The following is a 56,647-nucleotide window of genomic DNA, read 5'->3' as shown; positions in this document are numbered from 1 at the left end:
CCAGGCCCACCGCCACGGCGACGGCGCCGTCGACGCCGAAGTGCACGGGGTGGGAGACCTGGTCGTAGAGCTTCACGACCTGGGCCTGGATGCCGTTGGCCAGGGCCAGGGCCAGGGAGAGGAACCAGAGGGCCATCGTCAGCCGGCCGGCGAGGGCCGGAAGGATGGCGACCGCGGCGAACGCGACGCACCCGGCGACGATCCGCCACACGGCGCGGCGCATCGCGGCCGGCGCGAGCGCGAACTCGGCGCAGTGCCTGTGCCCGGCCAGGCGGCGGCGGCCCAGGACGTACTGGATCAGGCCGAAGGTCATGCCGATGGCGGCCGCGGAGAAGCCCCAGTGCCGGCCCTGGTGCTCGCCGAGCCGGCCGCCCGCGACGGACACGAGGTAGCCCATGGTCCCGTAGGCCGCCGGCACGGAGGCGGCGGTGCCCGGGTTCATCCCCAGGCCGCCGTCGGAAACGGCGTCCGCGAAGTAGAGGACGAGGATGGCCTGCATGCCGAGGAACGAGAAGCGCTCCCAGACCTCCAGCCCGGACAGGGTGGCGAGACCTCGGGGGTGGCCGAGGAAGGCGTGGTCGTCCTCGGGCGGCGGCTGATCGGCCTCCGGGCCCGGGGACTCGTCTGTGTCGGACGCAATTCTGAACAAAAGGCATTCTCCGGTTGTATCGGCTCTCGAAGAACATACCGGTGCGCTTCGGGCGCTGCGCGGGCGGCGGCCGGACAGGCGCTCACCGTGATCGAAAACAGACCGGATACGCTGGCTTGAGTGATGGCAGCGACACATCGACAATCCATGTGATCGTCAGCGTGATCGTCAGCAGACAGGAGTACCCCTCGTGACCGTCGTCGGGCCGTTCGGACTGAGCGTGCGGGACCAGGCTCTTGAGACCGATGTCCAGGCGGGACTTGCCGCCGTCGAGGCGGGTCTGCTGGAGGCCACCAAGAGCGAAGTCCCCTTCATCACCGAGGCCGCGCAGCACCTCGTGCGGGCCGGCGGCAAGCGGTTCCGGCCGCTGCTGGTGATGCTCGCGTCCCGTTTCGGCGATCCGTACGCGCCCGGGATCGTGCCGTCCGCCGTGGTGGTCGAGCTCACCCACCTGGCGACCCTCTACCACGACGACGTCATGGACGAGGCGGACGTGCGCCGCGGCGTGGACAGCGCGAACGCCCGCTGGGGCAACTCGGTGGCCGTCCTGACGGGTGACTTCCTGTTCGCCCGCGCCTCGCACATCCTGGCCGACCTCGGACCCGAGGCCGTACGCATCCAGGCCGAGGCCTTCGAGCGGCTGGTCACGGGCCAGATCCTGGAGACGGCCGGCCCGCGCGACGGCCGCGACCCCGTCGCCCACTACCTCGACGTCATCGCGGGCAAGACCGGCTCGCTGATCGCCGTCTCCGGACGCTTCGGCGCGCTCATGTCCGGCGCCGACGAGTCGGTCGTCGACATCCTCACCCAGTACGGCGAGCGCCTCGGCACCGCCTTCCAGCTCGCCGACGACGTCCTCGACATCGCCTCCGACGCGCACGAGTCCGGCAAGACGCCCGGCACCGACCTGCGCGAGGGCATCCCCACCCTGCCCGTGCTGCGGCTGCGCGAGATCGCGGCGCGCGACGGGCGCGCCGAGGACCTGGAGCTCGTACGGCTCCTGGACGGCGACCTGACGGACGACGCCCGACACGCCGAGGCCCTGACCCGGCTGCGGGCGCACCCGGCCCTGGAGCAGGCCCGCCGCGACACCATCCGGTACGCGGAGGACGCGCGCGCCATGCTCGCGCCGCTGCCAGAGTGCTTCGCGAAGTCGGCCCTGGAAGAGCTGTGCGACGCCGTGGTGCACCGCGCCGGCTGATGGCGCCGCGCCGCGGAGCCGAGGACCGTCGCCCCGCGGCGGCGGGCCCCGCAGCGGGATCCTCGGCGGGCTCCTCCGCGGTCCCGGTCGTGGAACGGGCCCCTCCGCTCCGCCGACCCCTACGGGTCGGAGCAGGGGGCCCCGCGCCGTGTCATCCCACGGGCGTACGCGCAATTGCGTCCGGGGGCTGACGCCCCGGAGCCGTCGATTTGGTCAGATGGAGTCATCAACCCCACCAGATCGGGTGAGCGCGGCGACACGGGGGTCGCCGCCGTCGACACAGAGGGCAGGGCACTGACATGGCAGCGAACACGAAGACTTCTCGCAAGGTCGCCCGGTACGGCGTACCGGTAGCGGTGGCAGGTATGGCCGCGGCGACCATCGCGATGGTCCCGGCCTTCGCCAACGCCGCGGGACCCGACCTGCCCAAGGTGACGGCGCAGGAGCTCATCGAGAAGATCGCGGCATCGGACGTACAGCAGCTGTCGGGCACGGCCAAGATCAGCACCGACCTGGGCCTGCCGAAGCTCGCGACCGGGCTGCTCGGCGGCGGCGGCGTCGCGGGCGGATCTGCCAACCCGGAGGACAAGGTCGCGCAGCTGGCGAACGGCACGCACACCGTCCGCGTGGCCGCCGACGGCCCGGACCGCCAGAAGCTGACCTTCCTGGACGGCAAGGACGAGTACAGCCTCATCCACAACGGAAACGACGTGTGGGGCTACGACTCCCAGTCGAACGAGGTCTTCCACGAGAAGAACGAGGGCAGGGCCGGGGAGCACAAGACGGGCGACCGCCTCGGCGGCGCCTCGCCCCAGCAGCTGGCCCAGGAGGTCCTGAAGGCCGCCGGGACCACCACGGACGTCAGCGTCGGCGACACCGCTCAGGTGGCCGGGCGGGACGCCTACCAGCTCGTGCTCAAGCCCAAGCAGACCGGCTCCACGGTCGGCTCGATCAAGATCGCGGTCGATGCCGAGAACGGCGTGCCGCTGCGCGTGCAGCTGCTCTCCGCCCAGGGCGGCAAGCCGATCGCGGACGCGGGCTTCACCCAGGTCGCCTTCACCAAGCCGGCGGCCGACACCTTCGCCTTCACCCCGCCCAAGGGCGCCAAGGTGACCGAGGGCACGGACGGGCCCGCGGCCGGCCAGGACGCCCACGACAAGGGCCTCAAGGCCCTGGAGTCCTTCCCGGGCCTCGGCGAGCTGGCCGGCGGGAACGGCAAGGGCGACGTGAAGGTCCTCGGCGAGGGCTGGGCGACCGTCGCGCGGATCGACACCGGCGCGGGCGCGAACCTCAAGGACCTGGAGAACGACAAGAACACCCCGAAGGAGGCCAAGCAGTTCCTGAACTCCCTCGGGGACAAGGTCACCGGGAAGTTCGGCGAGGGCCGGATCCTGTCCACCCGCCTGGTCAACGCCCTGATCACGGACGACGGCACGGTCTACGTCGGCGCGGTCACCAAGGACCAGCTGGTCAAGACGGCCGACACGGCCAAGTAGGGCCGGCGCGCAGCCGCACGCACGCCGAGGGTGGCCCGGGACCTGTGTCCCGGGCCACCCTTCTGCCGTAGCCCTCCTGCGTACGCCCGCCCCCGCTGTACGGTGGTGGGATGTCGAGACACGTCACCATCCGCCTGGACGAGGACTTCCACGAACGCCTGAAGGCGCGCGCGGCGGCGCTGGGAACGACGGTCACCGCGCTGATCACCGAGGTCACGGAACGCGAACTCGACGACGACCGGAAGAACTTCCTCTCCGGGATCGAGGAGTTCGCCGACCACTGGGGCTACTTCCAGGAGCGGTTCGGCAATTGAAGATCACCATGGAGTGGGCCTGGACCGCCCTGGCCCACCATCTCCCGTCCGATCCCGCGGTGTGGGACCCCTCAGGGGTGGCCGCCGCGGTCGCCCGGCACCAGAACGACCTCGTCCTGGTACCCGAACAGCCCGCCCCGGACACCGCGTGGCGGGCCGCTGCGTTTCTGCACACCCTCGCGGTGTGCCCGGCGCTGGAATCGCCGATGAACGAGTTCTACGCGGCCGCCGCGACCCGCTCGTACCTGCGCGTGGCCGGGGCCGAGCAGCTGCCCTCCCCGGAGGTCCTCGGCGATCTCGTCGAGGCGGCGAAGCTCGGCCGGGTGGACGTGGCCGGGGTGGCCGCGGAACTGCGCGCCCGGATACAGGAGCCGCTGTCGGCCTCGCTGCGGTCCCGCACGGAGGGTGCGTAGCAACCCCGTACGCCCCGTACGCCCCGTACGCGGCTGCCGCCGCCGCTCCCGCGCCGGGAGGCGGGGTGAGCGGCGGCGGCCCGGGCGATCGGCTGCCGGTGGTACCTGCGGCCGGGTGCTAGAAGGTGATCTTCCAGCTGTTGATGTAGCCGACGTCCTGGGCGGCCACGTCCTTCACCTGGAGCTTCCAGACGCCGTTGGCGACCTCGCTGGAGGCGTTGACCGTGTACGAGGCGATGACGTTGTCCGCGGAGTCCGAGGCGGAGTTCTTCAGCCGGTAGGCCGTCCCGTCCGGGGCGAGCAGGTCGATCACCAGGTCACCGCGGTAGGTGTGGACGATGTTGACGTCGACCTTCGTGGTGGCGGGCGCGTTGCCCGCGACGCCTGAGACCGTGATCGGCGAGGTGACCGCGGCGGCCGGGGAGTCCGGGATGTTCACGTCCGCGGTGTTCTCGAACGACGGGCCCGGCGGGACCGGGGTGGAGGCCCCGAGGTTCCAGATCGCGTAGGCGATGGCGTCGGCGTTGCGGTCGAGGGCGGTGTCGCTGATGTTCGTCAGCGAGTCGCAGGACGAGTGGTAGCAGCGGTCGAAGGCCTGACCGGAGGTGCCGCCCCACTTCTGGACCTGGGCCGCGGTCTTCGTCCGGCTGGCGCCGGTGAACAGGCCGCCGACCGGGATGCCCACGTTCTTGAAGGAGGCGTGGTCCGAGCGGCCGTCGCCCTCGGTCTCGATCTCCGTCGCGACGCCGAGGCCCGCGTAGTAGTTCTTGAAGGTCTGCTCGATGGTCGGGTCGTCGTCGTAGACGAAGTAGCCCGGGTTCGGCGAGCCGATCATGTCGAAGTTCAGGTACCCGGCGAACTTCGCGCGCTCGGCGGTCGGCAGGTTGTTGACGTAGTGCTTCGACCCGACCAGGCCGAGCTCCTCCGCGCCCCACCAGCCGAATCGCAGGTGCTTCGTGGGCTGGAGGCCGGCGCGGGAGACGGCGAGGGCGGTCTCCAGCACGGCCGCGCTGCCGGAGCCGTTGTCGTTGATGCCCGCGCCGGACGTCACCGAGTCGAGGTGGGCGCCGGACATCAGGACCGAGTTCGGGTCGCCGCCCGGCCAGTCGGCTATCAGGTTGTAGCCGGTGGCGCCGCTGGAGGTGAAGGTCTGCAGCGTGGTGGTGAAGCCCGCCGCGTCCAGCTTGGCCTTCACGTAGTCGATCGAGGCCTTGTAGCCGGCCCGGCCGTGGGCGCGGTTGCCGCCGTTGTTCGCGGCGATGGTCGAGAGCTGCGACAGGTGGGCCTTGACGTTGGCCAGCGGGATGTCGGGCGGCGTCGGCGCCGCGGTGGCCGCCGAGGGGGCGGCCAGTGCGACGGGGGCGGTGGAGGCGAACAGGCCCGCGACCGCGAATGCGGTCACGGCTGCGAGGCGCCGGGAGACGGACAGGCTCATGTGGGGGCTCCGGGATTCCGCGGGGATTTGACGGAACGAGCGTGATAGAGCTGGTGAGCGATAGTGCGTCAGTGCGAGCCTGATGTTCAGTGAGAGCGTGACTGTCCGTCAAGACCACAATTCGGTCAGGCGGGTTCGGAAAACGGACGATCCCCGGTACGGGAGTTCCGTACCGGGGATCGTGAGGGCGTTGTGCGTGCGGTTACGCCGGTTCGCGGGCCGGCGCCGCCACGGCGACGGGGGCGACTTCGAGCCGTATCCGCGACCGGCGCGCCGTGCGCAGCGCGTCCCAGGTCAGCAGGGTCAGCGCCGCCCACACCAGGGCGAATCCGGCCCAGCGCTCGGGCGGCATGGCCTCGTGGAAGTAGACGACGCCGAGCCCGAACTGGAACACCGGGGCCAGGTACTGGAGAAGGCCGAGGGTCGACAGCGGGACCCGGATCGCGGCCGCCCCGAAACACACCAGCGGGATCGCGGTGACCAGCCCGGTGGCGGCGAGCAGCACCGTGTGCCCGGCCCCGTACGAGGCGAAGGTGGACCCGCCCTGCGCGCCCAGCCACAGCAGGTAGCCGAGGGCGGGCAGGAACAGCACGGCCGTCTCGGCGGCGAGGGACTCCAGCCCGCCCATGTTGAGCTTCTTCTTGATCAGGCCGTACGTCGCGAAGGAGAAGGCCAGGGTCAGGGAGATCCACGGCGGGCGCCCGTAGCCGACGGCGAGCACCAGCACGGCGACGACGGTGATCCCGACCGCCGCCCACTGCGCGCGGCGCAGCCGCTCCCCGAGCACCAGCACGCCGATCGCGATGCTGACCAGGGGATTGATGAAGTAGCCGAGGCTCGCCTCGACGACGTGGCCGCTGTTGACGGACCAGATGTACAGGCCCCAGTTCACGGTGATGACCGAGGCGGCCAGCGTCGTCAGGACGAGTTTGCGCGGCTGGCGGAGCAGCTCCCGTATCCAGCCCCAGCGCCGCAGCGCGAGCAGGGCGACCCCGACCACGGCGAGGGACCACACCATGCGGTGGGCGAGGATCTCGACCGCGCCGGCGGGTTTGAGCAGCGGCCAGAAGAGGGGGACCAGCCCCCACAGGCCGTATGCGGCGAAACCGCTGAGCAAACCCGTGCGCTGCTCGGTCCGTGGCTTCACGGGTCCTCCTGTGCGATTTCCGGCCAACCTCACGACGGTAGCGCCGCGCGCGCCGGATGTCATGCCCGTTCCGGCCGGAGACTCATGACAGTGCGGGAGGACCGCCGTGCAGGCCGGGGCCCGGGGAGGGGTCCGGGCGCGGCCGGGATCAGGCCAGGGCGGTGCGGACGGCCTCGGCCAGCGGCGTGGTCGGCCGCCCGATCAGGCGGGCCAGGTCCACGCCGGTGCCCGCCAGGCGGCCGCGCGCGATCGCCGCGTCCACGTCGACGAGGATCGCCGCGAACGCCTCGGGGACCCCGGCGCCGGTCAGGACCGCCAGGTGCTCGGCGGCCGGGACCGCGGTGTACGTGATCTCCCGGCCCGTCTGCGCCGACAGCTCCGCGGCGTACTCCGCGAGGCTCCAGGCGGTGTCCCCGGAGAGCTCGTAGGCCCGGTTCAGGTGGCCCTCGCCGGTCAGCACCACGGCCGCGGCGGCGGCGTAGTCGGCCCGCGCCGCCGAGGCGACCCGGCCCTCGCCCGCGCTGGCGAGGACGGTGCCCTGCTCCAGGGCGGCGGCGAGCTGGCCGGTGTAGTTCTCGTGGTACCAGCCGTTGCGCAGGAAGGTGTACGGCACTGCGGAGTCGAGGACTGCCTGCTCGGTGGCCCTGTGCTCGGCGGCCAGCTCGAAGTCGGCCTCGGGGCCCCCGAGGACGCCGGTGTAGGCGAGCTGTGCCACGCCCGCGGCCCGGGCGGCGTCGAGTACGGCCGTGTGCTGGGCGACGCGGCGCCCGATCTCGTTGCCGGAGATGAGCAGCACCCGGTCGCCGGCCCGGAAGGCGGCCGCCAGGGCGGCGGGGTCGTCGTAGTCGGCGACGCGGACGTCCACGCCGCGCCCGGCCAGGTCGGCGGCCTTCCCGGGGTCGCGGACCACGACGGCGACCTGGTCTGCGGGGACGCGGGCCAGCAGTTCCTCGACGACGAGACGGCCGAGGGATCCGGTGGCTCCGGTGACGACGATGCTCATGATTGCTCTCTTCGTAGGGCGGGGCGGTAGTAACCACCCTACGGTAAGCGCTAACTTTTAGAAAGTGCCTCGCTCGATTCCGCCGGTCCCGCACCGGGAGCCCCTATGCACCGGGAGCCCATACGCATCGGAAGCCCGTGCGCACCGGGGCCCGGCCCTCCGCTGCGGGAGGGCCGGGCCCCGGTGCGGGCGCCGTACGGGTCAGCCGACGACGGTCCAGGTGTCGTTGCCGGCCAGCAGGGCGCCGAGGTCGCCCTTGCCGCTCTGGTCGACGGCCGCGTCGAGCTGCTCGGCCATGAGGGTGTCGTAGACCGGCCGCGCGACGCTGCGGAAGACCCCGATGGGGGTGTGGTGCAGCGTGTCGGGGTCGGCCAGCCGCGACAGCGCGAACGCGTGGGTGGGGCTGGTGCCGCTCGCGTCGTGGACCAGGATCCGCCCCTCGTTCTCCGGGGTCACGGCGACGACCTCCAGGTCCCCGGTGGCCGGATCGCGGACCACGCCCTTGGCCCCGTCGGCGCCGAACCGGATCGGCTTCCCGTGCTCCAGCCGGATCACGGCCTCCTCGGCCCGGTCCTTGTCCTTGAGGACCTCGAAGGCGCCGTCGTTGAAGATGTTGCAGTTCTGGTAGATCTCCACCAGCGCCGTGCCCTGGTGGTCGGCCGCCTGGCGCAACACCTCGGTCAGGTGCTTGCGGTCCGAGTCGACGGTGCGGGCGACGAAGGTGGCCTCCGCGCCGATCGCGAGGGACACCGGGTTGAAGGGCGCGTCCAGCGAGCCCATCGGGGTCGACTTGGTGATCTTGCCGACCTCGGAGGTGGGGGAGTACTGCCCCTTCGTCAGACCGTAGATCCTGTTGTTGAACAGCAGGATCTTGAGGTTGACGTTGCGCCGCAGCGCGTGGATCAGGTGGTTGCCTCCGATGGAGAGGGCGTCGCCGTCTCCCGTCACCACCCACACCGACAGGTCGCGGCGCGAGGTGGCCAGCCCGGTCGCGATGGCCGGGGCGCGGCCGTGGATGGAGTGCATCCCGTAGGTGTTCATGTAGTACGGGAAGCGGGAGGAGCAGCCGATGCCGGAGACGAAGACGATGTTTTCCTTCGCCAGCCCCAGCTCGGGCATGAAGCCCTGCACGGCGGCGAGGACCGCGTAGTCGCCGCAGCCCGGGCACCAGCGGACCTCTTGGTCCGACTTGAAGTCCTTCATGGACTGCTTGGCCTCGGCCTTGGGCACGAGGGAGAGCAGGGTCGGCGGTGGCGTCGGTGTCGGGTGGGGTGCGTCGGTCACCTCAGTCATTGATGGCCTCCTCGAGGACCGTCGCGAGCTGCTCCGCCTTGAACGGCATTCCGTTGACCTGGTTGTACGACTGGGCGTCGACCAGGTATTTCGCCCGGATCAGGGTGGCGAGCTGCCCGAGGTTCATCTCCGGCACCACGACCTTGTCGTAACGCCCCAGGACCTCGCCCAGATTCCCCGGGAAGGGGTTCAGGTGGCGCAGGTGGGCCTGCGCGACGGGCCGGCCGGCCACGCGCAGCCGGCGGACGGCGGCGGTGATCGGGCCGTAGGTGGAGCCCCAGCCGAGGACGAGCGTGCGGGCCCCGTCCGGGTCGTCGACGTCCAGGTCGGGGACGGCGATGCCGTCGATCTTGGCCTGGCGGGTACGGACCATCAGGTCGTGGTTGGCCGGGTCGTACGAGATGTTGCCGGTGCCGTCCTGCTTCTCGATCCCGCCGATGCGGTGTTCGAGGCCGGGAGTGCCGGGCACGGCCCAGGGGCGGGCCAGGGTCTCCGGGTCGCGCTTGTACGGCCAGAACACCTCGGTGCCGTCGGCCAGCTCGTGGTTGGGCCCGGTGGCGAACGGCACCTTCAGGTCCGGGAGGTCGTCGACGTCCGGGATCTTCCAGGGCTCCGAGCCGTTGGCGAGGTAGCCGTCGGAGAGCAGGAACACCGGAGTCCGGTAGGCGAGCGCGATCCGGGCCGCGTCCAGGGCGGCGTCGAAGCAGTCCGCCGGGGTGCGCGGGGCCACGATCGGGACCGGGGCCTCGCCGTTGCGCCCGTACATGGCCTGGAGCAGGTCTGCCTGCTCGGTCTTGGTCGGCAGGCCCGTGGACGGGCCGCCGCGCTGGATGTCCACGATCAGCAGCGGCAGTTCCAGGGAGACCGCGAGCCCGATCGCCTCCGACTTCAGGGCCACCCCCGGCCCGGAGGTGGTCGTCACGGCGAGCGCGCCGCCGAAGGCCGCCCCGAGGGCCGCGCCGATGCCGGCGATCTCGTCCTCGGCCTGGAAGGTCCGTACGCCGAAGTTCTTGTGCCGGCTCAGCTCGTGCAGGATGTCGGAGGCCGGGGTGATCGGGTACGAGCCCAGGTAGAGCGGCAGATCGGCCTGGCGGCCGGCCGCGATCAGCCCGTAGGACAGGGCCAGGTTCCCCGAGATGTTGCGGTAGGTGCCCGTCGGGAAGGCGCGGGTGGCGGGCGCGACCTCGTAGGAGACCGCGAAGTCCTCGGTGGTCTCGCCGAAGTTCCAGCCCGCCCGGAAGGCGGCGACGTTGGCCTCCGCGATGTCCGGCTTCTTCGCGAACTTCTGCCGCAGGAAGCTCTCGGTCCCCTCGGTGGGCCGGTGGTACATCCACGACAGCAGGCCCAGCGCGAACATGTTCTTGCTGCGCTCGGCCTCCTTGCGGGGGAGTCCGAACTCCTTCAGCGCCTCCAGCGTGAGTGTCGTCAGCGGCACGGGGTGGAGGTTGTAGGCGTCGAGGGAGCCGTCGTCGAGGGGAGAGGTCTCGTAGCCCACCTTGGCCATGGGGCGCTTGGTGAACTCGTCGGTGTTGACGATGATCTCCGCGCCGTGCGGCACGTCCCCGATGTTCGCCTTCAGGGCCGCGGGGTTCATCGCGACCAGCACGTTCGGCGCGTCGCCGGGCGTCAGGATGTCGTGGTCGGCGAAGTGGAGCTGGAAGGAGGAGACCCCCGGAAGCGTTCCGGCGGGGGCGCGGATCTCGGCGGGGAAGTTCGGGAGCGTCGACAGGTCGTTGCCGAACGACGCCGTCTCCGAGGTGAACCGGTCACCGGTGAGCTGCATGCCGTCACCCGAGTCGCCCGCGAACCTGATGATCACACGATCGAGGCGGCGGACTTCCTTGCCGCCCGGACCCGCCGGAGTGCGCTGTCCGCCGACAACCGCATCCCCGGCCCCGTCGGCCTGCTCGGCCGGGCTGCTGACCTGGCTGGTCACTGAACTGGACCTCCTTCGAGGCGTGGGCACCCCCGGGATCCACCCTACGTCCGTAGGAGTGCACTCCCCTGGAGCGGCCACATTCTGGACCGTCGGACCGTACCTTGAGACGACCCGGCCGGTATGCCATATCTGACAGAGTGTCAGTCGATCAAGACTTCAGATAGGTGAGAACGGCCAGTACACGCCGGTGATCCCCGTCACTCGGGGACAGGCCCAGCTTCATGAAGATGTTGCTGACGTGCTTCTCCACCGCGCCGTCGCTCACGACCAGCTGCTTCGCCACGGCGGAATTGGTGCGTCCCTCGGCCATCAGCCCCAGTACCTCGCGCTCCCGCGGGGTCAGCCCCGCCAGCACGTCCTGCTTGCGGCTGCGGCCCAGCAGCTGCGCGACCACCTCGGGGTCCAGGGCGGTACCGCCCCGGGCCACCCGCACCACCGCGTCGAGGAACTCCCGCACGTCGGCCACCCGGTCCTTGAGCAGGTACCCCACCCCTGTGGAGGAGCCCGCCAGCAGTTCGGTGGCGTACTGCTCCTCCACGTACTGCGACAGCACGAGCACGCCTATGCCCGGGTGGTCGCGCCGCAGCCGGACGGCCGCCCGTACGCCCTCGTCGGTGTGCGTCGGCGGCATCCGTACGTCGGCCACCACCACGTCCGGCAGCGCGTTCTCCGCGGCCAGCTCGTCCACCGTCTTGATCAGGGCCTCGGCGTCCCCGACGCCGGCGACGACGTCGTGCCCCCGGTCGGTCAGCAGGCGGGTCAGGCCCTCCCTCAACAGCACCGAATCCTCGGCGATGACCACCCGCACCCTGTCTTCCACGATTCAGCAGCTCCCGCGTCCACTCGTACCCGCACTACCCGGCTCAGCCAAGCATCCCAGCCTCAAGCCCGGATCAAGGCAGAGCCGGGACAACGGGTGTGCGTACGGGGGGAGTTTTCACATACGGAGGAACCGCACGCGGCCCCCGGCCCGCCCCCGTCGGCCCCCGGCGGGGCGCGGGGGTCACGACCGCCGGGGGCGGGCGGGGGTCACGACGGCCGGGGGACGCGGGGGTCACGACCGCCGGGGAACGCGGGGGTCACGACCGCCAGGGGAGTTCCGCGGTCACCGTCGTGCCGCCGTCCGCGGGCGAGTCGACCACCAGTACGCCGTCCACCGCGTCCAGCCGTTCCGACAGGCCCGCCAGCCCCGTCCCGGACACCGGGTCCGCGCCGCCCCGGCCGTCGTCGGAGACCTGGATCAGCAGCCGCTCCCCGGACTCCCACACGTCCACCGAGGCCGACCGGGCCGAGGCGTGCTTGCTGATGTTCTGCAGCAGCTCCGAGACCGTGAAGTACGCGATCCCCTCGATCGCCGCCGCGGGCCGCGCCGGCAGGTCCACGGCCACCCGCACCGGCACCGCGCACCGCGAGGCCACCGCGGACAGCGCCGCGTCCAGCCCACGGTCGGTCAGCACGGCCGGATGGATCCCGCGGGCCAGGTCGCGCAGCTCCCGCAGGGCGGTCTTCACCTCCCCGTGGGCCTCGTCCACCATCCGCGCCGCGGCCTGCGGGTCCTCCAACAGCTTCTCCTTCGCCAGCCCCAGGTCCATGGCGAGCGCCACCAGCCGGGCCTGCGCCCCGTCGTGCAGGTCGCGCTCGATGCGCCGCAGGTCGGCCGCGGCGGTGTCCACGACCACGCCCCGGTCGGACTCCAGCTCGACGACCCGGGTGTCCAGCCGGGACGGCCCGAGCAGCCCGCCGACCAGCACCCGGTCGACGGTGGTCAGGGCCCGGAACACCCACGGGGTGGCGAGCGTGAACACCAGCCCGACCAGCGCGGTCAGGGCGATCGCGGCGGGGGAGTCGAGGTAGTAGGCGTAGTCGCCGTTCTGGAACAGCTGGAGACCGGGCTGGTCGGTGAAGGCCGGGATCACCCAGAACCACAGCGGGTACAGCAGATAGGTCCAGCCGACCGCCCAGAACACCAGTGCCACCACGAACCCGAACACCGCCCACGGGAAGTGCACCAGGCAGTACAGCACGTGCCGCCACGCGCTCCCGCTCTTGAGCAGCGCGCCCATCGCGGAGAGCGCCCCGCTCTTCTTGGCCCGGACCGGCGCGGGATCGGCGACCGCCACCCCGAGCAGGGTGCGCACCCGCGCCCGCTCCAGGTGGCCGAACCCGCGGCACATGGCCAGTACGCCCGCCAGGACCGGGATGCCGAGGAAGGTGACGAGCAGCCCGGCGCCGAGGCTCACCCCGGTGACCGCCAGCGAGAAGTACAGGACGCTCAGCGGCATCCCGCTCAGGAGGTACCCGAACTCGCGCCAGGTCCGCGCCGCGAGCGGAGCCCGCAGTACCGCGCCGAACCCACCGCCCGTGCCGCCGCCGCCCTCGCCGTTGCCCATGATCCCGACCCGCCCTTTCCGCCGACCCGCCCGTGTCTCTCCCACGCCTCCACCCTGCCGCCCGGGACCCCGCCGAACCATGCGGTGGGTGGGCCTCTCCACCCGGGGGATAACCCCACCCCAGGCGCCCCCGCCGCCGGGCACCGGGCCGCACCCGCCGGGCGCCGGGCGGCCCGTGCCCGGCCCAGCGGTCCCGGGGCCCCGGCCCGGTCAGTGCGCCCGGCCCAGCGGTCCCAGCGCCCCGGCGCGGTCGCGCCACGGCAGTTCCGCCGTGACCACCGTCCCCGCGCCCTCGGGGGAGTCCACGACGAACACCCCGTCCACCGCCTCCAGCCGCTCCGCGAGCCCCGCCATGCCCGTACCGCCGGCCGGCCGGGCCCCGCCGCGCCCGTCGTCCGAGACCCGGATCAGCAGCCGCGCCCCGGACTTCCACACCTCCACGCCCGCGCCCCGCGCGCCCGCGTGCTTGCTCACGTTCTGCAGCAGCTCAGACACCACGAAGTACGCGATTCCCTCGATCGCCTCCGCCGGCCGCGCCGGCAGGTCCACCGCCACCTTCACCGGCACCAGGCACCGCGAGGCCACCGACGACAGCGCCGCGTCCAGCCCGCGGTCGGTCAGCACGGCCGGGTGGATCCCCCGCGCCAGGTCCCGCAGTTCGCGCAGCGCCAGCTTCACCTCCCCGTGGGCCTCGTCGACCATCGCCGCCGCGCCCTCCGGGTCCTCCAGCAGCTTCTCCTTCGCCAGGCCGAGCCCCATCGCCAGCGCCACCAGCCGGGCCTGCGCCCCGTCGTGCAGGTCCCGCTCGATGCGCCGCAGGTCGGCCGCCGCCGTGTCCACGACGACCCCCCGGTCGGACTCCAGCTCCGCGATCCGCCGCTCCAGCTCGTCGGAGGGCGAGAGCAGCCCCCGTACCATCGCCCGGTCCACGTTCGCCAGCGCCCGCACCAGGTACGGCAGCACCGGCCACAGCACGAACAGCCCGGTCAGCACGACGGTGAAGGTCAGCACCCCCCACGGCAGCCGGATCAGCTCGTACAGCACCGTCCGCCAGGCCACCGGGTCCTTGAGGGTCGTCCACAGCCAGGGGAAGAAGCCGCCGGTCCGCTTCGGCCCGGGGATCGGGCTCGGTTCGTCCACGCGCACCCCGAGCAGCACCCGGGCCCGGCCCCGCTCCAGCCGTCCCAGCTGGCGGGACAGGAAAAGTCCGCCGGCGAGCAACGGGAGCCCGACCGCGGTCACGGACAGACCGCCCGAGACGCTGACCATGACCACCGTGTAGACGAAACCGACCAGCGCAACCGGCAGGTTGCCCATCAGGTGGGCGATCTCCTTCCACGTCACGGCGTCGAAGGCGGGCCGTACGGGCGGCGGCCGGTCGTCGCCGGCGGTTTCGTTCGTCAGATCGCTCGCGGTCATGCGGCACAGCCTGCCAAGCGGCCCCCGCTGATGCCATGGGGTGGCCGGGGTGCTGTGAACGGGGGATAACCCCACCCCGCGGAAGGCAGGCCCTAGACTCCCGTCCGTAAACCGATCGTCGACAGCGGCCGAGGAGCGAAGACGGACGTGCCCGAACCAACGGTATCGACCGTGACCGTGCTCGCCGCGGACTACTTCCGGAGTTATTCGGTCGTCGGCCTGCTCGCCGTCCTCGGTGTGCTCTTCGTGACGGTGGCCTTCACCGCGAACCGCCTGCTGCGGCCCTCCGTGCCCACCCCCGAGAAGCTGCTGACGTACGAGTGCGGCGTCGACCCGGTCGGCGAGGGCTGGGCCCACACCCAGGTCCGCTACTACGTCTACGCCTTCCTCTACGTCATCTTCGCCGTCGACTCGATCTTCCTGTTCCCCTGGGCGACCGTGTTCGCCGCCGCCGGCTACGGCGCCACGACGCTCGTGGAGATGTTCGTCTTCCTGGGCTTCCTGGCCGTCGGCCTGCTCTACGCGTACAAGAAGGGCGTCCTCGAATGGACGTGACACCGGCCCGGCCGGAACTGCTCCCCGAGCCGAAGCGGCTCGGCGTGCTCTCCCGCCTCGCCCCCGAGCCCATGAAGGTGGTCCTCAACTGGGGCCGCCGCTACAGCCTGTGGGTCTTCAACTTCGGCCTCGCCTGCTGCGCGATCGAGTTCATCGCCGCGTCGATGGCCCGGCACGACTTCATCCGCCTGGGCGTCATCCCCTTCGCGCCCGGTCCCCGCCAGGCAGACCTCATGATCGTCTCGGGCACCGTCACCGACAAGATGGCCCCGGCCGTCAAGCGGCTGTACGAGCAGATGCCGGAGCCGAAGTACGTCATCTCCTTCGGCGCCTGCTCCAACTGCGGCGGCCCGTACTGGGACTCGTACTCGGTGACCAAGGGCGTCGACCAGATCATTCCCGTCGACGTCTACGTACCGGGCTGCCCGCCGCGCCCCGAGGCGCTCCTCCAGGGCATCCTCAAGCTCCAGGAGAAGATCGCCCGCGAGTCCCTGGCGGAGCGCTACGCGCAGGCCCCGTCCGTCGGGCAGCTCACCAGCGGCCTGGTCACGCCCCCGCCCGCCCCGGGAGCCGGCGCGTGAACCTCTACGACTCCCTGCCCGACGCGGCGTCCACGGTCTTCGGCGAGGAGGCGGTGGGCTCGTACGCGTACGACCTCCTGACGGTCGACGTCCCCGTCGGCTCCTGGATCGCCTCCCTCGAAATCGCCCGGGACAAGCTGGGCTGCACGTACTTCGACTGGCTGAGCGCGGTCGACGAGCCGGGCACCGGCTTCCGGATCTGCGCGCACGTCGTGTCGCTGGAGAACCACCGCGTACGCCGCCTGCTGCTGCGCACCACCGTCCCGCACACGGCGCCGTCGCTGGCCTCCGCCGTCGCCGTCTACGCGGGAGCGGAATGGCACGAGCGCGAGACCTTCGAGATGTTCGGGGTGGTCTTCACCGACCACCCGCACCTGGTCCCGCTCCTCCTCCCGGAGAACTTCGAAGGGCACCCGCTGCGCAAGGACTTCGTCCTGGCGGCGCGCGTCGCCAAGGCCTGGCCGGGCGCCAAGGAGCCGGGCGAGGGCGCGGACCCCGACGGCCCGAAGCGCCGCCAGATGCTTCCGCCGGGGGTCCCGGACCCCAACGACTGGGGCCCGATGAAGGGCCAGCTCCCGCCGGCCCCGGCCCGCCCGGCCCGCGGCGCGCGCGCCGCCGGTGCGGCCGGCGCCGCCGCCCGCGAGGGCGCCCCGGCCCGCCGCACCCGCGCGACCGGCGACGGCCCGCCGCCCCGCTCCACGGGCACGGCGGAACCCCCCAGCGCGGCGGGAACCCCTGGCGGTGCGGCTGCCCCTGGCGCGGCGCCGACTTCCGGCGAGGGCGCGGCCGGGCCCGCTTCCGGCGCCGCCCGGCCGGCCCGGCGTACGCGCTCGGTCGCGGACGGCTCAGCGAGCCAGGCCGCCCCGGCCGGGCCCGCGCCCGCCCCCGAAGCCGCCCGCCCGGCCCGGCGTACCCGCTCGGCGGGGGACGGCTCCGCGAGCCAGGCCGCCTCCGGCCCGGAGACGCCGAGGCGACCGGCGCCCCGGAGCTCGGACGCGCCCTGGCACGACCCGAAGCCCGCCTTCACGGAGCCGCCGGCCGACCCGACCCGCGCGACGGGCCCGGCTCCTGCCGCGGCCCCTGACGCCGAGCCGAAGCCGGCGCCGAAATCCGAACCGGCCCCCGAGCCGAAGCCGGCGCCGAAATCCGAACCGGCCCCCGAGCCGGACCCCACCCCCGACAACGGAGGCGACGCGTGAACGACGTCCTCGACGTCGCCCTGCGGCTGATCGTCGTCTTCGCCGTCTTCCTCGTGCTCCCGCTCGTCGTCGGGCAGGCCGAGCACAAGGTGATGGCCCACATGCAGGGCCGGCTCGGCCCCATGTACGCCGGCGGCTTCCACGGCTGGGCCCAGCTCGTCGCCGACGGCGTGAAGTTCGCGCAGAAGGAAGACATCGTCCCGGCCAACGCCGACCGCCGGATCTTCCAACTGGCACCCGCCGTAGCCCTGCTCCCGTACCTCCTCGTCCTCCTCGCCATCCCGATCGGGCCGGGCGAGGGCGCGGTCGGCCAGGTCATCGACGCGGGGGTGTTCTTCGCGCTCGCCGTCATGGGCGTCGGAGTCCTCGGCTCCCTCATGGCCGGCTGGGCCTCCGCCAACAAGTTCTCCCTGCTCGGCGGCCTCCGCACCGCGGCCCAGCTGCTCGCGTACGAGCTGCCCATGCTGCTCGCCGCCGCCTCCGTCGCCATGGCCGCCGGGACGGTCTCCCTTCCCGGCATCGTCGAGGCCTTCGAGTGGTGGTGGCTGCCCTGGCAGATCGTCGGCGCGCTCGTGTTCTTCGTCGCCGGCCTGGCCGAACTGCAGCGGCCCCCCTTCGACATGCCCGTCGCCGACTCCGAGATCATCTTCGGCGCGTACACCGAGTACACCGGCCTGCGCTTCGCGCTGTTCCTCCTCGCCGAGTACGCCGGCATCGTCGTCCTCTGCGGCCTCACCACCGTCCTCTTCCTCGGCGGCTGGCACGGACCCATCGGCGCCGAGGGCCTCGGCTGGGTCTGGACCCTGCTCAAGGTCGCGGTCCTGGCGTTCGTCGTGATCTGGCTCCGGGTCAGCTACCCGCGCCTGCGCGAGGACCAGCTCCAGAAACTCGCCTGGACCGTACTCATCCCCCTCGCGCTCGCCCAGATCGCGCTCACCGGCATCGTGAAGGTGGCGATCAACTGATGCCCATCCCCGGATCCGGCCTCGCCAAGGGCCTGGCCGTGACGCTGCGCACGATGACGAAGCGCTCGCACACCGCCCAGTACCCCGAGGTCCAGCCCGAACTCCCGCCCCGTTCCCGCGGGGTCATCGGCCTGTTCGAGGAGAACTGCACGGTCTGCATGCTGTGCGCCCGCGAGTGCCCCGACTGGTGCATCTACATCGACTCCCACAAGGAGACGGTGCCGGCCTCCACCCCCGGTGGCCGCGAGCGCAGCCGCAACGTCCTCGACCGCTTCGCCATCGACTTCTCCCTCTGCATGTACTGCGGCATCTGCATCGAGGTGTGCCCCTTCGACGCCCTGTTCTGGTCGCCGGAGTTCGAGTACGCGGAGACCGACATCCGCGAGCTGACCCACGAACGGGACAAGCTGCGCGAGTGGATGTGGACCGTCCCGGCCCCGCCCGCGCTGGACCCGGCGGCCGAGGAGCCGAAGGAACTCGCGGCTGCCCGCAAGGCGGTGGAAAAAGCCGAAGCCGCCGCCACACCCGCCACCCCCACCCCCGGCACCTACCCCTCCACCCCGCCCCCGACCAACCCCGCCCCCGGCACCCGGGCTCCGGCCACCCCACCCCCGGGACCGGCCCCCTCGGCCCCGGGCCCGGCCACTCCGGCCCCCGGCAGCAGCCCTGCCGCGCCCGGCCCCGACTCGGCCCCCGGTACGAGCCCCGCCGCGCCCGGCACGGGACCCGCGCCCGGCACGGGACCCGCCCCCGGCACGGGACCCGCCCCCGGCACAGGACCCGCCCCCGGCACGGGACCCGCCCCCGGTACCAGCCCCTCCGCGCCCGGCCCGGGCCCGGCACCCGAACCTGACGCCCCCGGCACCGCGAGCGACTCCGCGCCCGGCACCGCCCCCGGTACGGGCACCGCCCCCGCCACGGGACCCGCGCCCGGCACGGGCACCGGCACCAGCCCGGCCCCCGGCACGGGAACCGGTACCGGATCCGACGCCCCAGATGACCCCGACGCCCCGGCGGGAGGCACCGCCTGATGTTCACCGCCCACTTCGCCGCCGCCGCGGCCACCGTGCCCGCCGCCGCGCAGGCACCCGGTTTCCTGTCGCCGACCGGCGTCGAGATCGCCTTCGTCCTCGTCGGCCTCGCCACGCTCGGCGCGGCCCTCGTCACGGTCACCACCAAACAGCTGGTGCACGCCGCCCTCTGGCTCGTCGTCGCGCTCGGCGGCATCGCCGTCGAGTACCTGCTGCTGACCGCCGAATTCATCGCCTGGGTCCAGGTCCTGATCTACCTCGGCTCCGTGGTCGTCCTGCTCCTCTTCGGGCTGATGCTCACCAAAGCCCCCATCGGCCGCTCCCCGGACGCGGACTCCGGCAACCGGCCGTTCGCCCTCGGCGTCGCGGTCATCGCCGCCGTCGCACTCGTCTGGGTCGTCGTCGACGCCTTCCGTACCACGTGGATCGACCTCGACGGGCCGGTCCAGGGCTCCACGAAGGTCGCCGGCGAGATCCTCTTCCAGCACTGGGTGCTGCCCTTCGAGGCGCTGTCCGTCCTGCTCCTCGCGGCCCTCATCGGCGCCATCGTGCTGTCCCGCAGGAACGACACCGCCGACACCGCCGACACCGCCGCCCCCGCCGGTCCCGCCGCCACCCCGGCCGGACCGGGCGACAAGAAGGGCCGGCGCTGATGCACCTCGCCTACCCCGCCGTCCTCGCGGCGCTCCTCTTCTGCACGGGCCTGTACGGAGTCCTGGCCCGCCGCAACGCCATCCTGGTCCTGATGTCCGTCGAGCTGATGCTCAACGCCGTCAACCTCAATTTGGTGGCCTTCGACGTGTGGCTGCGCGACGCCCTGCACGCCGGCCAGGCCCTGACCCTCTTCACCATCGCCATCGCCGCCGCCGAGATCGGCATCGGCCTCGCGATCGTGCTGATGGTCTACCGCAACCGCGGCAGCTCGGACGTCGACCGGCTGCGCGACACCGCCGAAGGACACGAGCCCGACCGGCCCGCCGCCACCGGCACCGACAACGCCGCCGGCACAGGCAACGCCACAGGCAACGCCACAGGCAACGGCACCGCACGGCCGGAGGTCGCCGCGTGAGCACCACGACCCTCGCCGTACTCGTCCCCCTCCTGCCTTTCCTGGGCGCGGTGGCCGGACTGCTCGTCGGCCGCACCGCCCCCGGCTTCGTACGGCCCCTCGCCATCCTCCCCACGCTGGCCGCCGGCGTCCTGGCCGTACTCGTCGCCCTCCGCCAGGGCGGCGAACGACCGATCGGCGCCGCGACCGAGCTGACCCCGACCGGCTCGGTGCCGATCGAGCTGTCGCTCTACCTGGACGGCTTCGCCGTGCTGGTCGCCGTGCTGGTCACGCTCGTCGCCACCTGCGTACAGCTCTACTCGACGGCGTACCTCCGCGAGGACCCGCGCTACCCGTCGTACGCGGCCCTGGTCTCCCTGTTCACCTCCGCCATGCTGCTCGTCGTCTACTCCGGCGACCTGATGGTGCTGCTCGTCGGCTGGGAGGTCATGGGCATCTGCTCGTACTTCCTCGTCGGCCACTACTGGGAGACCGAGGCGGCCCGCTCCGCCTCCCTGAAGGCCTTCCTCGTCACCAAGCTCGGCGACGTCCCGTTCCTGATCGGCCTGTTCGCGCTCGCCACCGACGCCGGCTCGTTCCAGATCACCAAGATCCTCGACACCGTCGCCACGGGCGGCCTCGACCACCCGACGCTGATCGCACTGCTGCTCCTGGCCGGCGTCGCGGGCAAGTCCGCGCAGTTCCCGCTGCACACCTGGCTCCCCGACGCCATGGCGGGCCCGACCCCGGTCTCCGCACTGATCCACGCCGCGACGATGGTGGCCGCCGGCGTGTACTTCGTCGCCCGCCTCCTGCCGGTCTTCGCGGCCTCCCGGGCCGCGATGGTGGTCATGGCCGTCATGGCGGCCGTCACGATGATCGGCTCCGGCCTAGCCGCCCTCGCGCAGGACGACATCAAGCGAGTCCTCGCCTATTCCACGATCGGCCAGCTCGGCTACATGACCGGCGCCCTGGCCGTCGGCGACCGCGGAGCGGCCGTCTTCCACCTCCTGTCCCACGGCGCCTTCAAGGCGCTGCTGTTCCTCGGCGCGGGCGTGATCATCCACGCCGCCGGTACGAACTCCCTCGCCGCCATGTCACGGACGAGCGGACTCGCCCGGCGCATCCCCGACGCCTTCTGGACGATGACGATCGCGCTGCTCGCCCTCGCGGCCATCCCGCCCTTCGCCGGCTTCTTCTCCAAGGAAGCCGTTCTCGTCGCCGCCGAGCACGCCGCCACCGGACACTCGGAGTTCGCCCCCATCGCCGCCGGCTGGCTGGTCTTGGTCGCCGGCGTGCTGACCGCCCTGCTCACCGCCGCCTACGCCACCCGGCTGTGGCTCATGGCCTTCCGTGGCCGGGGCGCCACCGCCCCCGACCACGGCAAGGAGCCCCTCGCCATGACCGGCGTGCTGTGGCTGCTGGCGGTCCCCTCCGTCGGCTTCGGCCTCGCGGCGGGCCCCCTCGCCGACTGGTTCGACGGCGGGCAGCTCACCCCCACCCTGGCCACCTCGATCCTCGGCACGGGCGCCGCCGCCATCGGCGCGATGCTCACGTACGCCCTCTGGCAGCGCGTCACCGCCCAGGCCGCCACCGCCCCCGCCGCGATCGGCCCGGCGGCAGCGGCCGCGGCCGGCCCCACGGCCGGAACCGCAGCCGCCCCCGGGACCGAACAGCCCGCCGCCGTCGCCGCCACGGTGTCCGCCGCCACCGCCGCCGCCGAATCCGCGGCCGAGACCCCCGAGGTCGCGGAGGTCGCCCACACGCACCCCGCCGTCCCCGCGGGCCCCGCCGCCGACCCCGGACGGGCGCTTCTCGGCCCGCTCCACCGCCACGCCGCCGACGGCTTCCACCTCGACGCCGTCTACGACCGGCTGTTCGTCCGCCCCGTCCGGGCGGCCGCGGGCCTCGTCCGCTTCCTCGACCGCGAGGTCGTGGACACGTACGTCCGCGGCGCGGGCACCGGCGCCCGGCTGCTCGGCGGCCTCGTGCGCCGCGCCCAGACCGGCAACGTGCAGAGCTACCTGAGCGCCCTGCTCGCCGGAGCCGTGGTCCTGGCGATCGCCACCGCCGTCCTCGCCAACGTCAACGCCGGATCGTGAGCCGTGAGTCAGCCGTGATTGATATCAGCCCGTCCGTGATGCAGTTCCTTCTGGCGTTCGTCGTGGCCGCCCCGCTCCTCGGCGCCGCCGCGGCGCTCCTGCCCGCCCCGCCCGGGCTCAAGGGCCGCAGCCCCGAACAAGCCGTGCTGCGCCACGGCGTGACCGTCACCGGCGTGATCCTCGCCGCGGCCGTCGCCCTCGCCCTGGGCTTCGACCACGACGCCCCGTCACGCTTCCAGGCGACGACGGACATCAGCTGGATCCAGGCGCTGAACGTCCGGATCCACCTCGGCATCGACGGCATCTCGCTCCCCCTCCTCCTGATGACCGCGCTGCTGTTCTTCCTCTGCGCGCTCTACAGCTACTTCAAGCTCCCCGAGGGCCCGTCCCCGAAGGCCTTCGTCGCCCTGCTGCTCGTCCTGGAGTCCGGCACCCTCGCGACCTTCGCCGTCCTCGACCTGCTGCTCTTCTTCCTCGCCTTCGAGATGGTCCTCATCCCGATGTACTTCCTCATCGCCCGCTGGGGCGGTGCTCAGAGGCAGGCCGCCGCCTGGAAGTTCATCCTCTACACCCTCCTCGGCTCCGTCGTCATGCTGCTCGGCCTGCTGCTCATCGGACTGAACAGCGGCACCTTCGACATGGTGGCACTCGCCTCTGACAACGGCCGCGAACTGACCCGCACCACCCAGCTCCTGGCCGTTCTCGCCGTCGGCATCGGCCTCGCCGTGAAGACCCCGATGTGGCCGCTGCACAGCTGGCTCCCGGACGCCCACACCGCCGCCCCCACCGTCGGCTCCGTCCTGCTGGCCGGCGTCCTGCTGAAGATGGGCACGTACGGGTTCGTCCGCATCCTGCTCCCCGTCACCCCCGACGGCATGGCCGCCTTCGCCCCCTACCTGGGCGCCTTCGCCGCCGTCGGCATCGTCTACGGCTCCCTCGCCTGCCTCGCGCTGGCCCGCAAGGGAGGCAAGGGCGACCTCAAGCGCCTCATCGCGTACTCCTCCGTCGGGCACATGGGCTTCGTGCTCCTCGGCATCGCGTCGATGACCCCCACCGGCGTCAACGGCGCACTCTTCGCCAACATCGCCCACGGCCTGATCACCGGCCTCCTCTTCTTCCTGGTCGGCGCCCTCAAGGACCGCTACGGCACCGCCGACCTCGACACCCTCGCCGGAGCCACCGGCGCCGCCCTCTACGGCCGCGCCCCCCGCCTCGGCGCGCTCCTCGCCTTCGCCGCCGTCGCCTCCCTCGGCCTGCCCGGCCTGGCCGGCTTCTGGGGCGAGATGCTGGCCCTGTTCGGCGCCTTCGACCCGGCCGGCGGGCTGCCGCGCCCCGCGTTCCTCACCTACACGGCCGTCGGCGCGTTCGGCACCCTGCTCACCGCCGCGTACCTCCTGATCGTCGTGCGGCGCGTCTGCATGGGCGACCCGAAGGCCGGCCCCGAACTCGCCGTCGCGGACGTCCAGCGCTACGAGTTCGCCGCCTGGACCCCGCTCGCCGCCCTCACCGTCCTCGCCGGCCTGTGGCCCGCGGTCCTCCTCGGCCTCACCGACCCGGCCGTCCAGAAGCTCCTCGCAGGAGGCACCTCATGACGGCCCTCGCGGTCCTCGCCGCCGAGACCCCGAACCTGGTCCAGTCCGTCGACTGGCTCGCCATCGCGCCCGTCGTCATCACCGCCGCCGTCGGCCTGGCCGTGCTGGTCGCCGACCTGTTCGTACCGGAGCACCGCAAGGGCCTCCTCGGCTGGGTCTCCGTGGCCGGCCTCGCCGCCGCGACCGCCACCCTGCTGCCGCTGCGCACCGGAGACCGCACCACCTTCTGCCTCACCGGCGACCCGGCCGCCTGCAGCTACACCGCCGACCACTTCGCGCTCGTCGTCCAGTTCCTGGTCCTGGCCGGCGCCCTGGTCACCGCGCTGCTGTCCGTCACCGCCGTCCGCGACGCGCGCATGCCGGCCGGCGAGTACTGGTTCCTGCTGCTCTCCTCCGCAGCAGGCGCGGCCCTGCTGCCCGCCTCCCGCGACCTCGCGACCCTGATCGTCGCCCTCGAAGTCGCCTCGCTGCCCGCCTTCGCCCTCGTCGGCATGCGCCGCGGCGACCGGCTCTCCTCCGAGGCCGCCCTCAAGTTCTTCCTGTCCTCCGTCACGGCCACCGCCGTGTCCCTGATGGGCGTCAGCTTCGTCTACGCCGCCACCGGCTCCCTGCACCTCGGACAGGTCGCCGACCGCCTCGAAGACGTCCCCGGGCAGCTCGACACCCTCGCCATGGCCGGCGTCGCGCTCACCCTCGTCGGCTTCGCCTTCAAGACCGCGGCCGTCCCCTTCCACTTCTGGGTCCCCGACACGTACGTCGGCGCCCCCCTGCCCATCGCGGGTTACCTCTCGGTGATCGGCAAGGCCGTGGGCTTCACCGGCCTCATCCTCGTCACGGTGATCGCCTTCCCGGCGTACTCCGACATCTGGGGCCCGGCCCTCGCCGTCCTCGCCGCCCTCACCATGACCCTCGGCAACGCCGCCGCCCTGCGCCAGTCCGCCGACCGGCCGAACAGCGCCGTACGCCTCCTCGCCTGGTCCTCGGTCGGCCAGGCCGGCTACCTGCTGGTCCCGATCGCAGCCGCCGCGTACTCCGAGCGCGACCAGATCGGCTCCACCGTCACCTACGCCCTCATGTACGCGGCCGTGAACCTCGGCGCCTTCGCCGTCGCCGCGCTGGTCGCCCGCACCAAGCCGCTCCACCGGATCAGCGACTACCGCGGCCTGTACGCCGAGCGCCCCCTCGCCGCCCTTTCCCTGGCCTTCTTCCTGCTCTGCCTGGCCGGCCTGCCGCCGGGCCTCATCGGGCTCTTCGCCAAGGTCACCGTCTTCCGGTCCGCGGTCGACGCGGGCCTGGGCTGGCTGGCCGTCGTCATGGCGGTCAACGTCGTCCTCGCCCTGTACTACTACCTGCGCTGGACCGCGCTCCTGTTCCGCGCGCCGGAAGCCTCCGGAACGTCGGCCGGAGCCCCGGCTACCGCACCCGCGCGGGCCCCGTGGCCGGTGACCGCCGCGATCGTGCTCACCGCCGTGACCGCCGTGGTGCTCTCGGGCGCCCCGCAGCTGGTCCTGCGCTTCGCGTCTGGATCGCTCTTCCCCCAGTAGCCCGCCGCCGGCTCGTACGCCTGTCTGTACGCCAGCCCGCTGCCGCCCGCGCGCAGGCCGTACGGCGCCCGCCGACAGGCCGTAACCCGTAGGGAGTAAGCCCCGACGTCGCCCCTACCGCCCCCGCCGCCCCGGCCGCGGGGGCGGCGACCCCGGCGCGCCCTGGGAACCCCACGCCCCCACCTCGCGTTGACCAGGAAGGGAGGGTCCACTGGACCGTAGACCCTCAGATCCGCAGATCCTGGACGGGGTCCCCCTGCCGCACCACTTGGAGGGCGTACCGTGCACCGCCGGCACAACGGGCTCAAGACCGCCGTACTCCTCGGCGGGATGTCCGCACTCATCATCGTCATCGGAAGCTTCTTCGGACGGACCGGCCTGATCGTCGCCGTCCTGGTCGCCCTCGGGACGAACGCGTACGCCTACTGGAACAGCGACAAGCTGGCTCTACGCGCGATGCGCGCACGCCCCGTCAGCGAGTTCGAGGCCCCCGATCTCTACCGCATGGTGCGCGAGCTCTCCACGTCCGCGCGCCAGCCCATGCCGCGGCTCTACATCTCGCCGACCGAGGCACCCAACGCCTTCGCAACCGGCCGCAACCCGCGCAACGCCGCGGTCTGCTGCACCGAGGGCATCCTGCGCATCCTCGACGAGGGCGAGCTGCGCGGGGTCATCGGCCACGAACTGAGCCACGTCTACAACCGCGACATCCTGATCTCCTCGGTCGCCGGCGCGCTCGCCTCCGTGATCATGTTCCTGGTCAACTTCGCCTGGCTGATCCCGGTCGGCCGGTCGAACGACGACGAGGGCCCCGGCCTCTTCGGCATGCTGCTGATCATGATCCTGGGCCCGCTGGCAGCCTCCGTGATCCAGCTGGCGATCAGCCGCTCCCGCGAGTACGAGGCCGATGCCTCGGGCGCCCAGCTCACCGGCGACCCGCTCGCCCTGGCCAGCGCCCTGCGCAAGCTCGACGCGGGCACCAAGCAGCTCCCGCTGCCCGCCGAGCCCCGGCTGGAGACGGCGAGCCACATGATGATCGCCAACCCGTTCCGCCCGGGAGAAGGGCTTTCCAAGATGTTCTCCACCCACCCCCCGATGGCCGAGCGCATCGCCCGGCTCGAACAGATGGCAGGCCGCAGGCAGTGAAGACAATCCTGAACGTCATTTGGCTCGTGCTCAGCGGCATCTGGCTGTTCCTGGGCTATGTCCTGGCAGGTGTCCTGCTCTGCATCACGATCATCGGAATCCCCTTCGGGATCGCCGCCTTCCGCATCGCGATCTACGCCCTCTGGCCCTTCGGCTACACCACGGTCGAGCGGCGCGACGCGGGCGCCCCGTCCTGCGTGGGCAACGTCCTGTGGCTGGTCCTGGCGGGCTGGTGGCTCGCCCTGGGCCACATCGTCACCGGCATCGCCCTGTGCATCACGATCATCGGTATCCCGTTCGGCATCGCCAACTTCAAGATGGTCCCGCTCTCCCTGCTCCCGCTGGGCCGCGAGATCGTCCCGACGGACGCCCCGTTCGCCGCCCGCTGACCCCGACCGCTCTGTGGGGCGACCTCGACGCCCCCCGCGCCCGCGCCCAGCCGGCGCAGGACCCCGCCCGGTCGGGCGTGGCCGAGACCGCGGCGGTCTCGGCCGAGTTATCCACAGGGCGAGCGCGCTGTCGGTGGAGTCGGTCACCATGAACGCATGAACGAGACCGAGCAGTTGCTGGAGCAAGTCGCCGCCCACGTCCGCCACTCCGCGCGGGGCGACGGAAAGCCGCTGTCCGCGCCGCTGGACACCGACGAGGTCATCCGGAGCGAGCGCATACTCGGTTTCGCCCTGCCCCCGCTGCTCGCCGGGCTCCACACCACGGTCGGGGACGGCGGATTCGGCCCGGAGTACGGGCTGCTGCCGCTGCGCGAGATCGTGCGGACGTATGAGGCGCAGAGGGTGTCCGGGTGGCGCTGGCCGGAGGCCGTGCTGCCGGTGGCCGACTTCGGCTGCGGCATGTGGGTGTGCGTCGACTGCCGCTCGGAAGGTGCCCAAGTCCTGCTGTTCGACCCGAATCCGGGAGATCCCGACCTCGCCTGGTTCGTCGACAGCCCCAGCTTCGCCGACTGGCTGCGCGGCTGGATCGACGGCACCGCCTGGTACTGCGAGGACTCGGCCGCGGGGGAGGAGTACGACCTGGATCCCACCCCCTGGGCCGAGTTCAGATCCCGGATCTGACCCGCGGGCGGACGTCGACCGCCGGTCCGCGCATCCCGTCCCGGCACCCCGCCTCCGCCCGGCCGACCCGCCGGCCGTATCCGCGGCCGGACAGCCCGACCGCTGCCACGGCCCGATCCTTGACAACTGAACCGAGATTCCTGAGGCGGGCGTTCGCGATCGCACAGTCCGCCGACGCCCCGGAGGACGAGAACCCGGCCGCCGCACCCCGACCGCACCCGCCCCACCGGGCCTCCAGGAGGCCGGGCGGCGGGCTAGACGACGCCCTCCCGGCCCGGTACCGGCGTTCGCTGCCGCTCCCACCCCTCCAGGGCGGTCAGGCAGGCGTGGTCGAGGTGGCGCAGCCCGCCCAGGTCGAGCCGGACCGGCTGCCCGTGCGGCAGCGCGTCCAGCGCGTCCAACAGCTTGGGCAGTCGCAGGAAGCTGGCGTTCCCCATGACCCGCACGCACAGCACCTCGCCCTCCCAGACCTCCTCGATGTGCACGTGGGAGGTCTCCCACGCCGCCTTGGCGACGGCGAGTCCCAGCCCGAACAGCACCCCCTCGAAGAGGTTCGTCGCCACGATCGACACCGCCGTCGCCACCAGCACCACCGCCTCGCCCCGGTGGGTGCGCCACAGCGCGGCCACCGCCCGCGCGGGCAGCAGCTTCCAGCCCGCGTGCAGCAGCACCCCCGCCAACGCCGCGAGCGGGACCAGCTCCAGCACCTGGGGGATGGCCGCGGCGAACAGCAGCAGCCAGGCGCCGTGCATCACCCGGGAGGCCCGGGTACGCGCCCCGGCCTCCACATTGGCGGCGCTGCGCACGATCACCGCTGTCATCGGCAGCGCCCCCAACAGCCCGCACACGCTGTTGCCCACCCCCTGGGCGATCAGCTCCCGGTCGTACTCCGTCCTCGGCCCGTCGTGCATGCGGTCCACGGCGGCGGCGCTGAACAGTGTCTCGGCGGAGGCGATCAGGGCCAGCGCGACCACGGTCCCGGCCGCGCCGAAGGAGGCCAGCACCCCGAAGTCCCCCCAGCCGGGCGGGGACACCGCCTCCAGCACCCCGGTCACCCGTACCTTCTCGACGGGCATCCGCCACAGCGCCGCCACGGCCGTCGCGGCGACCACGGCGACGAGTGCCCCCGGCACGAGGCGCAGCCGGTCCGGCATCCGGCGCCAGCCCACCAGTACGGCGACGGTCCCGGCCCCGAGCGCCACAGCGGCCCAGTCGGCCTCCGCCAAGAGCTCCGGCAGCCCGCCGAACTTCGCCAGGGTCGTGCCCGGAGCCCCGGTACCGCCCAGGGCGTACAGCTGCCCGGCGATCAGCACGAGCCCGATCCCGGCGAGCATGCCGTACACGACGGCGACGGAGATCGCCCGGAACCACCGCCCGAGGCGCAGCACCCCCATGCCCAGCTGCACCGCGCCGGCGGCCAGGACGAGCACCCCGAGGGCGGGCAGGCCGTACGCGCGCACCGCTTCGTAGACGAGCACGGTGAGCCCGGCCGCGGGGCCGCTCACCTGGAGCGAACTCCCGCGGAACCACCCTGTGACCAGCCCGCCGACCACTCCGGTGACGATCCCCAGCTCCGCCGGAACCCCGGAGGCGACGGCGATCCCCACACAGAGGGGCAGCGCGACCAACGCGACGACGACGGACGCCCCGAAGTCTTCCCGAAACGTGCCGGCCCCTGGCATGCGAGAACCCCCTGCCGCGCGGTGGTGGATGTCCATCCAGCGTGGCGGGCGCACTCCCCGGCGCCCAAGTGCCCACGGAGGGCCGCAGTGGCGCATGCGCCGCACACGCCCCGCACACACGCCCCTCGACCGCCGCGGCCCGGCGGTCGGTGAAGACCGCCGGACCGGCGTGGGAGCAGGTCGCGGACCAGGGTCAGCGGTAGTTCACGTACTGGATCGCGAAGTCCAGGTCCTTGCCCTTGAGCAGCGTCTGGACCTCCTGCAGGTCGTCACGGCTCTTGGAGCTGACGCGCAGCTCCTCGCCCTGCACCTGGGCCTTGACGCCCTTGGGACCCTCGTCCCGGATGATCTTCGCGACCTTCTTGGCGTTCTCCTGGGAGATGCCCTCCTCGATCGTGGCGAAGATCTTGTACTCCTTGCCGGAGAGCTGCGGCTCGCCGGCGTCCAGCGCCTTGAGCGAGATGCCGCGCTTGACCAGCTTGGTCTCGAAGACGTCGAGGATGGCCTTGACGCGCTCCTCGGAGTTCGCCTCCATCACGATCTTCTCGCCGGACCAAGCGATCGTGGCGCCCGTGCCCTTGAAGTCGTAACGCTGCGAGAGTTCCTTGGCGGCCTGGTTGAGGGCGTTGTCGACCTCCTGCCGCTCGACCTTCGAGACGATGTCGAAACTGGAGTCGGCCATGTCCTGTGGCTCCTTGAAGTCGGTGGTGATGGCCCCGTGGGGCCCGGCCGGACAGCTCCGGTCCGCTCGGCAAAGCCTAGCCACCGCACCCACCCGCAGCGCTGATCAATCCGGTGGCGAAGCACCCCCGGTCATCGGGTATCGTTTACGTCGTTGCCACAGAGCACCGCCCCAAAGCGGACTCGCAGGCGACATCTCATGGCGATGTGCCCGAGTGGCCAATGGGAGCGGACTGTAAATCCGTCGGCTTAGCCTACCCAGGTTCGAATCCTGGCGTCGCCACGCGATGTGAGACCCCCGTTACTGCGGAAACGCAGGGCGGGGGTCTTCTCGTCGTACCCGGCTGCGGCCCCTCAGGCAGGGCGGCGGTCCAGCCGCACAGCTCGGCCGGGGCAGTGCCCGCGCGGATCCTCAGGTCCAGCGGCAGGTAGCCGGAGGGCGCGCGGGAGGCCAGCTGGAAGGCGTACGCCGTCAGGTCGTGTGCGATGTGGGCCGCGGTCGTCCAGCAGGACCAGCCGAGGGAAACGGCCGGCACGCGCCAGTCCCGGTCGTGGTGCGGGGCAAGGGCCGCCACCGATTCGGCCGCCGCCCGTTCGACGTCGGCGCCGTCCATCGAGCGCATCGCAGGGGTCCCCCGTTCGTTCTCCGGGCGTGAAGTGGACATCTGACACGCGGGGAAAGGTCGGCGGAGGCGTGCTCATCGCCCTGCTCGGCGCGGGGCTTCCGGCTCTGGTGGGGGCGGCCCTCCACACCGAGGTGGGGGAGCCCTACCAGGAGACCCGGCTGTACTTCGGCACCGAGCGCCCCGACGGCCGGGACCCGGTCGGCGAGCGGGAGTTCATGGGCTTCCTGGACCGGGAGGTCACCCCCGCCTTCCCGGAGGGGCTGACCCTCCAGGACGGCCGCGGCCAATGGCGGCAGCAGGACGGCGACATCGTCCGCGAAATCTCGTACGAGGTGGTGCTGCTGTACCCCGAGAAGGAGGCCGGCGAGCGCAGCACCCGCATCGAGCGGATCCGGCAGGCCTACGAGGACCGCTACCAGCAGGACTCGGTCGGACGCTCCGACGACAAGGTGACCGCCGAGTTCTGAGCCGGTCGGGGTGCTCCCCGGAACCCCGGAACACCCCGCACCACACCCGTGCTCGCTGGTCCCCCGGTCCGTCAGTTGCCCGCCACGTCCTTGACCGCCACCGTGACCGGGGTCGAACCGGACGTCAGCTCCAGGGTCAGGCCCGCCGTCGCCGGGGTCTCGACCAGTTCGGCCAGCACCGCGGCCACGTCGTCGCGCGGAACCGACCCGCGGCCCGTACGGGCCTCCAGGCGGACCAGGCCGTTCCCCGCGTCGTCGATCAGGGAGCCGGGGCGCAGGACCGTCCACTCCAGGCCGAGCCGCGTGCGGACGTAGTCGTCCGCCTCCCCCTTCGCCCGCAGGTAGACGTCGAAGACCTCGTCGCCCTCGTGCCAGGCATCCGCGCCCATCGAAGAGACCATCAGGAAACGCCGTACGCGAGCCCGTTCCGCCGCGTCGGCGAACAGGACGGCCGCTCCGCGGTCCACGGTGTCCTTGCGCTCCACACCACTGCCGGCGCCCGCGCCCGCCGCGAAGACGGCCACGTCCGCTCCCTCGAGGATGCCCGCGACGTGCTCCACCGAGGCCGACTCCAGATCGCACAGCACCGGTTCGGCGCCCGCCTCCCTGAGGGCGTCGCCCTGTGCCGGGTCGCGGACGATGCCCGCGACCTCGTACCCGCGCGCGGCGAGCAGGCGCTCCAGCCGCAGCGCGATCTGACCGTGTCCACCCGCGATGACGATGCGCATGCCCCGACCGTACGACGAGCCGGGCGCGCACGCCCGCGAACGCCCGGCGAACCTTCAGGGTCCGGGCTCCGTGCGGCCCTGCCGGGGCAGGTCCAGGGCGACCGCGACGGCGGAGTCGCAGTACTCCCGTACGGCACTCGTCCGGGCTACGACCCGGCCGCGGTGGATCACGATCCGGCTGTACGCGAGGGAGAGCACGCCCGCGAGCCGGTCCCCGCGCACGGCGAGCAGCTCCGCCGGGAAGCCGGCCTCGACGCGCACCTCCGGCAGGCCCATGGCCTCACGGGCGGCGGCGCTGATCGAGTCGTACGCCTCGCCCGCGCGCAGTCCGCCCTGGGAGGCCAGCAGGTACGCGGCTTCGAGCGGGTCGCCGCGGCCGACCGGGTTCCCGGCGTCCCGCAGGGCCCCGCTGCCGGCCGCGACCCGTACCCCCGAGGCGCGCAGCAGGCGTACGGGCGCGGTGCGCAGGCCGCGGCGCTCCAGGGCCGCGCAGTCGCCCTGGGGGAGGCAGGTGACCCGGACGCCGGCCGCGGCGAGCTGGTCGGCGGCGCGGGTCGCCGCGTCCAGCGGGAGCCGGGAGAGCCCGCCGCACGGGCCGACCGTCACCCCGGGGCGAAGCCCCCCGGCCATCGCCGCGAGCCGGGAGAGGCGGGCGGGGTCGTCACCGTCCGTGTGGAGGTCCACGGGGCAGCCGTGCTCGGCCGCGAGTGCCAGGACCTCTTCGAGGAAGCCCGTCGGGTCGGGGTCCAGGTCGGGGCAGCCGCCGATCACGGAGGCGCCCATCTTGACGGCGTCCCGCAGCATGGCCAGCCCGTCCGCGCCGGCCACCCCGGTCAGCAGCCGGGGTACCGCCACCGTGGTGAGGTCGGTGAGCCCGCGCAGGGACCGGCGGGCCGCGAGGACCGCCTCCATGGGGCCGAGGCCGTGCACGTCGCCGATCCGGACGTGCGAGCGCACGGCGGTGGCGCCGTGTCCGAGCTGGAGCAGCGCCGCTTCGGTGGCCCGCCGCTGGACCTCGTCGGGAGCGTAGGAGACGGGGCCCTCGCCGTCCGCGGTCAGGGCGGTGTCGCCGTGGGCGTGCGGCTCGGCGGGGGCGGGCAGCAGCAGGTACCCGCTCAGGTCCACCCGGGACGGGGCGGGCGCGGGGAGGCTGCCGGCGGTGCCGACGGCCTGGATGCGGCCGCCGCCGAGGCGTACGTCGACGGTACGGCCGTCCGTGAGACGGGCCCCGGTGAGCAGCAGGGTGGTGGCCTCGGCGGTGGCGGGGTGACCGGGCTCGGGCCGGTACGGCCGCCCGGGCCATAGGCCCGCACCGGAGCCGGAGCCGGAGCCGGAGCCGGAGCCGGAGTAAGAGCCGGGGCCGGAGGCAGAGGCGGGCCCTGAGGCGTGCTCTGAACCGGCACCGGCACCGGCACCGGCACCGCGGGAGGGGCCGAGGGCGTCGCCCTCGGCGTGGCCGCTGCGGCTGCGGGGGGAGTGGAACGGCTGCGGCGGCGGGCTGTCGGACATCGCGCTCCTGCGGTGGCTCGGGCGGCTCCTGGGCCGTGGCCGCGGCCCAGCGCCCCAAGATCACGCAGCGTGCTCGCAGCCTAGGGCGCGCCGCACCCCCCTTCGCGGAGGAGGCGAATAGTCGTACCGGTGTGGTGCCCGCATACGGTGCCCGCGCCCGCGCGTGCGCCCGGTATCGGGCCCGCGGCCGCACCGGCGAACGCGCCTGTGCGCGCGTGCGACCGCGCGTGATGCGACCGCGCCCGCGACTGCGGCCCGAACGGGCGCTCGTCTCGTCCTGCGCTGCGGGACCTCGCAGGCCCCCGGTGGTGCTCCAGGGCGGAGGTGCGCGTGTGAACCCGCCCACAATCTGCCCGGAATCGGGTTCTGAAGCGCCCTGAGGCGTGATCGAAAAAGGTGCCCCGCCCCCTCGGAGCCCTGCTGCCGCAAAGGATTTGGGCGATCGGCGGGCAACCGTGTAATGTCTTCATCGCTCGCCCCAATAGCTCAGTCGGTAGAGCGTCTCCATGGTAAGGAGAAGGTCTGCGGTTCGATTCCGCATTGGGGCTCTGGTGAGAGAGGTTCCCCGCCCTCGGGTGGGGAAGCGATCACATCAAAGCGGCGTAGCTCAGTCGGTAGAGCAAGCGGCTCATAATCGCTGTGTCACCGGTTCAAGTCCGGTCGCCGCTACACACAGTAGCCGATTGCGGGGTCGGTCTCCCGGTCGGCTACTCTTGTATGCGTTCATCCGTCCCAATTTCCGTCAAGGAGCACTCACGTGGCTGCCACCGACGTCCGCCCGAAGATCACGCTGGCCTGCGTGGAGTGCAAGGAGCGGAACTACATCACCAAGAAGAACCGGCGTAACGACCCGGACCGTCTTGAGATGAAGAAGCACTGCCCGCGTTGCAACTCGCACACCGCGCACCGCGAGACCCGCTGACCCCAGCGAAGTCTCGTTAAACAGGCACAGTCATGAGGTCGTCCCCTTTTACAGGGGGCGGCCTCATGTCGTTTCCGCGACCGGCCGCACAGGCCGCGTCCAAGGATTCCGGATCGGCCCCCGTGTGCCTCCGCACCCTGTTTTGTGTCTTTCGTGATCCCTTCATCAGGAGGTAGTGAGTCATGGCTCTCGACCAGTCCTTCGTGGGCCGGAGCTACCCGCCCACCGATCCCTACGAGGTCGGCCGGGAGAAGATCCGCGAATTCGCGGTAGCGGTGGGTGACGAAAACCCCGTCTACACCGACCGCGAGGCCGCGAAGCAGTTCGGTCACCCCGACGTGATCGCTCCGCCGACTTTCGTGTTCGCCATCACCTTCGCGGCGGCCGGCCAGGTCGTCGACGACCCGCAGCTGGGGCTGGACTACAGCCGCGTGGTCCACGGGGACCAGAAGTTCGCCTACACCCGCCCGGTGCGTGCCGGTGACCGGCTCTCGGTGACCTCCACGATCGAGGCCGTGAAGTCGATGGCTGGCAACGACATCATCGACATCCGCGGCGAGGTCCACGACGAGACCGGCGAGCACGTGGTGACGGCTTGGACGAAACTCGTCTCCCGCGCCCCCCAGGAGGCCTGACATGGCTGCGCAGATCAAGTACGCCGACGTCGAGGTCGGCACCGAGCTTCCCGCGGGGTCCTTCCCCGTGACGCGCGCCACGCTGGTGCGGTACGCCGGCGCCTCGGGGGACTTCAACCCGATCCACTGGAACGAGAAGTTCGCCACGGAGGTGGGGCTGCCGGACGTGATCGCGCACGGCATGTTCACCATGGCCGAGGCGATCCGCGTGGTCACCGACTGGGTCGGCGACCCGGGCGCGGTCATCGAGTACGGGGTGCGCTTCACCAAGCCGGTCGTGGTCCCGAACGACGACCGGGGCGGCCTCATCGAGGTCACGGGCAAGGTGGCCGCCAAGTTGGACGACAACCGGGTCCGGGTCGACCTGACGGCCATGAGCGCCGGCCAGAAGGTCCTCGGCATGTCCCGCGCCGTGGTGGTGCTGAGCTGACACCCGGCCCGGGACCCCGGCCCGCCCCCGCCCGACTGCCTGCCGTACGGCCAGGCCGCGGGGGCTGAGCCGGCTGGGCCCCGCCCTCGCCGCACGGCTGAGGCCAAGCCCCGCTCCGTCCCCGTCCGATACGGCTGCGGCGGGTGCCGACACCGCAGCGGAGGCCTGGCCCCTCCGCCGCCGCCGCGCCGTACGGATGCGGCGTGGCGCTGTGGTCAGGGCCTCACTTCGCCCGCCTGTACGGGTGGGCCGCGGAGCCCCGGGGGCCGCGCCAGCACGGGTGGGACGCGGAGCCGGGGCTGAGGCCTGGCTCCGCTGCCTGCGTGGGAGGGGCGTGTGGCATGACGGGACGCGGTCAGGCTTGGACCAAGCCCTGGCCATACGGGCGGGACGAGGCGCCTCGGTCCGTGCCCGGCTTCGGTCCGCGCCTCGCTTTTCGGTCCGCGCCCGGCTTCGGTCCGCGCCCGGCTTCGGTCCGCGCCCGGCTTCGGGCGGAGCGCGCCAGGAGGGTCAGCGCCCCGTGCGCAGTCGCTGTGTCGGCCCGCCGCCTCGTGGCGACTGCTTCAGGTGCTTCCGGTTGGCCTGCCCTACCGAGCCACCAGCGGGCTTCCGCCTGAGGTGGCGTGGGATGCGACTCCGCATCGTCTCTCGCCCCCGCCGCCCCTCGTGAACCCCGGGCCCCGCATTCCGCCCCGCTTGCAGTTCCCGGTCGCCCGGAACCTCCGGTCCGTCCGGTGCCCGCCCTCCGGACCCGCCGCGGCGCGGGCCCCGGCAGGTTGAACCTCCGCATCGGGCTGCCCCGTACGGTCCCGCGAGCGCGTCGGGCTACCGCTCGCGCGGCCCTTGACGTAGTTAGTGATTGAGTACTAACTTTCAGGCATGGCAAGGATGAGCGCAGAAGAGCGACGCGAGAGCGTCATTCGTGCGGCGATGCTGGAGTTCGCCCGTGGCGGCTACTACGGGACCTCCACCGAGGCGATCGCCAAGCGGGTGGGCGTCTCGCAGCCGTACCTCTTCCGGCTCTTCCCCAACAAGCAGGCCATGTTCCTCGCGGCAGCCACCCGCTGCATGGAGGACGTCCGGCTCGTCTTCGAAGAGGCCGCGAAGGGGGTCGAGGGGGACGACGACGCGGTCCAGGTCATGGGGGCGGCGTACATGCAGCTCATCACCGACCAGCCCGACAAACTCCAGATGCAGCTCCAGACGTACCTGGCCGTGGCCGCGGCCGAAGCGGCCGGCGAGCCGGAGTTCGGGGAGATGGTGCGCGCCGCCTGGGTCGAGCTGTGGGACACCGTGCACGTGCCCCTCGGGGCGGATGTCGGCGAGACCACGACCTTCCTGGCGTACGGAATGCTCATCAACACCCTCGCCGCCATGGGGTTCCCGCCCGGCCACCGGATGTGGGAGGGCTGCTATCCGGAGGTCCGGCCCAAGCCGGCCGGCGAGGAGTAGCACCCCACTGCGTCACCCGAAGCGTTACGCCGCGGCACGCCGCGGAACGGGCCGGCCAGCCGCGGCCCGCCCCCCGCGGCCCGGCCGGCCGCGGTCAGGTCCGCGGACGGCGCCCGCCGCGCCCGTACGTACCCGTGAGACCGGCAGCGCGTCTTTCTGCCCGCGAAAGTTAGTCATTGATAACTAACAACCCCCAGGGGGAAACCGTGACCACGCAAGGCACCGACACCAAGCTCCGCGGACCGGCCGTCTGGGCCCTCGTCCTCACCGGCGTCGCCAGCTTCATGGCCGCCCTCGACAACCTCGTCGTCACCACCGCGCTCCCCGCCATCCGCGCGGACCTCGGCGGCGGGCTGGAAGACCTGGAATGGACGGTGAACGCGTACACGCTCACCTTCGCCGTCCTCCTGATGTTCGGTGCCGCCCTGGGGGACCGGTTCGGCCGCCGACGGCTGTTCATCGCCGGCCTCTCTGTCTTCACCCTCGCCTCCGCCGCGGCCGCCCTCTCGCCCGGCATCGACGAGCTCATCGCCGCCCGCGCCGTCCAGGGCGTCGGCGCGGCGGTCATGATGCCGCTCACCCTCACCCTGCTCACCGCCGCCGTCCCGGCCGCCCGCCGCGGCATGGCCCTCGGGATCTACGGAGCCGTCACCGGCCTCGCCGTCGCCAGCGGTCCCCTCATCGGCGGCAGCCTCACCGAGCACATCTCCTGGCAGTGGATCTTCTGGCTCAACGTCCCGATCGGCCTCGCCCTCATACCGCTCTCCCGCCTGCGCCTCGCCGAGTCCACCGCCCCCGGCGCCCGCCTCGACATCCCCGGCACCCTGCTCATCAGCGGCGGCCTCTTCGGCATCGTCTACGCCCTGGTCAACGCCAACGCCGAGGGCTGGACCAGCGCCCCCGTCCTCACCGGTCTCATCGCCGGTACCGCGCTCGTCGGCGGGTTCGTCCACCACGGCTTCCGCAACGCCGACTCCATGCTCCCCATGCGGCTCTTCCGCGACCGCGGCTTCCTCGGCATCAACCTCGCCAGCCTGCTGATGTTCCTCGGCATGTTCGGCTCGATCTTCCTGCTCAGCCAGTTCCTCCAGGGCGTCGCCGGGTATTCGCCCACCGAGGCCGGGCTGCGGATGCTCCCCTGGACCGGCATGCCGATGATCGTCGCCCCCATCGCCGGCATCCTCTCCGACCGCATCGGCGGCCGGCCCGTCGTCGCCACCGGGCTGGCGCTCCAGGCGCTCGGCCTCGGCTGGTTCGCGGCCGTCCTCGACACGGACGTCTCGTACGCCGCCCAGCTGCCGGCGCTGATCCTCAGCGGAATCGGCATGGCCCTGTACTTCGCCCCCGCCGCCAACGTGCTGATGTCCACCGTGGCACCCGCCGACCAGGGCCGGGCCTCGGGCGCCAACAACGCCCTCCGCGAGGTCGGCGGAGCCCTCGGCGTCGCCGTCCTGGCCTCCGTGTTCTCCGCCCAGGGCGGCTACGAGACCCCGCAGGCCTTCACCGACGGCACCGTCCCCGCCCTGTGGATCGGCGCCGGAGCGGTCGCCCTCGCCGCCGCCCTGGCCCTCCTGCTCCCGCGCAAGCCGAAGGACGCCCCGGCCGGGACCGCCGCCACGGCGGGCACGGCGCCGGTCAAGGTCCCGGCCGCCGGCTGAACCCGCACCGCCCCGCCCCGGCCCAGCACCGCCCCGGCCCCGCACCCCGCCCCGGCCCCGACGCCGAGCCCCCGACCGCGCCCCGCCCCGCACAGCGCCCCGTACGTCCCGCCTCCGTGAAGGAGTACGCGCCATGCCCGACATCCCCTGGTCCACGCCCACCCCGCCCGCCCCCGACGCCGAGGTCTACGTCATGGCCTCCCGCTTCGAGACCGCCACCCTCGCCGGCGCCGTCCGGTTCCTCCTCAAGGCCCCCGGCATCGTCGGCCAGGTCCGCAAGGCCCCCGGCGCCCACGGGACCGCCCTGCGGGCCCGCGTCCTCGGCCGTACGTTCCTCACCCTCTCCGCCTGGGAGGACCGGGACGCGCTCTACCGCTTCGCCCGCAGCGAGCCGCACCGCTCCGGCTCCCGCGCCGCCGCCGCGTACATGAAGGAGTCGGCCTTCGTCTTCTGGACCGTACGGGCCTCCGAGCTCCCGATCACCTGGGCCGAGGCCGAGCGCCGCCTCGCCGAACAGGTCGCGGAACGCTGAGCCGTCACCCGACCACGTGTCCCGGTCCGTGGCCCCGCAGGGATGCGAGGGGCACGGACCGTACTCTTGTCCCCGTGCAGGAACTCCACGACGCCCCCCTCGCCCCGCTGACCACCTTCCGTCTCGGTGGTCCCGCCGCCCGCCTGATCACCGCGACCACCGACGCCGAGGTCGTCGCCGCCGTCCGCGCCGCGGACGAGAGCGGCACCCCGCTCCTGGTCATCGGCGGCGGCAGCAACCTGGTCATCGGCGACCGCGGCTTCGACGGCACCGCCCTGCGCATCGCCACCACCGGATTCACCCTCGACGGCACCACCCTGGAGCTCGCCGCGGGCGAGAACTGGAGCGACGCCGTCGCCCGCACCGTCGAAGCCGGCCTCGCCGGGATCGAGTGCCTCGCCGGGATTCCCGGCTCCGCGGGCGCCACCCCGATCCAGAACGTCGGTGCGTACGGACAGGAAGTCCGCGACACCATCACCGAGGTCGTCGCCTACGACCGCACCCGCGGCGAGACGGTCACGCTGACCGCCGCCAAGTGCGCGTTCTCATACCGCGACAGCACCTTCAAGCACCAGCCCGAGCGGTACGTCGTCCTGCGCGTCCGCTTCGCCCTGGAAGACGCCGGCGGCCTCTCCGCGCCGGTCAAGTACCCCGAGACCGCCCGCGCCCTCGGCGTCGAGGCCGGCGACCGGGTCCCGGCCGCCACCGCCCGCGAGACCGTACTGCGCCTGCGGGCCGGCAAGGGCATGGTCCTCGACCCCGCCGACCACGACACCTGGTCCGCCGGCTCCTTCTTCCACAACCCGGTCCTGACCGACGAGGCCTACGCCGCCTTCCTCGCCCGCGTCCAGGACCGCCTCGGGCCCGACACGGCCCCGCCCGCCTACCCCGCGGGCGACGGCCGTACGAAGACCAGCGCCGCCTGGCTCATCGACAAGGCCGGCTTCGCCAAGGGCTACGGCACGGGCCCCGCGCGCATCTCCACCAAGCACACCCTCGCCCTCACCAACCGCGGCGAGGCCACCACCGAAGACCTCCTCACCCTGGCCCGCGAGGTCGTCGCGGGCGTCCACGCGGCATTCGGCGTCACCCTCGTCAACGAGCCGGTGACGGTCGGCGTCAGCATCTGAGGAGCCCCGGCCGCCCATGCTCTGTCCCCTCCACGGGGCCGGTACGGACCCCACCCGCCTCGTGGGGCGCACGCTCAGCAGAGTCGTCGCGTCCTGGCACATCAGCGACGGCGAGCGCTCCGAGGCCCCCCTCGACGTCTGGCTGATCGACAGCGTCGGCGACTCCATCCGGATCACCACCGGGTCCGACCAGTGCCTCATCGTCGAGTCCGCGGCGCCGCACGCGCCGTACGACATGGGGGAGTGGGGCCGCATCGAGGTCGGCGAGGACCTCGGCGACCACCCCTTCCTGCGCCACCTCGGCGAGACCGTCGCCTCGGTCGCCGAGTACGCCCTGCCCGAACAGGGCCGCACCCACCTGGAGATCGGCTTCCCGGACGGCGGCCGGGTGCGCGCCGACTGCTACGAGGGGGACCTGCGGCTCACCCGCTGAGCCACTGGTCGATCCCCGCCAGCAGCTTGGCCTGCACCTCCTCGGGCGCGGCCGAACCGCGCACCGACTGACGGGCCAGCTCGGCGAGCTCCGCGTCCGTGAAGGCGTGGTGCGTACGGGCGATCTCGTACTGGGCCGCCAGCCGGGACCCGAACAGCAGCGGGTCGTCCGCGCCCAGCGCCATCGGGACGCCCGCCTCGAAGAGCGTCCGCAGCGGTACGTCCTCGTGCCGCTCGTACACCCCGAGGGCGACGTTCGAGGCCGGGCAGACCTCGCAGGTGATCTGCCGGTCGGCGAGGCGCTTGAGCAGCCGCGGGTCCTCGGCGGCCCGTACCCCGTGCCCGATGCGGGCCGCGTGCAGGTCGTCCAGGCAGTCGCGGACCGAGGCCGGGCCGGTGAGCTCGCCGCCGTGCGGGGCGGCGAGGAGGCCGCCCTCGCGGGCGATGGCGAAGGCCCGGTCGAAGTCGCGGGCCATGCCCCGGCGTTCGTCGTTGGAGAGCCCGAAGCCGACGACGCCGCGGTCGGCGTACCGGACGGCGAGGCGGGCCAGGGTGCGGGCGTCCAGCGGGTGCTTCATGCGGTTCGCGGCGATGACCACCCGCATCCCCAGGCCGGTCTCGCGGGAGGCCGAGTCGACGGCGTCGAGGATGATCTCGACGGCCGGGATCATGCCGCCGAGCAGGGGCGCGTAGGACGTGGGATCCACCTGGATCTCCAGCCAGCCGCTGCCGTCCCGTACGTCCTCCTCGGCCGCCTCGCGGACCAGGCGGCGGATGTCGTCGGGCTCGCGGAGGCAGGACCGGGCGGCGTCGTACAGCCGCTGGAAGCGGAACCAGCCGCGCTCGTCGGTGGCGCGCAGCTTGGGCGGCTCCCCGCCGGTCAGGGCGTCGGGGAGGCGGACGCCGTACTTGTCGGCGAGCTCCAGCAGGGTCGATGGTCGCATCGAGCCGGTGAAGTGCAGGTGGAGGTGCGCTTTCGGCAGAAGCGTGAGATCGCGTGCGTGCTCCATCTGGTGATCCTGCCGTACGCACGCGCCGAGCGGGAGGGCGTTTTACCCATCGGGGGCTTGCTCGAACACGCGAGCGGGCGCGGAGGGAGTGCGGAGGCGGCGGCCCGGTCCGCTGCGGCGGGCCTCCCGGGCTCCGCCCGGACCCGCGCCCACACGCCGCCGAGGCCGGAAGCACGCCGCCCGGGGCCGGGAATGCCGAGTGGCGGCCGCCCTCGGGGGGTGACCGCCACTCGGGGTTCTGCCGCGGGCCGCTCTAGGCCTTGGCCTCCGCAAGGAGCTTCTGGATCCGGGACACGCCCTCCACCAGGTCCTCGTCGCCCAGGGCGTACGAGAGGCGCAGGTAACCGGGGGTGCCGAAGGCCTCGCCCGGGACGACCGCGACCTCGGCCTCGTCCAGGATCAGGGCGGCCAGCTCGACGGAGGTCTGCGGGCGCTTGCCGCGGATCTCCTTGCCGAGGACGTCCTTCACGGACGGGTACACGTAGAACGCGCCCTCGGGGGTCGGGCAGAGGACACCGTCGATCTCGTTCAGCATCCGCACCATCGTCTGGCGGCGGCGGTCGAAGGCGGTGCGCATCTCGTGCACCGCGTCCAGGCTGCCGGAGACGGCGGCGAGCGCCGCGACCTGGGCCACGTTGGAGACGTTGGAGGTGGCGTGCGACTGCAGGTTGGTCGCGGCCTTGACGACGTCCTTCGGGCCGATGATCCAGCCCACCCGCCAGCCGGTCATCGCGTACGTCTTGGCGACGCCGTTGACGATGATGCACTTGTCGGCCAGCTCGGGGACGATCGCCGGCAGGGAGACGAACTTCGCGTCGCCGTAGACCAGGTGCTCGTAGATCTCGTCGGTCAGGACCCACAGGCCCTTGTCCGCGGCCCAGCGGCCGATCGCCTCGGCGTCGGCCTCGCTGTAGACGGCGCCCGTCGGGTTGGACGGGGAGACGAAGAGGACGACCTTGGTGCGCTCGGTGCGCGCGGCCTCCAGCTGCTCGACGGACACCCGGTAGCCGGTGGTCTCGTCGGCGACGACCTCGACCGGGACACCGCCGGCGAGGCGGATGGACTCCGGGTAGGTGGTCCAGTACGGAGCCGGGACGATGACCTCGTCACCCGGGTCCAGGATGGCCGCGAAGGCCTCGTAGATCGCCTGCTTGCCGCCGTTGGTCACCAGGACCTGCGACGCGTCCACCTCGTAGCCGGAGTCGCGCAGGGTCTTCGCGGCGATCGCGGCCTTCAGCTCGGGAAGACCGCCGGCCGGCGTGTAGCGGTGGTACTTGGGGTTGCGGCAGGCCTCGACGGCGGCCTCGACGATGTAGTCCGGCGTCGGGAAGTCGGGCTCGCCCGCGCCGAAGCCGATCACCGGGCGCCCGGCGGCCTTGAGGGCCTTGGCCTTGGCGTCCACGGCGAGGGTGGCGGACTCGGAAATGGCGCCGATACGGGCGGACACCCGGCGCTCGGAGGAAGGCGTTGCAGAGGTCATGCGGCCAATCGTCCCAGACCGCCGAGAACGGCCGCACACCGTTTCAGTCACCGGACCGCACGGATGTCAGAGAGGGTTCTGTTCGACGTCAGGGCCCGGTTCACGTACACTCACCTGTCGTTGGACCTCGCCAGCCGCTCCAGAGTGTGAGCACTCCGTGCACTCGTCCGGATGCGGTAGGTTGGGGGACGCAAAGGGTCGTAGCTCAATTGGTAGAGCACTGGTCTCCAAAACCAGCGGTTGGGGGTTCGAGTCCCTCCGGCCCTGCTCCACACTCCATTTAGAGGATGTGTGTGCGCAGGTACGTACTTCTGCAACGCCGTGCGGCGCAACCGGGCGCGGTACGGCCACGACCCGGATTCAGGTGAGAGACGTGACGGACGCCCTGGGCTCCATCGACATGCCTGACGCCGAGGACGAGACGCGCGAGAAGAAGGCCCGCAAGGGCGGTAAGCGCGGCAAGAAGGGCCCCCTGGGTCGTCTCGCGTTGTTCTACCGCCAGATCGTCGCGGAACTCCGCAAGGTTGTATGGCCCACTCGCAACCAGCTCACGACGTACACCACCGTGGTGATTGTCTTCGTGGTCATCATGATCGGTCTGGTGACCGTGATTGACTATGGGTTCCAGGAAGCCATCAAGTTCGTCTTCGGCTGATCCCCGCGGAGGGCGGCGCCTTGATGGGTGCCGCCCGTTTTCGCATGTTCCACCACCTTTTGTATCCAGGAAGAAGCAGCCACCGTGTCTGACCCGAACCTGAACGCGAGCGACGAGTCCGTCGAGTCCGTCGAGTCCGTTGAGGACCAGCTCGACATCGTCGAGGCTGCCGACGCCGTGGACCCCGACGAGGCAGAGCTCGCGGACGCCGAGGCGGGTGTCGCCGCCGAGGAGGCCGCGCTCCACGTCGAGGTCGAGGGCGAGGCTGACGCCGAGGTCGAGGACGACGCCGAGGTCGCAGAGGCCGACGACGACGAGGCTGCCGACGAGGTCGGGGACGCGGTCGAGGCAGACGCCGACGAGGAGGCCGAAGAGGCCGCCCCGGTCGAGCCGGTCGACCCCGTCCAGGCCCTCCGCGAGGAGCTGCGCCTCCTGCCCGGCGAGTGGTACGTGATCCACACCTACGCCGGCTACGAGAAGCGCGTGAAGGCCAACCTGGAGCAGCGCGCCGTCTCGCTGAACGTCGAGGAGTTCATCTACCAGGCCGAGGTGCCCGAGGAAGAGATCGTCCAGATCAAGAACGGCGAGCGCAAGAACGTCCGGCAGAACAAGCTGCCCGGCTACGTTCTCGTCCGCATGGATCTGACGAACGAGTCCTGGGGCGTCGTCCGCAACACGCCTGGTGTCACCGGCTTCGTCGGCAACGCGTACGACCCGTACCCGCTGACGCTGGACGAGATCGTCAAGATGCTCGCCCCGGAGGCGCAGGAGAAGGCCGCCAAGGCCGCCGCGGAAGAGGCTGGCCTGCCGGCGCCCTCCGTCAAGCGGACCATCGAGGTCCTGGACTTCGAGGTCGGCGACTCGGTCACCGTCACCGACGGCCCGTTCGCGACGCTGCAGGCGACCATCAACGAGATCAACCCGGACTCGAAGAAGGTCAAGGGTCTCGTCGAGATCTTCGGCCGCGAGACCCCGGTCGAGCTCAGCTTCGACCAGATCCAGAAGAACTGACCCGCGCTGAGCCACTTCGCGTGAGTGACGGCTTCTGAGCCACAGCTTCCGGACAGGTCAGATCGCCCCTCAAGGGCGGTCTGACCTGCTCGGTTTTTAGCCCCGCGCCGATACCCGTTATCGTGGTGCGGTATGCCTCCGTCCGGATGACCGGATGTGCGGCTGAAAACTCTCACTAGGACCCGGAGAGAGCAATGCCTCCCAAGAAGAAGAAGGTCACGGGGCTTATCAAGCTCCAGATCAAGGCCGGCGCGGCCAACCCGGCTCCGCCGGTCGGCCCCGCGCTCGGTCAGCACGGCGTCAACATCATGGAGTTCTGCAAGGCCTACAACGCCGCGACCGAGTCGCAGCGTGGCATGGTCGTGCCGGTGGAGATCACGGTCTACGACGACCGCTCCTTCACCTTCATCACCAAGACTCCGCCGGCCGCGCGCCTCATCCTGAAGAGCGCGGGCGTGGAGAAGGGCTCCGGCGAGCCGCACAAGACCAAGGTCGCGAAGCTGACGCGCGCCCAGGTCCGCGAGATCGCCGAGCTCAAGATGCCGGACCTGAACGCCAACGACATCGACGCCGCGGAGAAGATCATCTCCGGCACCGCGCGTTCGATGGGCATCACGGTCGAAGGCTGATTCAGCCACCCCCCAGCACCACCAGTGGTAGGACCAAGCGCTGGTCCGCACCACGACTCCACGCCTGAATCACAACACAGGAGCAGAAGTGAAGCGCAGCAAGACCCTCCGCGCTGCGGACGCCAAGATCGACCGGGAGAAGCAGTACGCCCCGCTCGAGGCCGTCCGTATCGCCAAGGAGACCTCCGCGACCAAGTTCGACAGCACCGTCGAGGTCGCCTTCCGCCTGGGTGTCGACCCGCGCAAGGCCGACCAGATGGTGCGTGGCACCGTGAACCTCCCGCACGGCACCGGCAAGACCGCCCGGGTCCTGGTCTTCGCGACCGGTGACCGTGCTGCGGCCGCGGAAGCCGCCGGCGCCGACATCGTCGGCGACGACGAGCTGATCGGCGAGATCGCCAAGGGCAACCGCCTCAACGAGTTCGACGCCGTTGTCGCCACCCCGGACCTCATGGGCAAGGTCGGCCGCCTCGGCCGCGTGCTCGGTCCCCGTGGCCTCATGCCGAACCCGAAGACCGGCACCGTCACCATGGACGTCGCCAAGGCCGTCACCGAGATCAAGGGTGGCAAGATCGAGTTCCGCGTCGACAAGCACTCGAACCTGCACTTCATCATCGGCAAGGTCTCCTTCTCCGATGAGCAGCTGGTCGAGAACTACGGCGCGGCCCTGGACGAGATCCTGCGTCTGAAGCCGTCCGCCGCGAAGGGCCGCTACATCAAGAAGGCCGCCCTGAGCACCACGATGGGCCCCGGCATCCAGCTGGACTCCAACCGCACCCGGAACCTCCTCGTCGAGGAAGACCCGGCCGCGGTCTGAGCCTGACCGGCTCCCTGCACGGCTGAGCGGGCCCCCCACCACCCTTCACGGGCGGTGGAGGGCCCGTTTTCCGTGTTCCGTGCCACAAAGCGGGCACGAGGCCCGTAATGGACGCGCGTTCGATCGTCACGGGTACGTACAGTCGGGATCAGTCAACGATCACACAAGGGGTGGGGACCTCCATGTCTGCATACCGCAGGAAGACCATCGGCGCCGCGCTGGCCGCCGTACTGCTCGTGGGCGGGGCCACGGCGTGTGAGGACGGGAAGGGCGCGAAGAGGGACGGCGCCGCCGCTCCGGCGCCGTCCCGGGCCGCCCAGACGCCGGCCGCGGTCACGCCGGCCGCGTTTTTGGAGAAGACGAAGAAGAAGTCCGCGGAGATCACCTCGCTGCGGTACACCATGTCCGGCACCGCGGGGGGCGGGACGATCTCCGGCGAGGCCTCCATGCGCCTCAAGCCCACCGTCGCGATGTCCATGACGATGGCCTCGCCCGAGACGCCCGGGCAGAACGTCGGCATCCGCCTCCTCGACGGCGCCCTCTACCTGGGCAGCGAGGGCAAGTGGATGAAGTTCGACCTGAAGGCGATGGCTCCGGACGAGGCCAAGAGGCTGGACGCCCTCGGCGGCGGTCAGCAGGGCGAGAACCCGGGCGACAAGGCGAACGACCTGAGCCTGTCCAAGGACCTGAAAGTCGTCGGCGAGGAGTCCGTCGACGGCCAGAGGACCACCCACCTGGCGGGCACGGTCGCGCTGGACCAGCTGAAGGGCCAGAACGCCGCCACCACGCCCGAGGCCAAGGCCCGCCAGGAGAAGAACCTGAAGATGCTGGAGGCCCAGGGCATCAAGGAACTGACGATGGACATCTGGATCGACGAGGCCGACCAGACCAAGCAGGTCCGCACCCGCGGCCAGGGCACCTCGGGCCCGATGGACGTCACCGTCAAGTTCCTCGACGTCAACCAGCCCGTCGAGATCACGGCGCCGCCGGCCGACCAGGTCGTGGACCTGGCGGAAAGGATGAAGGACGGCGCGGACGGCACCGCCTGAGTCCCACGACTGGGCGGTTTGAAGTTCTCCTGAGGCGATTTGCCTCGGCTGGGCCGTTTCACGTACTCTTCACGAGAAGCCAAAGACCGCTGGTCGTTGCCGTGCCCCGCAAGGGTTTCGGTGGCCGAAGGATCCGTTGACTGCGGACGTCCTGCGCAGGTGTTCGTGGAGAAGCTCCCGGAGTAGTTCGGTCGAGCTTACGCCCCGTGCGCTTGCGCCGGGGCGTTTCGTTTTGTTCAGCCCCTTCTGAGCGGTCCTCATCACCCGGAAGGAGGCCGACGCTCTATGGCAAGGCCCGACAAGGCTGCCGCGGTAGCCGAGCTCACGGACCAGTTCCAGAGCTCGAACGCCGCCGTGCTGACCGAGTACCGGGGTCTCACCGTGGCGCAGCTCAAGACGCTGCGTCGTTCGCTCGGTGAGAACGCCCAGTACGCCGTGGTGAAGAACACGCTGACCAAGATTGCGGCCAACCAGGCCGGGATCACCGCGCTGGACGAGCACTTCGCTGGTCCGACCGCGGTCGCCTTCATCACCGGTGACCCGGTGGAGTCGGCGAAGAGCCTGCGTGACTTCGCCAAGGAGAACCCGAACCTCATCATCAAGGGCGGTGTCCTTGACGGTAAGGCGCTGACCGCCGATGAGATCAAGAAGCTCGCGGACCTCGAGTCCCGCGAGGTTCTGCTCAGCAAGCTGGCCGGCGCGTTCAAGGGCAAGCAGTCTCAGGCTGCCTCGCTCTTCCAGGCGCTGCCGTCGAAGTTCGTCCGCACTGCGGAAGCGCTTCGCGTCAAGCTCGCCGAGCAGGGCGGTGCCGAGTAACTCGGCTCGCGCACTGATCCACGCCGCCTAGTGCGTGGGTCGTAGCGGGCCGTTACGCCCGCCTCTCTATACATCCGGCACCTGCCGAATTAGTGGAAGGATCGCCCATCATGGCGAAGCTCTCTCAGGACGACCTCCTCGCCCAGTTCGAGGAGATGACCCTCATCGAGCTCTCCGAGTTCGTGAAGGCCTTCGAGGAGAAGTTCGACGTCACCGCCGCCGCGGCCGTCGCCGCCGCCCCGGCCGGCCCGGGCGCCGTTGCCGAGGCCCCGGAGGAGCAGGACGAGTTCGACGTCATCCTCACCGGTGCCGGCGACAAGAAGATCCAGGTCATCAAGGTCGTGCGCGAGCTGACCTCCCTGGGCCTCAAGGAGGCCAAGGACCTCGTGGACGGCGCCCCGAAGCCCGTTCTCGAGAAGGTCGCCAAGGAGGCCGCTGACAAGGCTGCCGAGTCCCTCAAGGCTGCCGGCGCGGCTGTCGAGGTCAAGTAACACCTCTGGGGCCTCACTGAGGCTCCTGCGAAGGGCGATCACCCGTAAGGGTGGTCGCCCTTCGGCGTACCCGCAGTGCCTGACTTGCCCTGGTCTCGTTGGGGAGTAGGGTGATCATCGTTGCTCCGCGGCAGGGTCCGAAGATGATCCGCTCGGAGCAGGGGGCCTTGACGAACGGGACGCGGCGCGCAATTCTCAGATCCGTCGCCGGCTCGGGCCCGCTCGGACAAGTTCGATCCGGGATCCTAGGCATGGATCGACTACGAAGAGGGCAGTACTGATACGCGCTCTGTGTACGAGGTACGAGGGCCGAAGCGTTGGACGCAGGGTTTGATTGACGACATGGGGAAGGCCTGTTGCCGGTTTCCGGAAACCTGGTCTGGACATCAGTGAGCCAAGTGGCTACACTGACCCTTTGCGCTGCCTGTTAGCTGCCCCCTGCCCGTCGCCAGGGGCATACCCACGTTTGAGCACACCTGATTGATCGTCCTGACCTGGCCCTTCGGCCGGATCGGATAACGAAGGTCTTCTGTGTCAGCTGGGACCGGTACGCGCGTAGTGAGTCCGAGCCCTCGGAAGGACCCCCTCTTGGCCGCCTCGCGCAACGCCTCGACCAATACGAACAACGGTGCCAGCACCGCCCCGCTGCGCATCTCCTTTGCAAAGATCAAGGAGCCCCTCGAGGTTCCGAACCTCCTGGCGCTGCAGACCGAGAGCTTTGACTGGCTTCTCGGCAACGCTGCCTGGAAGTCTCGCGTCGAGTCGGCGCTTGAGAGTGGACAGGACGTCCCCACCAAGTCCGGTCTGGAAGAGATCTTCGAGGAGATCTCGCCGATCGAGGACTTCTCCGGGTCGATGTCGCTGACCTTCCGCGACCACCGTTTCGAGCCGGCGAAGAACTCTGTCGACGAGTGCAAGGACCGCGACTTCACGTACGCGGCGCCGCTGTTCGTCACAGCCGAGTTCACGAACAACGAGACCGGAGAGATCAAGTCTCAGACGGTCTTCATGGGCGATTTCCCGCTCATGACCAACAAGGGCACCTTCGTCATCAACGGCACCGAGCGTGTCGTCGTGTCGCAGCTTGTCCGCTCCCCCGGTGTCTACTTCGACTCCTCCATCGACAAGACGTCCGACAAGGACATCTTCGCGGCCAAGATCATCCCGTCCCGGGGTGCCTGGCTGGAGATGGAGATCGACAAGCGCGACATGGTCGGTGTCCGCATCGACCGCAAGCGCAAGCAGTCCGTCACCGTCCTCCTGAAGGCTCTCGGCTGGACCACCGAGCAGATCCTCGAGGAGTTCGGCGAGTACGAGTCCATGCGCGCCACCCTGGAGAAGGACCACACCCAGGGTCAGGACGACGCGCTGCTCGACATCTACCGCAAGCTGCGTCCGGGCGAACCGCCGACCCGCGAGGCCGCTCAGACGCTGCTCGAGAACCTCTACTTCAACCCGAAGCGCTACGACCTCGCCAAGGTCGGCCGCTACAAGGTGAACAAGAAGCTCGGCGCCGACGAGCCGCTGGACGCCGGCGTGCTCACCACCGACGACGTCATCGCAACGATCAAGTACCTGGTCAAGCTGCACGCCGGCGAGACCGAGACGACCGGCGAGTCCGGCCGTTCGATCGTGGTCGAGACCGACGACATCGACCACTTCGGCAACCGTCGTCTGCGCAACGTCGGCGAGCTCATCCAGAACCAGGTCCGCACGGGTCTGGCTCGTATGGAGCGCGTCGTCCGCGAGCGCATGACGACCCAGGACGTCGAGGCGATCACGCCGCAGACCCTGATCAACATCCGGCCGGTCGTCGCCTCCATCAAGGAGTTCTTCGGCACCAGCCAGCTGTCGCAGTTCATGGACCAGAACAACCCGCTGTCGGGTCTGACCCACAAGCGCCGCCTGTCGGCGCTGGGCCCCGGCGGTCTGTCCCGTGAGCGGGCCGGCTTCGAGGTCCGAGACGTCCACCCGTCGCACTACGGCCGCATGTGCCCGATCGAGACCCCCGAAGGCCCGAACATCGGTCTGATCGGCTCGCTCGCGTCCTACGGTCGCGTCAACGCGTTCGGTTTCGTCGAGACCCCGTACCGCAAGGTCATCGACGGTTTCGTCACGGACGAGGTCGACTACCTGACGGCCGACGAGGAAGACCGCTTCGTCATCGCCCAGGCCAACGCCGGCCTGTCCGACGAGATGCGCTTCACCGAGAACCGCGTGCTGGTTCGTCGTCGTGGCGGCGAGATCGACTACATCGCCGGCGACGACGTCGACTACATGGACGTCTCCCCGCGCCAGATGGTGTCCGTCGCGACCGCGATGATCCCCTTCCTGGAGCACGACGACGCCAACCGCGCCCTCATGGGCGCGAACATGATGCGCCAGGCCGTTCCGCTCATCAAGGCGGAGGCCCCGCTCGTCGGCACCGGCATGGAGTACCGCTGTGCGGTCGACGCCGGTGACTCGATCCGTGCGGAGAAGGACGGTGTCGTCCAGGAGGTCTCGGCCGACTACGTCACCGTCGCCAACGACGACGGCACGTACACCACGTACCGCGTCGCCAAGTTCTCCCGCTCGAACCAGGGCACCTCGGTCAACCAGAAGGTCATCGTCAACGAGGGTGACCGGATCGTCGAGTCCCAGGTCCTCGCCGACGGACCGGCGACCGAAGAGGGCGAAATGGCCCTCGGCAAGAACCTGCTCGTCGCGTTCATGCCGTGGGAAGGTCACAACTACGAGGACGCGATCATCCTGTCGCAGCGCCTCGTGCAGGACGACGTCCTCTCCTCGATCCACATCGAGGAGCACGAGGTCGACGCCCGTGACACCAAGCTCGGTCCCGAGGAGATCACCCGGGACATCCCGAACGTCTCCGAGGAGGTCCTCGCGGACCTCGACGAGCGCGGCATCATCCGCATCGGTGCGGACGTCGTCGCCGGCGACATCCTGGTCGGCAAGGTCACGCCCAAGGGTGAGACCGAGCTGACCCCGGAGGAGCGCCTGCTCCGTGCGATCTTCGGTGAGAAGGCCCGCGAGGTGCGTGACACCTCGCTCAAGGTCCCTCACGGTGAGATCGGCAAGGTCATCGGTGTCCGCGTCTTCGACCGCGAGGAGGGCGACGAGCTTCCTCCGGGCGTGAACCAGCTGGTCCGCGTCTACGTCGCCCAGAAGCGCAAGATCACCGATGGTGACAAGCTCGCCGGCCGCCACGGCAACAAGGGTGTCATCTCCAAGATCCTTCCGATCGAGGACATGCCCTTCCTTGAGGACGGCACGCCGGTCGACATCATCCTGAACCCGCTGGGTGTCCCGTCCCGAATGAACCCGGGACAGGTCCTGGAGATTCACCTCGGCTGGCTCGCCAGCCGCGGCTGGGACGTCTCCGGCCTCGCCGAGGACTGGGCCGAGCGTCTGAAGGTCATCGGTGCCGACAAGGTCGCGCCCGGTACCAACGTCGCCACCCCGGTGTTCGACGGCGCCCGCGAGGACGAACTCGCCGGCCTGTTCGAGCACACCATCCCGAACCGCGACGGGGACCGCCTGGTCCTCCCGACCGGCAAGGCGCACCTGTTCGACGGCCGCTCCGGCGAGCCGTTCCCGGAGCCGGTCTCGATCGGCTACATGTACATCCTCAAGCTCCACCACCTGGTCGACGACAAGCTCCACGCTCGGTCGACCGGTCCGTACTCGATGATCACGCAGCAGCCGCTGGGTGGTAAGGCGCAGTTCGGTGGCCAGCGCTTCGGTGAGATGGAGGTGTGGGCGCTCGAGGCTTATGGCGCCGCTTACGCCCTCCAGGAGCTGCTGACCATCAAGTCCGATGACGTCACCGGCCGCGTGAAGGTCTACGAGGCCATCGTCAAGGGCGAGAACATCCCCGAGCCGGGCATTCCCGAGTCCTTCAAGGTGCTCATCAAGGAAATGCAGTCGCTCTGCCTCAACGTGGAGGTGCTGTCCTCGGACGGCATGTCCATCGAGATGCGCGACACCGACGAGGACGTCTTCCGCGCGGCGGAGGAGCTCGGTATCGACCTGTCCCGGCGTGAGCCGAGCAGCGTCGAAGAGGTCTGACGGGCCTGACGGGGGGCTCGCTCAAGAGCCCCCCGTCATCCCCGGGACCGTTCAGACCATGATTGAGACTCGACCCCGAAAGAGGGATTGACGCACAGTGCTCGACGTCAACTTCTTCGACGAGCTGCGGATCGGCCTTGCCACCGCGGACGACATCCGAACCTGGTCCCACGGCGAGGTCAAGAAGCCGGAGACCATCAACTACCGCACGCTCAAGCCCGAGAAGGACGGACTCTTCTGCGAGAAGATCTTCGGCCCGACCCGGGACTGGGAGTGCTACTGCGGCAAGTACAAGCGTGTCCGCTTCAAGGGCATCATCTGTGAGCGCTGTGGCGTCGAAGTCACGCGCGCCAAGGTGCGCCGCGAGCGGATGGGCCACATCGAGCTCGCCGCTCCCGTCACCCACATCTGGTACTTCAAGGGCGTCCCGTCGCGCCTGGGCTACCTGCTGGACCTCGCGCCGAAGGACCTCGAGAAGGTCATCTACTTCGCCGCGTACATGATCACGTTCGTGGACGACGAGCGCCGCACCCGCGACCTCCCGTCGCTGGAGGCCCACGTCTCCGTCGAGCGCCAGCAGATCGAGAACCGCCGCGACGCGGACCTCGAAGGCCGTGCCAAGAAGCTCGAGACCGACCTGGCCGAGCTCGAGGCCGAGGGCGCGAAGGCCGACGTGCGCCGCAAGGTGCGCGAAGGCGCCGAGCGCGAGATGAAGCAGCTCCGTGACCGCGCCCAGCGCGAGATCGACCGCCTCGACGAGGTGTGGGCCCGCTTCAAGAACCTCAAGGTCCAGGACCTGGAGGGCGACGAGCTCCTGTACCGCGAGCTGCGTGACCGCTTCGGCACGTACTTCGACGGCTGCATGGGCGCCGCCGCGCTGCAGAAGCGCCTGGAGTCCTTCGACCTCGAGGAGGAGGCCGAGCGCCTCCGCGAGATCATCCGTACCGGCAAGGGCCAGAAGAAGACCCGCGCGCTCAAGCGCCTCAAGGTCGTCTCCGCGTTCCTGCAGACCAGCAACAAGCCCAAGGGCATGGTTCTGGACTGCGTGCCGGTGATCCCGCCGGACCTGCGTCCGATGGTGCAGCTGGACGGTGGCCGCTTCGCGACCTCCGACCTGAACGACCTGTACCGCCGCGTGATCAACCGCAACAACCGCCTGAAGCGCCTTCTCGACCTCGGTGCCCCCGAGATCATCGTGAACAACGAGAAGCGCATGCTCCAGGAGGCCGTGGACGCCCTCTTCGACAACGGTCGTCGTGGTCGTCCGGTGACCGGTCCCGGCAACCGTCCGCTGAAGTCCCTGAGCGACATGCTCAAGGGCAAGCAGGGTCGATTCCGCCAGAACCTCCTCGGCAAGCGCGTGGACTACTCCGCGCGTTCCGTGATCGTCGTCGGCCCGCAGCTGAAGCTGCACCAGTGCGGCCTGCCCAAGGCCATGGCGCTGGAGCTCTTCAAGCCGTTCGTGATGAAGCGCCTGGTGGACCTGAACCACGCGCAGAACATCAAGTCGGCGAAGCGCATGGTCGAGCGCGGCCGCACGGTCGTCTACGACGTGCTCGAAGAGGTCATCGCCGAGCACCCGGTCCTCCTGAACCGTGCGCCCACGCTGCACCGCCTCGGCATCCAGGCCTTCGAGCCCCAGCTGGTCGAAGGCAAGGCCATCCAGATCCACCCGCTCGTCTGCACCGCGTTCAACGCGGACTTCGACGGTGACCAGATGGCCGTGCACCTCCCGCTCTCCGCGGAGGCGCAGGCCGAGGCCCGCATCCTGATGCTGTCCTCGAACAACATCCTGAAGCCGGCCGACGGCCGTCCGGTCACGATGCCGACCCAGGACATGGTCCTCGGTCTGTTCTTCTTGACCACCGACGGCGAGCTCCGTGACGTCAAGGGCGAGGGCCGTGCGTTCGGCTCGACCGCCGAGGCGACCATGGCGTTCGACAACGGCGAGCTGGCGCTCCAGTCGGCCGTGGACATCCGCTTCCCGGTGGGCACCATCCCGCCGCGCGGCTGGGCGCACCCGGTCGCCGAAGAGGGCGAGCAGGAGTTCCAGCCGGGCGACAGCTTCCGGCTGCGCACCACCTTGGGCCGCGCGCTCTTCAACGAGCTGCTGCCCGAGGACTACCCGTTCGTCGACTACTCGGTGGGCAAGAAGCAGCTCTCCGAGATCGTCAACGACCTGGCGGAGCGCTACCCCAAGGTCATCGTGGCGGCGACGCTCGACAACCTGAAGGCGGCCGGCTTCCACTGGGCGACCCGTTCGGGCGTCACCGTGGCCATCTCCGACGTCGTCGTGCCCGAGGCCAAGAAGGCCATCGTCAAGGGCTACGAGGAGCTGGACGAGAAGGTCCAGAAGCAGTACGAGCGCGGTCTGATCACCAAGGACGAGCGCACGCAGGAGCTCATCGCGATCTGGACCAAGGCGACCAACGAGGTTGCCGAGGCGATGAACGCGAACTTCCCCAAGACGAACCCCATCTTCATGATGGTTGACTCGGGTGCCCGAGGAAACATGATGCAGATGCGACAGATCGCCGGTATGCGTGGTCTGGTGTCGAACGCGAAGAACGAGACCATCCCGCGTCCGATCAAGGCGTCCTTCCGTGAGGGCCTCACCGTTCTGGAGTACTTCATCTCCACGCACGGTGCCCGTAAGGGTCTGGCGGACACCGCCCTGCGTACCGCCGACTCGGGTTACCTGACCCGTCGTCTGGTGGACGTCTCGCAGGACGTGATCATCCGCGAGGAGGACTGCGGCACCGAGCGCGGCCTGAAGCTGAAGATCGCCGTTCGCGGCGAGGACGGCGCGCTGCGCAAGGCCGACGACGTCGAGACCTCGATCTACGCCCGCATGCTGGCCGAGGACGTCGTCATCGACGGCAAGGTCATCGCGCCGGCCAACGTCGACCTCGGTGACGTGCTCATCGACGCCCTGGTCGCCAACGGCGTCGAGGAGGTCAAGACCCGCTCGGTCCTGACCTGTGAGTCCGCGGTCGGCACCTGTGCCTTCTGCTACGGACGCTCGCTCGCCACCGGCAAGCTGGTCGACATCGGTGAGGCGGTCGGCATCATCGCCGCCCAGTCCATCGGTGAGCCCGGTACCCAGCTGACGATGCGTACCTTCCACACCGGTGGTGTGGCCGGTGACGACATCACGCAGGGTCTGCCGCGTGTCGTCGAGCTCTTCGAGGCCCGTACCCCGAAGGGTGTCGCCCCGATCTCCGAGGCCGCCGGCCGCGTGCGGATCGAGGAGACCGAGAAGACGAAGAAGATCGTCATCACGCCCGACGACGGCAGCGAGGAGACGCCCTTCCCGATCTCCAAGCGCGCCAAGGTCGTCGTGCACGAGGGCGACCACGTCGAGGTGGGCCAGAAGCTCACCGCGGGTGCCACCAACCCGCACGACGTGCTGCGCATCCTCGGTCAGCGTGCCGTCCAGGTCCACCTGGTCGGCGAAGTCCAGAAGGTCTACAACTCGCAGGGCGTGTCGATCCACGACAAGCACATCGAGATCATCATCCGGCAGATGCTGCGCCGCGTGACGATCATCGAGTCCGGCGACGCGGAGCTCCTGCCGGGCGAGCTGGTCGAGCGGTCGAAGTTCGAGACCGAGAACCGTCGTGTGGTCACCGAGGGCGGTCACCCCGCCTCCGGCCGTCCGCAGCTGATGGGTATCACCAAGGCCTCGCTCGCGACCGAGTCGTGGCTGTCGGCGGCGTCCTTCCAGGAGACGACCAGGGTTCTGACGGACGCGGCGATCAACGCCAAGTCCGACTCCTTGATCGGCCTCAAGGAGAACGTCATCATCGGTAAGCTCATCCCGGCCGGTACGGGCCTCGCCCGCTACCGCAACATCCGGGTGGAGCCCACCGAGGAGGCCAAGGCCGCGATGTACTCGGCCGTCGGCTACGACGACATCGACTACTCGCCCTTCGGCACCGGCTCCGGCCAGGCCGTCCCGCTGGAGGACTACGACTACGGCCCGTACAACGGCTGAGTCGGACACGAGCAGTAACCGCAGGGCGGTCACCCGAGAGGGTGGCCGCCCTGCGGCGTTCCCACGGTCCGCCGCGACGCGTCAGCGGCGGGCCGGCCGGACGACGTGGCCGCGACCCCCGGTCCGGTTCACCGGGAGTGGCCGCCGCCGCCCCGGCCGGGCCGTTGCGGGCCGGTTCCGTGCTGCTGTACGCCGGACTGCTGCG

Annotated in this window: 51 protein-coding genes, 4 tRNA genes and 1 pseudogene (2 of these 56 cut by a window edge); 39 read left to right on the top strand and 17 right to left on the bottom strand. The window is 71.1% G+C overall.

The features are described from left to right. Window positions 1–649: the 5' portion of a hypothetical protein gene (locus ACFWTC_RS01665; protein ID WP_383925960.1), read on the bottom strand. Its footprint begins 53 nt before the window's first position; only the first 649 of its 702 coding nucleotides appear in the window; its start codon is at window positions 647–649; its stop codon lies beyond the left edge, outside the window. Between the two features lie 190 nt (window positions 650–839). On the opposite strand from ACFWTC_RS01665, the gene ACFWTC_RS01660 reads away from it, so the two are divergent. The 4 genes from ACFWTC_RS01660 (at window position 840) to ACFWTC_RS01645 (ending at window position 4,073) form a co-directional block, all read left to right on the top strand. Further along, complete coding sequence (locus ACFWTC_RS01660) at window positions 840–1,850, top strand: polyprenyl synthetase family protein (RefSeq protein WP_383925958.1); 1,011 nt, start codon at window positions 840–842, stop codon at window positions 1,848–1,850. Between the two features lie 299 nt (window positions 1,851–2,149). Beyond that, window positions 2,150–3,346 (top strand): outer membrane lipoprotein carrier protein LolA, encoded by a 1,197-nt coding sequence (locus ACFWTC_RS01655; protein ID WP_384025822.1) that lies wholly within the window; start codon window positions 2,150–2,152, stop codon window positions 3,344–3,346. Window positions 3,347–3,456: 110 nt separating this feature from the next. Beyond that, the gene (locus ACFWTC_RS01650) at window positions 3,457–3,660 is read left to right on the top strand and encodes a hypothetical protein (protein ID WP_267724109.1); all 204 of its coding nucleotides are present in this window, start codon (window positions 3,457–3,459) and stop codon (window positions 3,658–3,660) included. Next, window positions 3,657–4,073 carry a hypothetical protein gene (locus ACFWTC_RS01645; RefSeq protein WP_383925952.1) on the top strand — a complete coding sequence of 139 codons (417 nt, stop codon included), beginning with the start codon at window positions 3,657–3,659 and terminating at the stop codon, window positions 4,071–4,073. Before ACFWTC_RS01650 ends, ACFWTC_RS01645 begins: the two co-directional genes overlap by 4 nt. 118 nt (window positions 4,074–4,191) lie before the next feature. On the opposite strand, the gene ACFWTC_RS01640 is transcribed toward ACFWTC_RS01645, so the two are convergent. The 8 genes from ACFWTC_RS01640 to ACFWTC_RS01605 form a co-directional block, all read right to left on the bottom strand. Then, window positions 4,192–5,508 (bottom strand): M28 family metallopeptidase, encoded by a 1,317-nt coding sequence (locus ACFWTC_RS01640; protein WP_383925949.1) that lies wholly within the window; start codon window positions 5,506–5,508, stop codon window positions 4,192–4,194. A 202-nt stretch (window positions 5,509–5,710) separates the two neighbouring features. After that, window positions 5,711–6,655 carry an EamA family transporter RarD gene (gene rarD, locus ACFWTC_RS01635; RefSeq protein ID WP_383925947.1) on the bottom strand — a complete coding sequence of 315 codons (945 nt, stop codon included), beginning with the start codon at window positions 6,653–6,655 and terminating at the stop codon, window positions 5,711–5,713. Window positions 6,656–6,803: 148 nt separating this feature from the next. Further along, window positions 6,804–7,658, bottom strand: a complete 855-nt coding sequence (locus ACFWTC_RS01630; protein ID WP_384025825.1) for an SDR family oxidoreductase — start codon at window positions 7,656–7,658, stop codon at window positions 6,804–6,806. Window positions 7,659–7,859: 201 nt separating this feature from the next. Continuing rightward, window positions 7,860–8,951 carry a 2-oxoacid:ferredoxin oxidoreductase subunit beta gene (locus ACFWTC_RS01625; RefSeq protein WP_383925941.1) on the bottom strand — a complete coding sequence of 364 codons (1,092 nt, stop codon included), beginning with the start codon at window positions 8,949–8,951 and terminating at the stop codon, window positions 7,860–7,862. Next, complete coding sequence (locus ACFWTC_RS01620; RefSeq protein WP_383925938.1) at window positions 8,944–10,887, bottom strand: 2-oxoacid:acceptor oxidoreductase subunit alpha; 1,944 nt, start codon at window positions 10,885–10,887, stop codon at window positions 8,944–8,946. The genes ACFWTC_RS01625 and ACFWTC_RS01620 overlap by 8 nt, the downstream gene beginning before the upstream one ends. Window positions 10,888–11,038: 151 nt before the next feature. Continuing rightward, complete coding sequence (locus tag ACFWTC_RS01615; RefSeq protein WP_324290260.1) at window positions 11,039–11,698, bottom strand: response regulator transcription factor; 660 nt, start codon at window positions 11,696–11,698, stop codon at window positions 11,039–11,041. 271 nt (window positions 11,699–11,969) lie between these two features. Next, entirely contained in the window at window positions 11,970–13,280 is a 1,311-nt protein-coding gene (locus tag ACFWTC_RS01610) for a sensor histidine kinase (protein WP_384026059.1), read from the bottom strand. Window positions 13,281–13,490: 210 nt separating this feature from the next. After that, window positions 13,491–14,699, bottom strand: coding sequence for a sensor histidine kinase (locus tag ACFWTC_RS01605; RefSeq protein ID WP_383925935.1), 1,209 nt, complete (start codon window positions 14,697–14,699; stop codon window positions 13,491–13,493). A 147-nt stretch (window positions 14,700–14,846) separates the two neighbouring features. Between ACFWTC_RS01605 and ACFWTC_RS01600 the strand changes: the two genes are divergently transcribed. The 13 genes and pseudogenes from ACFWTC_RS01600 to ACFWTC_RS01540 all read left to right on the top strand — a co-directional run bounded on the left by ACFWTC_RS01600 (window position 14,847) and on the right by ACFWTC_RS01540 (window position 27,532). After that, the gene (locus ACFWTC_RS01600) at window positions 14,847–15,254 is read left to right on the top strand and encodes an NADH-quinone oxidoreductase subunit A (RefSeq protein ID WP_267724125.1); all 408 of its coding nucleotides are present in this window, start codon (window positions 14,847–14,849) and stop codon (window positions 15,252–15,254) included. Next, complete coding sequence (locus tag ACFWTC_RS01595) at window positions 15,245–15,835, top strand: NADH-quinone oxidoreductase subunit B family protein (protein WP_351275544.1); 591 nt, start codon at window positions 15,245–15,247, stop codon at window positions 15,833–15,835. Before ACFWTC_RS01600 ends, ACFWTC_RS01595 begins: the two co-directional genes overlap by 10 nt. Further along, the gene (locus ACFWTC_RS01590; protein WP_384025828.1) at window positions 15,832–17,034 is read left to right on the top strand and encodes an NADH-quinone oxidoreductase subunit C; all 1,203 of its coding nucleotides are present in this window, start codon (window positions 15,832–15,834) and stop codon (window positions 17,032–17,034) included. Before ACFWTC_RS01595 ends, ACFWTC_RS01590 begins: the two co-directional genes overlap by 4 nt. Next, window positions 17,031–17,999, top strand: a complete 969-nt coding sequence (locus tag ACFWTC_RS01585; RefSeq protein WP_383931726.1) for an NADH-quinone oxidoreductase subunit H — start codon at window positions 17,031–17,033, stop codon at window positions 17,997–17,999. The genes ACFWTC_RS01590 and ACFWTC_RS01585 overlap by 4 nt, the downstream gene beginning before the upstream one ends. Next, window positions 17,996–18,664 (top strand): annotated as a pseudogene (locus ACFWTC_RS01580) (NuoI/complex I 23 kDa subunit family protein); the annotation flags it as partial. The gene ACFWTC_RS01585 and the pseudogene ACFWTC_RS01580, both read left to right, overlap by 4 nt. A gap of 365 nt (window positions 18,665–19,029) precedes the next feature. After that, on the top strand, window positions 19,030–19,683 hold the full coding sequence (locus ACFWTC_RS01575; RefSeq protein ID WP_384025831.1) for an NADH-quinone oxidoreductase subunit J: 654 nt from the start codon (window positions 19,030–19,032) through the stop codon (window positions 19,681–19,683). Continuing rightward, window positions 19,683–20,099 carry an NADH-quinone oxidoreductase subunit NuoK gene (gene nuoK / locus ACFWTC_RS01570; RefSeq protein ID WP_383931731.1) on the top strand — a complete coding sequence of 139 codons (417 nt, stop codon included), beginning with the start codon at window positions 19,683–19,685 and terminating at the stop codon, window positions 20,097–20,099. Before ACFWTC_RS01575 ends, nuoK begins: the two co-directional genes overlap by 1 nt. Beyond that, the gene (locus tag ACFWTC_RS01565) at window positions 20,096–22,180 is read left to right on the top strand and encodes an NADH-quinone oxidoreductase subunit L (RefSeq protein WP_383931734.1); all 2,085 of its coding nucleotides are present in this window, start codon (window positions 20,096–20,098) and stop codon (window positions 22,178–22,180) included. The genes nuoK and ACFWTC_RS01565 overlap by 4 nt, the downstream gene beginning before the upstream one ends. A 38-nt stretch (window positions 22,181–22,218) precedes the next feature. Next, on the top strand, window positions 22,219–23,772 hold the full coding sequence (locus tag ACFWTC_RS01560; protein WP_384025834.1) for a NuoM family protein: 1,554 nt from the start codon (window positions 22,219–22,221) through the stop codon (window positions 23,770–23,772). After that, window positions 23,769–25,316: an NADH-quinone oxidoreductase subunit N gene (locus tag ACFWTC_RS01555; protein WP_384025837.1), complete on the top strand. Its 1,548-nt coding sequence runs from the start codon at window positions 23,769–23,771 to the stop codon at window positions 25,314–25,316. Before ACFWTC_RS01560 ends, ACFWTC_RS01555 begins: the two co-directional genes overlap by 4 nt. A gap of 282 nt (window positions 25,317–25,598) precedes the next feature. Next, window positions 25,599–26,462, top strand: coding sequence for a zinc metalloprotease HtpX (gene htpX, locus ACFWTC_RS01550; RefSeq protein WP_383931740.1), 864 nt, complete (start codon window positions 25,599–25,601; stop codon window positions 26,460–26,462). Further along, window positions 26,459–26,851, top strand: a complete 393-nt coding sequence (locus ACFWTC_RS01545; RefSeq protein WP_383931743.1) for a YccF domain-containing protein — start codon at window positions 26,459–26,461, stop codon at window positions 26,849–26,851. Before htpX ends, ACFWTC_RS01545 begins: the two co-directional genes overlap by 4 nt. Window positions 26,852–27,007: 156 nt before the next feature. Further along, window positions 27,008–27,532, top strand: a complete 525-nt coding sequence (locus ACFWTC_RS01540; RefSeq protein WP_384025840.1) for an SMI1/KNR4 family protein — start codon at window positions 27,008–27,010, stop codon at window positions 27,530–27,532. Window positions 27,533–27,786: 254 nt separating this feature from the next. Here ACFWTC_RS01540 and ACFWTC_RS01535 read toward each other — a convergent pair whose 3' ends face one another. Further along, window positions 27,787–29,214, bottom strand: coding sequence for a SulP family inorganic anion transporter (locus ACFWTC_RS01535; protein ID WP_384025843.1), 1,428 nt, complete (start codon window positions 29,212–29,214; stop codon window positions 27,787–27,789). Between the two features lie 193 nt (window positions 29,215–29,407). After that, on the bottom strand, window positions 29,408–29,896 hold the full coding sequence (locus tag ACFWTC_RS01530) for a YajQ family cyclic di-GMP-binding protein (protein ID WP_383931752.1): 489 nt from the start codon (window positions 29,894–29,896) through the stop codon (window positions 29,408–29,410). Window positions 29,897–30,096: 200 nt separating this feature from the next. Here ACFWTC_RS01530 and ACFWTC_RS01525 point away from each other — a divergent pair. Further along, window positions 30,097–30,178, top strand: a tRNA-Tyr gene (locus tag ACFWTC_RS01525). Here ACFWTC_RS01525 and ACFWTC_RS01520 read toward each other — a convergent pair. Further along, the gene (locus tag ACFWTC_RS01520; protein ID WP_384025846.1) at window positions 30,150–30,509 is read right to left on the bottom strand and encodes a hypothetical protein; all 360 of its coding nucleotides are present in this window, start codon (window positions 30,507–30,509) and stop codon (window positions 30,150–30,152) included. The genes ACFWTC_RS01525 and ACFWTC_RS01520 overlap by 29 nt on opposite strands. 80 nt (window positions 30,510–30,589) lie before the next feature. Here ACFWTC_RS01520 and ACFWTC_RS01515 point away from each other — a divergent pair, with 80 nt between their 5' ends. Beyond that, entirely contained in the window at window positions 30,590–30,988 is a 399-nt protein-coding gene (locus ACFWTC_RS01515; RefSeq protein WP_383922713.1) for a DUF3574 domain-containing protein, read from the top strand. Window positions 30,989–31,059: 71 nt separating this feature from the next. Here ACFWTC_RS01515 and ACFWTC_RS01510 read toward each other — a convergent pair whose 3' ends face one another. Beyond that, window positions 31,060–31,716, bottom strand: a complete 657-nt coding sequence (locus ACFWTC_RS01510; RefSeq protein ID WP_383922715.1) for an SDR family oxidoreductase — start codon at window positions 31,714–31,716, stop codon at window positions 31,060–31,062. A gap of 54 nt (window positions 31,717–31,770) precedes the next feature. Beyond that, the gene (locus ACFWTC_RS01505; protein ID WP_384025851.1) at window positions 31,771–33,225 is read right to left on the bottom strand and encodes an amidohydrolase family protein; all 1,455 of its coding nucleotides are present in this window, start codon (window positions 33,223–33,225) and stop codon (window positions 31,771–31,773) included. A 475-nt stretch (window positions 33,226–33,700) separates the two neighbouring features. Between ACFWTC_RS01505 and ACFWTC_RS01500 the strand changes: the two genes are divergently transcribed. The 10 genes from ACFWTC_RS01500 (at window position 33,701) to ACFWTC_RS01455 (ending at window position 40,417) form a co-directional block, all read left to right on the top strand. After that, window positions 33,701–33,773, top strand: a tRNA-Thr gene (locus tag ACFWTC_RS01500). 48 nt (window positions 33,774–33,821) lie between these two features. Further along, window positions 33,822–33,894, top strand: a tRNA-Met gene (locus tag ACFWTC_RS01495). 88 nt (window positions 33,895–33,982) lie between these two features. Beyond that, window positions 33,983–34,147 carry a 50S ribosomal protein L33 gene (rpmG, locus tag ACFWTC_RS01490; protein ID WP_006604855.1) on the top strand — a complete coding sequence of 55 codons (165 nt, stop codon included), beginning with the start codon at window positions 33,983–33,985 and terminating at the stop codon, window positions 34,145–34,147. A gap of 182 nt (window positions 34,148–34,329) precedes the next feature. Further along, the gene (locus tag ACFWTC_RS01485; protein WP_383922721.1) at window positions 34,330–34,782 is read left to right on the top strand and encodes a MaoC family dehydratase N-terminal domain-containing protein; all 453 of its coding nucleotides are present in this window, start codon (window positions 34,330–34,332) and stop codon (window positions 34,780–34,782) included. 1 nt (window position 34,783) lies between these two features. Further along, complete coding sequence (locus ACFWTC_RS01480; RefSeq protein ID WP_383922723.1) at window positions 34,784–35,212, top strand: MaoC family dehydratase; 429 nt, start codon at window positions 34,784–34,786, stop codon at window positions 35,210–35,212. Between the two features lie 879 nt (window positions 35,213–36,091). After that, the gene (locus ACFWTC_RS01475) at window positions 36,092–36,664 is read left to right on the top strand and encodes a TetR/AcrR family transcriptional regulator (protein WP_383922726.1); all 573 of its coding nucleotides are present in this window, start codon (window positions 36,092–36,094) and stop codon (window positions 36,662–36,664) included. A gap of 206 nt (window positions 36,665–36,870) precedes the next feature. Beyond that, window positions 36,871–38,322 (top strand): MFS transporter, encoded by a 1,452-nt coding sequence (locus tag ACFWTC_RS01470; RefSeq protein ID WP_384025854.1) that lies wholly within the window; start codon window positions 36,871–36,873, stop codon window positions 38,320–38,322. A 133-nt stretch (window positions 38,323–38,455) separates the two neighbouring features. Continuing rightward, window positions 38,456–38,854: a DUF3291 domain-containing protein gene (locus tag ACFWTC_RS01465; RefSeq protein WP_383922731.1), complete on the top strand. Its 399-nt coding sequence runs from the start codon at window positions 38,456–38,458 to the stop codon at window positions 38,852–38,854. Further along, window positions 38,851–39,984, top strand: a complete 1,134-nt coding sequence (locus tag ACFWTC_RS01460; RefSeq protein ID WP_384026062.1) for a UDP-N-acetylmuramate dehydrogenase — start codon at window positions 38,851–38,853, stop codon at window positions 39,982–39,984. Before ACFWTC_RS01465 ends, ACFWTC_RS01460 begins: the two co-directional genes overlap by 4 nt. 16 nt (window positions 39,985–40,000) lie before the next feature. Beyond that, window positions 40,001–40,417: a hypothetical protein gene (locus ACFWTC_RS01455; protein ID WP_267724668.1), complete on the top strand. Its 417-nt coding sequence runs from the start codon at window positions 40,001–40,003 to the stop codon at window positions 40,415–40,417. Here ACFWTC_RS01455 and ACFWTC_RS01450 read toward each other — a convergent pair. Beyond that, window positions 40,407–41,426 (bottom strand): adenosine deaminase, encoded by a 1,020-nt coding sequence (locus ACFWTC_RS01450; protein ID WP_267724670.1) that lies wholly within the window; start codon window positions 41,424–41,426, stop codon window positions 40,407–40,409. The genes ACFWTC_RS01455 and ACFWTC_RS01450 overlap by 11 nt on opposite strands. Before the next feature lie 253 nt (window positions 41,427–41,679). Next, window positions 41,680–42,906, bottom strand: a complete 1,227-nt coding sequence (locus ACFWTC_RS01445; RefSeq protein ID WP_267724674.1) for a pyridoxal phosphate-dependent aminotransferase — start codon at window positions 42,904–42,906, stop codon at window positions 41,680–41,682. A gap of 194 nt (window positions 42,907–43,100) precedes the next feature. Between ACFWTC_RS01445 and ACFWTC_RS01440 the strand changes: the two genes are divergently transcribed. From ACFWTC_RS01440 to ACFWTC_RS01395, 10 genes are all read left to right on the top strand, one after another. Next, window positions 43,101–43,173: transfer RNA gene (locus ACFWTC_RS01440), tRNA-Trp, on the top strand. Between the two features lie 106 nt (window positions 43,174–43,279). Beyond that, window positions 43,280–43,561, top strand: coding sequence for a preprotein translocase subunit SecE (secE, locus tag ACFWTC_RS01435; RefSeq protein WP_030825982.1), 282 nt, complete (start codon window positions 43,280–43,282; stop codon window positions 43,559–43,561). An 84-nt stretch (window positions 43,562–43,645) separates the two neighbouring features. Then, a complete protein-coding gene (nusG, locus tag ACFWTC_RS01430) occupies window positions 43,646–44,572 on the top strand; it encodes a transcription termination/antitermination protein NusG (RefSeq protein WP_383922735.1) in 927 nt (308 codons plus the stop codon). A 194-nt stretch (window positions 44,573–44,766) separates the two neighbouring features. After that, the gene (gene rplK, locus ACFWTC_RS01425; RefSeq protein ID WP_267724684.1) at window positions 44,767–45,201 is read left to right on the top strand and encodes a 50S ribosomal protein L11; all 435 of its coding nucleotides are present in this window, start codon (window positions 44,767–44,769) and stop codon (window positions 45,199–45,201) included. 88 nt (window positions 45,202–45,289) lie between these two features. Continuing rightward, window positions 45,290–46,018, top strand: coding sequence for a 50S ribosomal protein L1 (gene rplA / locus ACFWTC_RS01420; protein ID WP_383922738.1), 729 nt, complete (start codon window positions 45,290–45,292; stop codon window positions 46,016–46,018). Between the two features lie 182 nt (window positions 46,019–46,200). Then, a complete protein-coding gene (locus tag ACFWTC_RS01415) occupies window positions 46,201–47,067 on the top strand; it encodes an LppX_LprAFG lipoprotein (RefSeq protein WP_383922741.1) in 867 nt (288 codons plus the stop codon). A 285-nt stretch (window positions 47,068–47,352) separates the two neighbouring features. Next, window positions 47,353–47,883, top strand: a complete 531-nt coding sequence (rplJ, locus tag ACFWTC_RS01410) for a 50S ribosomal protein L10 (protein ID WP_267724692.1) — start codon at window positions 47,353–47,355, stop codon at window positions 47,881–47,883. A gap of 110 nt (window positions 47,884–47,993) precedes the next feature. Next, window positions 47,994–48,374 (top strand): 50S ribosomal protein L7/L12, encoded by a 381-nt coding sequence (gene rplL / locus ACFWTC_RS01405; RefSeq protein WP_383922743.1) that lies wholly within the window; start codon window positions 47,994–47,996, stop codon window positions 48,372–48,374. A 588-nt stretch (window positions 48,375–48,962) separates the two neighbouring features. Then, window positions 48,963–52,445, top strand: coding sequence for a DNA-directed RNA polymerase subunit beta (gene rpoB, locus ACFWTC_RS01400; RefSeq protein WP_383922746.1), 3,483 nt, complete (start codon window positions 48,963–48,965; stop codon window positions 52,443–52,445). A gap of 97 nt (window positions 52,446–52,542) precedes the next feature. Next, on the top strand, window positions 52,543–56,442 hold the full coding sequence (locus tag ACFWTC_RS01395; RefSeq protein WP_383922749.1) for a DNA-directed RNA polymerase subunit beta': 3,900 nt from the start codon (window positions 52,543–52,545) through the stop codon (window positions 56,440–56,442). Window positions 56,443–56,570: 128 nt separating this feature from the next. Here ACFWTC_RS01395 and ACFWTC_RS01390 read toward each other — a convergent pair whose 3' ends face one another. Continuing rightward, a protein-coding gene (locus ACFWTC_RS01390; RefSeq protein WP_384025857.1) for a tetrahydrofolate dehydrogenase/cyclohydrolase catalytic domain-containing protein crosses the window boundary here: on the bottom strand, window positions 56,571–56,647 show its end. Its footprint extends 1,048 nt past the window's final position; only the last 77 of its 1,125 coding nucleotides appear in the window; its start codon lies off the right edge, out of view; its stop codon occupies window positions 56,571–56,573.

The sequence above is a fragment of the Streptomyces sp. NPDC058619 genome (assembly GCF_042717785.1).
Lineage (GTDB): Bacteria > Actinomycetota > Actinomycetes > Streptomycetales > Streptomycetaceae > Streptomyces.
Note: the sequence above shows the minus strand (reverse complement) of the source record. Positions and strands in the feature narration are given on the sequence as shown.

Bases quoted from the DNA above. Each gene is read 5' to 3' on its own strand.
- ACFWTC_RS01465 (WP_383922731.1), top strand. From the start codon at position 38,456: ATGCCCGACATCCCCTGGTCCACGCCCACCCCGCCCGCCCCCGACGCC.
- ACFWTC_RS01575 (WP_384025831.1), top strand. From the start codon at position 19,030: ATGTTCACCGCCCACTTCGCCGCCGCCGCGGCCACCGTGCCCGCCGCC.
- rplL (WP_383922743.1), top strand. From the start codon at position 47,994: ATGGCGAAGCTCTCTCAGGACGACCTCCTCGCCCAGTTCGAGGAGATG.
- nuoK (WP_383931731.1), top strand. From the start codon at position 19,683: ATGCACCTCGCCTACCCCGCCGTCCTCGCGGCGCTCCTCTTCTGCACG.
- ACFWTC_RS01445 (WP_267724674.1), bottom strand. From the start codon at position 42,906: ATGACCTCTGCAACGCCTTCCTCCGAGCGCCGGGTGTCCGCCCGTATC.
- ACFWTC_RS01650 (WP_267724109.1), top strand. From the start codon at position 3,457: ATGTCGAGACACGTCACCATCCGCCTGGACGAGGACTTCCACGAACGC.
- ACFWTC_RS01655 (WP_384025822.1), top strand. From the start codon at position 2,150: ATGGCAGCGAACACGAAGACTTCTCGCAAGGTCGCCCGGTACGGCGTA.
- ACFWTC_RS01485 (WP_383922721.1), top strand. From the start codon at position 34,330: ATGGCTCTCGACCAGTCCTTCGTGGGCCGGAGCTACCCGCCCACCGAT.
- ACFWTC_RS01595 (WP_351275544.1), top strand. From the start codon at position 15,245: ATGGACGTGACACCGGCCCGGCCGGAACTGCTCCCCGAGCCGAAGCGG.
- ACFWTC_RS01415 (WP_383922741.1), top strand. From the start codon at position 46,201: ATGTCTGCATACCGCAGGAAGACCATCGGCGCCGCGCTGGCCGCCGTA.
- ACFWTC_RS01630 (WP_384025825.1), bottom strand. From the start codon at position 7,658: ATGAGCATCGTCGTCACCGGAGCCACCGGATCCCTCGGCCGTCTCGTC.
- ACFWTC_RS01530 (WP_383931752.1), bottom strand. From the start codon at position 29,896: ATGGCCGACTCCAGTTTCGACATCGTCTCGAAGGTCGAGCGGCAGGAG.
- ACFWTC_RS01560 (WP_384025834.1), top strand. From the start codon at position 22,219: ATGCAGTTCCTTCTGGCGTTCGTCGTGGCCGCCCCGCTCCTCGGCGCC.
- ACFWTC_RS01625 (WP_383925941.1), bottom strand. From the start codon at position 8,951: ATGACTGAGGTGACCGACGCACCCCACCCGACACCGACGCCACCGCCG.
- ACFWTC_RS01610 (WP_384026059.1), bottom strand. From the start codon at position 13,280: ATGGGCAACGGCGAGGGCGGCGGCGGCACGGGCGGTGGGTTCGGCGCG.
- ACFWTC_RS01640 (WP_383925949.1), bottom strand. From the start codon at position 5,508: ATGAGCCTGTCCGTCTCCCGGCGCCTCGCAGCCGTGACCGCATTCGCG.
- ACFWTC_RS01450 (WP_267724670.1), bottom strand. From the start codon at position 41,426: ATGGAGCACGCACGCGATCTCACGCTTCTGCCGAAAGCGCACCTCCAC.
- ACFWTC_RS01540 (WP_384025840.1), top strand. From the start codon at position 27,008: ATGAACGAGACCGAGCAGTTGCTGGAGCAAGTCGCCGCCCACGTCCGC.
- ACFWTC_RS01480 (WP_383922723.1), top strand. From the start codon at position 34,784: ATGGCTGCGCAGATCAAGTACGCCGACGTCGAGGTCGGCACCGAGCTT.
- ACFWTC_RS01505 (WP_384025851.1), bottom strand. From the start codon at position 33,225: ATGTCCGACAGCCCGCCGCCGCAGCCGTTCCACTCCCCCCGCAGCCGC.
- rplK (WP_267724684.1), top strand. From the start codon at position 44,767: ATGCCTCCCAAGAAGAAGAAGGTCACGGGGCTTATCAAGCTCCAGATC.
- ACFWTC_RS01555 (WP_384025837.1), top strand. From the start codon at position 23,769: ATGACGGCCCTCGCGGTCCTCGCCGCCGAGACCCCGAACCTGGTCCAG.
- ACFWTC_RS01535 (WP_384025843.1), bottom strand. From the start codon at position 29,214: ATGCCAGGGGCCGGCACGTTTCGGGAAGACTTCGGGGCGTCCGTCGTC.
- rplJ (WP_267724692.1), top strand. From the start codon at position 47,353: ATGGCAAGGCCCGACAAGGCTGCCGCGGTAGCCGAGCTCACGGACCAG.
- ACFWTC_RS01475 (WP_383922726.1), top strand. From the start codon at position 36,092: ATGGCAAGGATGAGCGCAGAAGAGCGACGCGAGAGCGTCATTCGTGCG.
- ACFWTC_RS01510 (WP_383922715.1), bottom strand. From the start codon at position 31,716: ATGCGCATCGTCATCGCGGGTGGACACGGTCAGATCGCGCTGCGGCTG.
- ACFWTC_RS01605 (WP_383925935.1), bottom strand. From the start codon at position 14,699: ATGACCGCGAGCGATCTGACGAACGAAACCGCCGGCGACGACCGGCCG.
- ACFWTC_RS01455 (WP_267724668.1), top strand. From the start codon at position 40,001: ATGCTCTGTCCCCTCCACGGGGCCGGTACGGACCCCACCCGCCTCGTG.
- ACFWTC_RS01520 (WP_384025846.1), bottom strand. From the start codon at position 30,509: ATGGACGGCGCCGACGTCGAACGGGCGGCGGCCGAATCGGTGGCGGCC.